Origin of the sequence: Pseudomonas sp. KCJK9016 (assembly GCF_046231795.1) — a bacterium.
Taxonomy (GTDB): domain Bacteria; phylum Pseudomonadota; class Gammaproteobacteria; order Pseudomonadales; family Pseudomonadaceae; genus Aquipseudomonas; species Aquipseudomonas bananamidigenes.
Map to the genome: position 1 here is coordinate 109,137 of NZ_JBJJMM010000016.1, position 55,852 is coordinate 164,988.

Here is a 55,852-nt window from a genome sequence, read left to right on the forward strand (position 1 = left end):
CGCGCCCCTTCAGAACACCGAGAGTCTGAGGAAATCCCCGATGCTGACCTTGAATATCAATGGCAAGGATCAGGAGCTCGATGTCCCCGCGGACATGCCGTTGCTCTGGGTTCTGCGCGATGTCGCGCACCTGACCGGCACCAAGTTCGGTTGCGGCATGGCCCAGTGCGGGGCCTGCACCGTGCACGTCGATGGCGCTCCGCTGCGCTCGTGCATCACGCCGGCCACGGCCGTGGCCCATGGCCAGAAAATTCTCACCATCGAAGGTTTGTCCAGTGACGGTTCGCATCCGGTGCAGCAGGCCTGGGCCGAGCTGGATGTGGTGCAGTGCGGCTACTGCCAGTCCGGGCAGATCATGTCCGCCGCCGCGTTGCTGGCGAAAATCCCCAAACCCACCGACAGCGATATCGATCAGGCGCTCTCCGGCAACATCTGCCGCTGCGGCACGTATCCGAGAATCCGTGCAGCGGTCAAACGTGCCGCCGACATAGGCTGAGCGAGGGGAGGTGGGTGATGAACAGTCCTGTATCCCGTCGCGGATTTCTCAAGGGCAGCGCCGTGCTGGGCGGTGGTCTTGTCGTGGCCTTCATGGTGCCCGGCGGTAACCGGTTTGCCACGGCGGCGGAAAATGAAGGCAAGGCCTTTGCGCCGAATGCGTTTCTGCGAATTGCGCCGGACAATAGCGTCACCGTGCTGCTCGGGCATTCGGAAATGGGCCAGGGCATCTGGACCGGCCTGACCATGCTGATTGCCGAAGAACTGGACGCCGACTGGTCGAAGATCCGTGTCGAACACTCTCCGGCTTCGGCAGCCGATTACGGCATGCCCGCGTTTGGCGGGATGCAGATCACCGGCGGGTCGACCTCGACCTGGATGGAGTTCGACCGCTACCGACTCGCGGGCGCCACCGCACGGCAGATGTTGATCGAGGCAGCAGCCAAGCGTTTCAACGTGGCACCCTCGACGATCCGCACCGAATCCGGCGTGGTGATTGCCGGTGACAAACGCGCCACTTACGGCGAACTGGCGGACGCCGCCGGGCAACTGCCGGTACCGGACCCCAAGTCGATCACCTTCAAGGAAGCCAAGGACTGGAAGGTCATCGGCAAGCCCACCAAACGCCTCGACACCCCGGAGAAAATCACCGGCCGCGCTCAGTTCGGCATGGATGTGCAGTTCGACGGCTTGATGACGGCCATGGTCGCCCGGGCGCCGGTGTTCGGCGCCAGCGTCAAATCCTTCGAAGGGGCTCAGGCCCTGGCCATTCCCGGCGTGCGCAAAGTGGTGCAAGTGCCGACCGGGGTGGCGGTGATCGCCGATCATTACTGGGCGGCGAAACTGGGGCGAGATGCGCTGAAAGTCGATTGGGATCTTGGGCCGCACGCGGATCTGAGCAGCGAAAAACTGTTGGAGAGTTTCCGCAAGCTCGCCGCCACTCCGGGCATTTCCGCCAGTCAGGCCGGTGACGCCAAGGGCAGCTTCGGCAAAGCAGCAAAGAAAATCGATGTCGAGTACAGCGTGCCTTATCTGGCTCATGCACCGATGGAGCCGCTCAACTGCACGGTGAAAATCACTGCCGACAAATGCGAGATCTGGACCGGCACGCAGTTCCAGACGCTGGACCAGATGATCGCCGGCAAGATCACCGGACTGAAACCGGAGCAGGTAGAGATCCACACCGAATTCCTCGGCGGCGGCTTCGGGCGCCGGGCCAATCCGACTTCGGACTTCGTCGCCGAAGCGGTGCAAGTGGCGAAGGCTGCCGCGATGCCGGTGAAAACCGTGTGGTCGCGGGAGGATGACATTCGCGGCGGCTACTACCGCTCGATGTTCCTGCATCAGGCGCGAATTGGCCTCGGCGCCGACGGGATGCCGCTGGCGTGGCAGCACGTGCTGGTCGGGCAATCGATCATGGCCGGCACCATGCTGGAACAAACCATGGTCAAGAACGGCGTCGACCAGACTTCGGTCGAGGGCGTGGCCGACAGTCCGTACATCCAGGGGCTGGCCGACCATCAAGTCGATCTGCATTCGCCGGCCACCGGCATCAACGTGTTGTGGTTGCGTTCGGTGGGCCATAGCCACAGCGCGTTTGTCATGGAGTCGCTGATCGATGAGATGGCCACGGCGGCGGGCAAGGACCCGGTGGAATACCGGCGAACGTTGCTCAAGGACCATGCCCGGCACCTCGGCGTGTTGAATCTGGCGGTGGAGAAGGCCGACTGGAAAGCGTCGTTGCCGGATGGCCATGCGCTGGGCGTAGCGGTGCACGAGTCGTTCGGCAGTTACGTGGCGCAAGTGGCCGAAGTCTCCCAGGACAATCTGAAGATCCGTGTGCACCGGGTGGTGTGCGCGGTGGATTGCGGGATCGCGGTCAATCCGCAGAGCATCGCGGCGCAGATGGAGTCGTGCATCACTTTCGGTCTGGGCATGGCGCTGCACAGCAAACTGACGCTCAAGGATGGCCAGGTCGTGCAGTCCAACTATCACGACTATCAAGTGTTGCGGCTGAACGAGATGCCGGTGGTCGAGGTGCATATCGTGCCGAGCACCGACAAGCCCGGCGGCATTGGCGAGGCCGGTGTGCCGCCCACGGCGCCGGCGGTGGCCAACGCAGTGTTCGCCCTGACCGGGCAGCGTCTGCGGGAACTGCCGCTGCAACTGTCGGGGGTGTGAGATGAAACGTCATTTGCTGTTGGGCACGGTGATCCTGGTCGGGCTGGGCGGTTACGCGTCGGACCTGTTTGCCGACGATCAGGAGGCTTTAAAAGCCTTCGGCACGGTGCAGAAAGTCTTCCAGAGCCCGCGTTGCCAGAACTGCCACATTCCCGGGGATTCGCCGTTGCAGTTCGACGTCGGCACGCCTCACGGGATGAACGTGGTACGCGGCATGGACGGCAAGGGCGCCGCCGGTTTGCCTTGCGCCACCTGCCACGCGCAAAGCAATCCACCGGCCAGCTACGGCCCCCATGCACCGCCCGGCGCACCGCACTGGAGCCTGCCGCCAGCCGCCCACAAAATGGCCTGGATCGGCCTGCCGCCGGATCGCTTGTGCGCGATGATCAAGGACCGCAACAGCAATGGTGACCGGGATTTCGCTGCACTGATCAAACACGTCAGCGAGGACAAACTGGTGCTCTGGGGCTGGAACCCCGGCGCAGGGCGACAACCGGTGCCGGTGCCCCATGATATCTTCGTGACCCAGTTCAAGCTTTGGGCGGATGCGGGCGGGCCATGCCCGGTTGCGGGGGGGTGAGGGTTTGAGTCGCCGTGGAATCGGGCTACGCTGAAGGTCTCTGACAACAAGGGAAACTGTGATGCTGGTCCCAGGCAAACCCGTTAATGAAGCAGCACGCATACAGGCGTTGCACGGATTGAATCTTCTCGACACCGCTCCCGAAGAGCGCTTCGATCGCCTGACCCGTCTGGCGCGGCGCCTGTTCAATGTGCCGATCGCTCTGGTCACGCTGGTGGACAAGGAGCGGCAATGGTTCAAGTCCTGCGTGGGGCTGGACACCACCGAAACGCCGCGCTCGGTGTCATTCTGCGGCCACGCGATTCTCAAGGATGAACTTATGCTGGTGCCTGACGCCCGAGAGGACGAGCGTTTTTACGACAACCCGCTGGTGACGGGGGGGCCGAAGATCCGTTTCTATGCCGGTTACCCACTGACCGTGCCCAATGGCAACAAGATGGGCACCTTGTGCCTGATCGACACCAAACCCCGGGATCTTGACGATGAAGAACGCGCCTTGTTGCGCGATCTGGCCGGCATGGCCGAGCAGGAGCTGATGGCCGTGCAGATGGCGAGCATGGACGAACTGACGCTGCTGTCCAACCGTCGCGGCTTCAAGATGCTGGCCCAGCATGCGCTCGACGCCTGCGCACGTCTGGAAAAACCGGCGACGCTGCTGTTTTTCGATCTGAATGATTTCAAGCAGATCAACGATCTTTATGGGCATGCCGAAGGCGACAGTGCGCTCAAGACGTTCGCCGATGTGCTGCGCATCGCCTTTCGCGAGAGCGATGTGGTGGGGCGGCTGGGTGGCGATGAATTCGTGGCGCTGCTGACGGGCTCAAGTCACGTGGAAACTACCCGGATCATGGCGCGGCTCAAGGAAATTCTCGAAGAGCGCAATGCCACGTTGCACCGGGGCTACGCGATTCGCTTCAGTGTCGGACAGATCGAATACGACCCGCGACGGCATGCAACGGTGGACAATCTGCTGGCGGATGCAGATGCGGCGATGTATGAGCACAAGCAGGCTTTGAAGCGTTGTTAGTGCCGACCTCATCGCTGGCAAGCCAGCTCCCACAGGGAATGCATTTCAAACTGTGGGAGCTGGCTTGCCAGCGATGGCGCCCGGATGAACGCCGCAAAGTCACTTGGCAAACAACTGCCCGATATCCTTGAACGCCTTGAACTCCAGCGCATTGCCGCACGGATCAAACAGAAACATCGTCGCCTGCTCGCCCACCAACCCCTGAAACCGAATTCCCGGCTCGATCACAAACCGAGTGCCCAGTGACTTCAGGCGCTCGGCGAGGGCATGCCATTCCTCCATCCCCAGCACCACGCCAAAATGCGGCACCGGGACGTCATGCCCGTCCACGGCGTTGGTATGCGCCGCCTCCTGCGACGCGTTCTTCGGCACCAGGTGAATCACCAGTTGATGACCGAAGAAATTGAAGTCGACCCAATGATCGCTGGAACGGCCTTCCTCCAGACCGAACACTTCACGGTAAAAATGCCGGGCGGCGGCGAGGTCGTACACCGGAATTGCCAAGTGGAAAGGGCAGAGTGACATAGGGTGCGGTCTCTGTTGATGGTTGGGGTGAACTCAGTCTAGCGCTGTGCTTTTCGATTGAAAGACGATAGTTTTTGCGCCGAGCTCAAATTATTTCGATCAGTCGAGGCGCCCATGTTGCGTGAACTGAAAACCTTTTTGGCGGTGGCACGGCACGGCACGTTTGCCGCCGCCGGTCTGCATATCGGCCTGACGCAATCGGCGGTCAGCGCGCAGATCCGCAATCTTGAGCAAGCCTTGGGCGTGCGTCTGTTCGATCGCACCGGGCGGCAGGCGATCCTCAATCCGGCCGGGCAGCGCGCGGTGCCGATGGCGCAGGAAATGCTCGCCACCTTCAGCCGCATGGCGATCAGCGAAAATGTCGGCGAGTTTCGCGGTGAGCTGAAAATCGGCGCCGTGGCGACTGCGCAGACAGGGTTGTTGCCTCAGGCCTTGTTGTGCTTGCGGCAACAGGCGCCGGGCGTGGAGCCGAAACTGGTGCCGGGTGTGTCGCTGAACCTGTTGAGCCAGGTGGATGCCGGGGAAGTCGATCTGGCGATCATGATCAAGCCGCCGTTCGAATTGCCCAAGGAGCTGTCGGCGCAGGTGATTCGTCGCGAGCCCTTCGTGCTGATCGTGCCGCCCGACGTCGAAGGTGACGATCCGCTGCAATTGCTCGCCGAGCATCCTCACGTGCGCTACGACCGCAATTCGTTTGGCGGACGGCTGGTGACGCGGTTTCTGCGTGAGCAGCGGCTAGACGTCCACGTAGCGCTGGAGCTGGATGAGCTGGAAGCGATCGTGAAGATGGTCGAGTGCGGGCTCGGGGTTTCGTTGCTGCCAAGAGCCGGATTGTGGCTGGAGCATCCGTTGAAGGTGAGGGCGATCGAATTGGGTGAGCTTACGTTCTATCGCGAGATGGTGCTGTTGCAGCGCTACAGCCAGCGCAGTCAGCCGATTCAGCGGTTGTTCGCTCATTGCCTGGAATTGCAGGCATGAAAAAGCCCGCCGGTTCTGGCGGGCTTTTTATCGGCAGTCCGAAGATTACTCTTCGATGTTGCCCATGGCGGTGGTGTTGAAGCCGCCGTCCACGTAGGTGATTTCACCGCTGATGCCGGACGCCAGGTCCGAGCACAGGAAGGCGCCGACGTTGCCGACTTCTTCGATGGTGACGTTGCGACGCAGCGGGGTCTGCGCTTCGTTGGCGGCCAGCATCTTGCGGAAGCTCTTGATGCCGGAAGCGGCCAGGGTGCGGATCGGGCCGGCGGATACGCAGTTGACGCGGGTGCCTTCCGGGCCCAGGGAGCCGGCCAGGTAGCGTACGCCGGCTTCCAGCGAAGCCTTGGCCATGCCCATGACGTTGTAGTTCGGCATGGTGCGCTCGGCGCCCAGGTAGGACAGGGTCAGCAGGCTGCCATTGCGGCCCTTCATCATTTCGCGACCGGCCTTGGCCAGGGCGACGAAGCTGTAGGCGCTGATGTCGTGGGAGATGCGGTAGCCTTCACGGGTGGTGACTTCGGTGAAGTCGCCGTCCAGCTGGTCGCCCGGTGCGAAGCCGACGGAGTGCACGATGCAGTCCAGGCCGTCCCACTTCTTGCTCAGTTCTTCGAAGACCTTGGCGATTTCCGCATCGCTGGCCACGTCGCACGGGAAGCACAGCTCAGGGCTCGAGCCCCAGCCTTGTGCGAATTCTTCGACGCGACCTTTCAGTTTTTCGTTCTGATAAGTGAAGGCAAGCTCAGCGCCCTCGCGATGCATGGCGGCAGCGATGCCGGATGCGATGGACAGCTTGCTGGCGACACCGACGATCAGTACGCGCTTACCGGCGAGAAAACCCATGTGTTGCTCCTCTTTCAGGTTATTGCGCAGTGGCTGGTGCCAGAAAAGCGGCTTCCAGCAACTGCTGTGTATACGGATGTCGGGGGGCGGCAAAAATACTTTGCGCGTCTCCCTGTTCGACCACTTGGCCATGCTTGACCACCATCAACTGGTGGCTTAGCGCTTTGACGACAGCCAGGTCATGGCTGATGAACAAATACGTCAGGTTGTACTTGGCTTGCAGTGAACGCAACAGCTCCACCACTTGCCGCTGCACCGTCCGGTCGAGGGCCGAAGTCGGCTCGTCCAGAAGGATCAGCGCCGGCTTGAGCACCAGGGCCCGGGCAATGGCGATACGCTGCCGTTGCCCACCGGAAAATTCGTGGGGGTAGCGGTGCCGGGTTTCCGGATCCAGACCTACCTCCTTCAATGCCGCAATGATTGCCGCTTCCTGCTCGGCGGCGGTGCCCATCCTGTGGATCCGCAAACCTTCGCCAACGATGTCGCTCACGCACATTCGCGGGCTCAGGCTGCCGAACGGGTCCTGAAACACCACCTGCATCTCCCGACGCAACGGACGAACCTCTTTCTGCGTCAGGCAGTCTAGCTGCTTGCCTTCAAAACGGATCGCGCCCTGGCTGCCGATCAGCCGCAAAATGGCCAGACCGAGGGTGGACTTGCCCGAACCGCTTTCTCCCACGATGCCCAGAGTCTGACCCTGAGGCAGGCTGAAGTTGATGCCGTCCACGGCCTTGACGTGATCCACCGTGCGCTTGAACAGGCCTTTCTTGATCGGGAACCAGACTTTCAGATCCTCGACTTCAAGCAGCGGTGCCCCGATTTCATTGCTCGCCGGGCCTCCGCTGGGCTCCGCCGCCAGCAGCTCCCGGGTGTACGGATGCTGCGGAGAACGGAACAGTTCTGCGCACGATGCCTGTTCGACGATGCAACCGCGCTGCATGACACATACACGATGCGCAATTCTTCGCACCAGGTTCAAATCGTGACTGATCAGTAGCAGCGCCATGCCCAATCGAGCCTGCAATTGCTTGAGCAGGTCGAGGATTTTCAGCTGAACGGTCACGTCCAGCGCGGTGGTCGGTTCGTCGGCGATCAGCAGTTCCGGCTCGTTGGCCAGGGCCATGGCAATCATCACCCGTTGGCGCTGGCCGCCGGACAATTCGTGGGGCAGGGCCTTGAGCCGTTTGTGCGGCTCGGGAATGCCGACCATTTCCAACAGCTCCAGTGTGCGCTTGGTCGCGACCTTGCCGGTCAGGCCTTTGTGGATGCCCAGCACTTCATTGATCTGCTTTTCGATCGAGTGCAGCGGGTTGAGCGAGGTCATCGGCTCCTGGAAGATCATCGCGATCCGGTTGCCGCGGATGTGCCGAATGGTCTTTTCGCTCAGCTCCAGCAGGTTTTGCCCGGAATAGCTGATGCTGCCGGCAGGGTGGCGAGCCAGCGGGTAGGGCAGCAGGCGCAGGATCGAGTGCGCCGTCACCGACTTGCCCGAGCCGGACTCGCCCACCAGCGCCAGGGTTTCGCCACGCTTGATGTCAAAACTCACACCCTCGACCACCCGGTGTGCGCGATCGCCCGTACCGAACTCGACGGCGAGATCGCGGACTTCGATCAGATTGTCCTGATTCATTTCACTTCCTCGGGTCGAAGGCATCGCGAGCAGACTCGCCGATAAATACCAGCAGGCTCAGCATCAGCGCCAGCACCGCAAACGCGCTCATGCCCAGCCACGGCGCCTGCAGGTTGGATTTGCCCTGAGCCACCAGTTCACCCAGCGACGGACTGCCGGCCGGCAAGCCGAAACCGAGGAAGTCCAGCGCGGTGAGGGTGCCGATGGCGCCGGTCAGGATGAACGGCATGAAAGTCATGGTCGAGACCATGGCGTTGGGCAGAATGTGACGGAACATGATCGCGCCGTTCTGCATCCCCAACGCCCGGGCCGCCCGCACGTATTCAAGGTTACGCCCACGCAGGAACTCGGCGCGCACCACGTCAACCAGGCTCATCCACGAGAACAGCAGCATGATCCCCAGCAGCCACCAGAAATTCGGCTGGACGAAGCTGGCGAGGATGATCAGCAGGTACAGCACCGGCAAACCCGACCAGATCTCCAGAAAACGCTGGCCGGCCAGATCTACCCAGCCGCCATAGAAGCCCTGCAACGCGCCGGCGATCACGCCGATGATCGAACTGAGGACGGTCAACGTCAGGGCGAACAGCACGGAAATCCGGAAACCGTAGATCACCCGCGCCAGCACATCGCGGCCCTGATCGTCGGTGCCCAGCAGGTTGACCGACGAGGGCGGGGCGGGGGCCGGGACTTTCAGGTCGTAGTTGATGCTCTGGTAACTGAACGGAATCGGCGCCCACAGCACCCACGCGTCCTTGGCCTTGAGCAGTTCCTGGATGTACGGGCTCTTGTAATTGGCCTCCAGCGGGAATTCGCCGCCGAAAGTGGTCTCCGGGTAGCGCTTGATCGCCGGGAAGTACCAGTTGTTGTCGTAGTGCACCACCAAAGGCTTGTCGTTGGCGATCAGCTCGGCGCCGAGGCTCAGGCCGAACAGAATCAGGAACAGCCACAGCGACCACCAGCCACGTTTGTTGGCCTTGAACAGCTCGAAGCGCCGGCGGTTGAGAGGGGACAGGTTCATCTCAATGCTCCCGGCTGGCGAAGTCGATGCGGGGATCGACGAGGGTATAGGTGAGGTCGCCGATCAGTTTCACCACCAGCCCCAGCAGGGTGAAGATGAACAGGGTGCCGAACACCACCGGGTAATCGCGGTTGATCGCCGCTTCGAAACTCATAAGGCCGAGACCGTCGAGAGAGAAGATCACTTCCACCAGCAGGGAGCCTGTGAAGAAGATGCCGATGAATGCCGACGGGAAACCGGCGATCACCAGCAGCATCGCGTTGCGGAACACGTGGCCATAGAGCACGCGGTTGCGCGTCAGACCCTTGGCCTTGGCGGTGACCACGTACTGTTTGTTGATTTCGTCGAGGAAGCTGTTCTTGGTCAGCAGGGTCATGGTGGCGAAGTTGCCGATCACCAGCGCCGTCACCGGCAGCGCCAGGTGCCAGAAGTAGTCGAGGACCTTGCCGCCCAGGCTCAATTCGTCGAAGTTGTTGGAGGTCAGGCCGCGCAGCGGGAACCAGTCCAGATAACTGCCGCCGGCAAACACCACGATCAACAGGATGGCGAACAGGAACGCCGGGATCGCATAGCCGACGATGATCGCCGAGCTGGTCCAGACATCGAAGTGGCTGCCGTGCCGCGTGGCCTTGGCGATCCCCAGCGGGATCGACACCAGGTACATGATCAGCGTGCTCCACAGCCCCAGCGAAATCGACACCGGCATCTTTTCCTTGATCAGGTCGATGACCTTGGCATCACGGAAGAAACTGTCACCGAAATCGAGCCGGGCGTAGTTCTTGACCATGATCCACAGCCGTTCCGGCGCCGACTTGTCGAAGCCGTACATGTGCTCGATTTCCTTGATCAGCGCCGGGTCCAGGCCTTGTGCGCCGCGATAGGCGGAGCCGGCCACCGACACTTCGGCACCGCCGCCGGCAATGCGACTGGTGGCGCCTTCGAAACCTTCGAGCTTGGCGATCATCTGTTCCACCGGCCCGCCGGGGGCGGCCTGGATGATCACGAAGTTGATCAGCAGAATGCCGAACAGGGTCGGGATGATCAGCAACAGTCGTCGCAGGATATACGCCAGCATCTGATTACTCCGTGCCCACAGGGTCGGCTTGCAGTTGGGTTTGCACTTCTACCGCCGGCTTCGTGTCGGGTTTGACCCACCAGGTATTAATGCCGATGTCGTACTTGGGGGAGACTTTCGGATGGCCGATGTGGTTCCAGTACGCCACGCGCCAGCTCTTGATGTGCCAGTTCGGTATCACGTAGTAACCCCATTGCAGCACGCGATCCAGCGCCCGGGCGTGGGCCACCAGGCTCTTGCGCGAGTCGGCGTTGATCAGACTCTCCACCAGGTGATCGACGATCGGGTCTTTCAGGCCCATGGAGTTGCGGCTGCTGGGCTTGTCGGCGGCAGCGCTCATCCAGAATTCCCGTTGTTCATTACCCGGTGAGTTGGACTGCGGGAAGCTGCCGACGATCATGTCGAAATCCCGCGAACGCACACGGTTGACGTATTGCGAGACGTCGACGCGGCGGATCACCAGGTCGATGCCCAGATCGGCGAGGTTGCGCTTGAACGGCAGCAACACCCGCTCGAATTCGGTCTGGGCCAGCAGGAACTCGATGACCACCGGTTTGCCGCGGGTGTCGACCATTTTGTCGTCGACGATCTTCCAGCCGGCCTCTTGCAGCAGCTGATAAGCCTCGCGTTGCTGCAGGCGGATCATGCCGCTGCCATCGGTTTTCGGGTTTTCGAAGGCTTCGCTGAACACCTGCGCCGGGAGCTGACGGCGGAACGGGTCGAGGATCGCCAGTTGATCGGCGTCCGGCAGGCCGGTGGCGGCCATTTCCGAGTTTTCGAAATAACTGCGGGTGCGCACGTAGGCGCTGTTGAACAATTGCTTGTTGGTCCATTCGAAGTCGAGCAACAGGCCCAGTGCCTGACGCACCCGGACGTCCTGGAACAGCGGACGGCGCAGGTTGAAGACGAAGCCCTGCATGCCGGTCGGGTTGCCGTTGGGGATCAGTTCCTTGACCAGTCGGCCCTCGGTGACGGCCGGGATGTTGTAGGCGTTGGCCCAGTTCTTCGCGGTCATTTCCAGCCAGTAGTCGAACTGCCCGGCCTTCAGGGCTTCCAGGGCGACGGTGTTGTCGCGGAAGTAGTCGGTGGTCATCACGTCGAAATTGTAGAACCCGCGATTGACCGGCAGGTCCTTGCCCCAGTAATCCTTGACCCGCTCGTAACGCACCGAACGCCCGGCCTTCACTTCGGCGACCCTGTACGGGCCGCTGCCCAGCGGGATTTCCAGGTTGCCCTTGTTGAAATCGCGGCTGGCCCACCAGTGTTTCGGCAGCACCGGCAACTGGCCGAGGATCAGCGGCAGTTCGCGATTGTTGTTGTGTTTGAACTTGAACAGCACCGTGAGCGGGTCTACGGCGACGGCTTCCTCGACATCGCTGTAGTAACCGCGAAACATCGGTGAACCTTCTTTCGTCAGGGTCTCGAAGCTGAACACCACGTCTTCGGCGCGTACCGGGTGGCCGTCATGGAAGCGTGCTTCCGGGCGCAGGTAGAAACGCACCCAGCTGTTGTCCGGAGCCTTTTCGATCTTGCCGGCGATCAAGCCGTATTCGGTGAACGGCTCATCGAGGCTGTGCCGGGTCAGGGTGTCGTAGATCTGCCCGACGTCATCGGCCGGCACCCCCTTGCTGATGAACGGATTGAGGCTGTCGAAGCCGCCGAAACCGGCCTGACGGAAAGTCCCGCCCTTGGGGGCATCGGGGTCGACGTAATCGAAATGCTTGAAGTCCGCCGGGTATTTCGGTGGCTCGTTGTACAGCGTCACGGCGTGCTGCGGGGCGGCGCAGGCCAGCCCGGCGAACAACAGGCCGCAAGCCTGCACGAGCAGGGTACGGATGGCGTTCATTGATCTTTCTCCGAAGATTTCAGCCACCACGCGCTCAGGCCCAGGGTATAGGGCGGCGTAGTGACGAAAGCGAACCGGTTGCGGTACGCCAGACGGTGATAATTGAGGTACCAGTTGGGAATGCTGTAGTGCTGCCAGAGCAGTACGCGGTCCAGCGCCTTGCCCGCGGCGACCTGTTCATCGCGGGTGCGGGCGGCGAGCAACTGCTCGAGCAGGTGGTCGACCACCGGGTTGGCGATACCCGCGTAATTCTTGCTGCCCTTGACCCCGACTTGACTGGAGTGGAAGTACTGCCACTGTTCCAGCCCCGGGCTCAGGGTCTGGTTGAGGGTCATCAGGATCATGTCGAAATCGAACTGATCCAGGCGCTGCTTGTACTGGGCGCGATCCACCGTGCGCAGGCGCGCGTCGATGCCGATGCTGTTGAGGTTCTCGATGTACGGCTGGAGGATGCGCTCCAGGTTCGGGTTGACCAGCAGCAGTTCGAAACTCAGCGGCTGGCCGGCAGCGTTCTGCAGGCGCTCGCCGTTGAGCTTCCAGCCGGCCTCGGCCAGCAGCGCCAGGGCCTTGCGCATGGTTTCCCGGGGAATGCCGCGCCCGTCGGTCTTTGGCAGCGTGAACGGCTCGGTGAACAGCCGCGCTGGCAGTTGATCCTTGTACGGCTTCAGCATCAGCCATTCGTGACCGACGGGCAGGCCGCTGGCGCTGAATTCGCTGTTCGGGTAGTAGCTGGTGGTGCGCTGGTAGGCATCGCTGAACAGCGCGCGGTTGGTCCACTCGAAGTCGAACATCAAACCCAGGGCTTCACGGGTCTTGACGTCCGCGAAGGTGGCTCGCCGGGTGTTCATGAACAGGCCCTGGCTTTGGGTCGGGATTTGATGCGGGATCTGCGCCTTGATCACGTCGCCACGGCGTACCGCAGGAAAGTTGTAACCGTTGGCCCAGTTCTTCGCCTGATGCTCGATATAGATGTCGAACTCGCCGGCCTTGAACGCTTCGAAGGCCACGTCGCTGTCGCGGTAGAACTCGACTTCCATGCGATCGAAGTTGTACTTGCCGCGATTGACCGGCAAATCCTTGCCCCAGTAATCCTTGACCCGCTCGAAAATCAACTGGCGCCCCGGCGTCACCGAGGTGATGCGGTACGGCCCGCTGCCCAGTGGCGGTTCGAAGGTGGTGGCCTTGAAGTCGCGCCCCTTCCAGTAATGCTGGGGCAGCACCGGCAACTCGCCCAGGCGCAGGATCAGCAACGGATTGCCCGAACGCTTCATGATGAACCGGATGCGCTGCGGGTTGAGGATGTCGACACGCGACACTTCCTGCAGCGCCGTGCGGTACAGCGGATGACCTTCCTTGAGCAGCGTTCGATAGGAGAACGCCACGTCATAAGCGGTGATCGGGGTGCCATCGTGGAAGCGTGCTTCCGGACGCAGGTTGAACACCACCCAGCTGCGATCTTCGCTGTATTCCACCGATTGCGCGATCAGGCCATAGCTCGACGCCGGTTCATCGCCGGACGGCGAGTACTGGCCGGTTCCGACCATCAGCGGTTCGTTCAGCTCGTTGATGCCGTACTGCAGGAAATTCGGGGTGGTGACCGGGCTGGTGCCCTTGAAAGTGTAGGGGTTGAGCGTATCGAAGGTGCCAAACGCCATCACCCGCAATGTGCCGCCCTTGGGCGCTTGCGGGTTGACCCAGTCGAAGTGGGTAAATCTGGCCGGGTACTTGAGCGTGCCGAACTGCGCATAACCGTGGCTTTCGGTGATCGTCGCGCTGACGGGGGAGCTCAAGGCCAGGCTGATCAGGAGCAGGAGGAGGGGACGCTTCAAGTCAGATCCGATCCAGGCGGCTTGGGCTTTGTGGGCCGTACAGTAACAGCTTGTATGGACAGGAAAAAGACAGGGGCCTGATGCGTGGTTGATTGTGGAAGTCGCCTGCCTCGACAGCGAAAAATGACAGACGAAAAAAAGCCCCTGAAATTCAGGGGCTCCGGGTCAGTGCGGCTGGTAGACGGTGAGCATCTGCCCAGGCTTGAGCGCCTTGCCGGCGCCCGGGTTCCAGCGCTTGAGATGCTGCATCTCGACGTTGAAGCGCTTGGCCACCACGTACAGCGTATCGCCGCGCTGGACCTTGTACTGGGTCTGCTGCTTGCTGTCATCCTTGCCTTTGGCCTTGGTGTTGGCCGCGATCACCGTGTTGATGCGACCGCCGGTCTTGCGCGCCGGGGTGCGTTTGGTGGTGTCCTGCATGACCAGGGTCTGGCCGACCTTGAGGTGCTTGCCGGTCAGCTTGTTCCAGCGTTGCAGGTCCTTGACCTCGACCTTGTTGGCCTTGGCGATGGAACCGAGGTTGTCGCCGCGCTTGACCCGGTAGGCACGCTTGAGCTGGGCGACTTCCGTCGGATCTGCGCCCTCGAACACCGGCTTCAGCGAGCGGGGACTGATCAGCTCTTCAGGACGCATGGTCTGCAGGCTGGCAGTCAGCAGTTGCGCCTTCGAGGTCGGCACCAGCAGATGCTGCGGGCCGTCAATGGTGGTGCGCTGCTTGAACGCCGGATTGAGCTGGAACAGCTCGTCTTCGTCGATGTTGGCCACCGCCGCGACCTTGGACAGGTCCATGCGCTGGTTGATTTCGACGACCTGGAAGTAAGGTTCGTTGGCGATCGGGTTGAGGTTGACCCCGTAGGCCTCAGGCGCCAGCACCACTTGCGAGAGAGCCAGCAGTTTCGGCACATAGGCCTGGGTTTCCGCCGGCAGCGGCAGGTTCCAGTAGTCGGTCGGCAAGCCCAGTCGTTCGTTGCGTTCGATGGCGCGGCTGACCGTGCCTTCGCCGGCGTTGTAAGCGGCCAGGGCCAGCAGCCAGTCGCCGTTGAACATGTCGTGCAGGCGGGTCAGGTAGTCCATCGCGGCAGTGGTCGAGGCGGTAATGTCGCGACGGCCATCGTAGAACCGGGTCTGACGCAGATTGAAAGAACGCCCGGTAGAAGGGATGAACTGCCACAGGCCCACCGCATCGGCGCGAGAATAGGCCATCGGGTTGTAGGCGCTCTCGATGACCGGCAGCAGCGCCAGTTCCAGCGGCATGTTGCGCTCTTCGAGGCGCTCGACGATGTAATGAATGTAGAGACTGCCGCGTTCGCCGGCGTTTTCGAGAAAGGACGGGTTACTGGCGAACCACAGGCGCTGTTGCTCGATGCGCGGGTTCACGCCCAGACCTTCCTGCAGTTGGAAACCGTTGCGCATGCGGGCCCAGATGTCCTGGGGCACCTGCGGGCTGGGCTTTTCGGACAACCAGATGGGTTTCTGCTTGGCTCGCGCAGCCATATTCGGCGTATGGGTCGCTTCAGTCTGCGGAGCATGGCTTGAACAGCCCGCCAGCGTGGCGGACACAGCCACCGCGATGGCTTGCGCCAGGCGGGTCAATGCGTCTGAATTGACGGACTTACGTATGGATGACGACATTGGCTGGAAGTAAGTTCCGGGCAAAAATGTCGGGCGATTCTAGAAAGCGCACCCCCTGCGGTCAACCGTTCAAGGTTTTTGTACCAAGTAGTGAACGGCTTAGAACTTATCTTTCCAGGCCCGCAGCGCCGCAAAAACCTCACTCGGCGCCCGGTTTTGAGCGCCGTTCCGTTCGTCCACTTTTTGTGTAACTAATGTTTCACTGGTACGCAGGAACGGGTTTGTGAGTTTTTCCAGGGCAATGGTCGAGGGCAAGGTCATGACGCCGTTCTGCCGCTGATGACCGACTTTTTCCAGACGGGCGGCAATGTCCGGGTTGCCCGGCTCCACGGCGGCGGCGAATTTCAGGTTGCTCAGGGTGTACTCGTGAGTGCAGTAGACCAGCGTGTCTTCCGGCAGGGCTGCCAGGCGACCGAGCGAGTGGTGCATTTGCTCCGGCGTGCCTTCGAACAAGCGGCCACAGCCGGCGGCGAACAGCGTGTCGCCGCAGAACAGCAGCCCGTGATGGTAATAGGCAATGTGTCCCAGGGTATGGCCGGGAACGGCGTAGACATCGAAATCCCAGCCGAGCACGCGGACTTTGTCATTGTCCTTGAGCGCGACGTCCCGCCCCGGGATGCTCTCACTGGCCGGCCCGTAGACCGTCGCTCCCGTGGCTTTCTTGAGCGCCTCGACACCGCCGACATGGTCGTGATGATGGTGGGTGATCAGAATGTCGCCCAACACCCAGCCCGGATGCGCGGTGAGCCACGCCTGTACGGGTGCGGCATCCCCCGGATCGACCACAGCGCAGCGCTGGGTGGCATGATCCTGTAACAACCAGATGTAGTTGTCGGTGAAGGCGGGCAGGGCACTGATCTGTATCATCTTCGGATTCGCCAAGCGGGTAACATTGGCGCATCTTAGAGGTTCCTGGCGTGTTGGAGAATGCAATGATCGATAAAGCGTTCGCTCAGGCCGATCCTGACTGGCTTGCGCTGATCGGGGCGGCCCGGGAATGGTTGTCCGGTCCCCTCGGGCAATTTCTGCTGGACGAAGAGCGGCGCATGCTCGAAGACGAGCTCGGCCGTTTTTTCGGCGGCTATCTGGTGCATTACGGTCCTTCCGCCGAAACACCGCCGTCGGCACCGCAAGTGCAGCGCAACGTTCGCCTCGGTGCACCGTTGCCGGGGGTGGAGATTGTCTGCGAAGAGCAGGCCTGGCCCTTGAGCGAACACGCCGCGGACGTGGTGGTGTTGCAGCATGGTCTGGACTTCTGTCTGTCGCCTCACGGCCTGCTGCGTGAAGCAGCCAGCAGTGTGCGCCCCGGCGGGCATCTGTTGATTGTCGGGATCAATCCCTGGAGTACCTGGGGCTTGCGTCATGTCTTCGCTCATGATGCCTTGCATCAGGCCCGCTGCATCTCGCCATCAAGGGTCGCCGACTGGCTCAACCTGCTGGGCTTCGCGCTGGAGAAACGCCGCTTCGGGTGCTATCGTCCGCCGCTTGCGTCACCCAAGTGGCAGGCCCGTCTGGCCGGCTGGGAACGCAAGGCCGGCGACTGGCAACTGGCGGGCGGCGGTTTCTATCTGCTGGTCGCGCGCAAGATCGTGGTCGGCCTGCGCCCTGTACGCCAGGAACGTCGCGAGCCGATGGGCAAGCTGATTCCACTGCCAATGGCCAAGGTCAATCGTCGCCGTATCGAACCGTAAACCTTCTTTTTATAGTGGCCGGGCCTGTCCCGGCCCCGGTCGTCGTCGATCCATGATCGGTGAGGCCACGCATTTTTCTGGATGGATTGGCATGAGCGAAAGCCTCGATAGTGTAGAACTGTTCACCGACGGCGCCTGCAAGGGCAACCCCGGCCCTGGTGGCTGGGGCGCCTTGCTGGTGTGCAAGGGCGTCGAAAAGGAACTGTGGGGCGGCGAAGCCAATACCACCAACAACCGTATGGAACTGCTCGGTGCGATCCGCGGCCTGGAAGCCCTCAAGCGTCCGTGCGAGGTTTTGCTGGTGACCGACTCGCAATACGTGATGAAAGGCATCAACGAATGGATGGCCAACTGGAAGAAGCGCGGCTGGAAAACCGCCGCCAAGGAGCCGGTCAAGAACGCCGACCTGTGGAAGGAACTGGACGAGCAGGTCAATCGCCACAAGGTCACCTGGAAATGGGTCCGCGGCCACATCGGCCACCACGGCAATGAGCGCGCCGACCAGCTGGCCAATCGCGGGGTGGATGAAGTACGCGGTTTGAAGCAGGGCTGATTACAGCATCAGTATGGCCTCCGCCAGCTGCAGGTCAGTGGCGGAGAGCTCCGGCAACAGGCTGCGAATCCGCTGGAGTGCCGCTTCCATCTGTACGCCACGAATGTCCCCGTCGCTGGCAACGAAGGCCGCCGCATCGTCCCTGGCGGCCAGCACGATCTTGTCGTCCTTGAACGAACCGCTGGTGCCTTTGCTGGAACTGAGTGTCAGGCTCAGGGTGATGTCGGTGCTGATGACGAAACTGGTGGGGTGTGCTTCAGTCATCAGCAGGCAGCCGCCGAGCAATAGAAACCGTGCAGTCTTCATGAGGTGTGCGAGTCCGTGAGAAACAGGCCGCGCACGCTAACAAGCCGGTTTGCCCCAGACTTTATGAAGATTGCTAATGATTGTTAAAAACTGCATGAGCGCCGATCACCCGGCGGGACGCGACGCGCGCCACCAGCGTGTTAACATCGCCGCTTTTGCACGATTGACCGTTGAGAGCTGAACACTAGATGGCCACCAGATCCGTTGTACTCGATACCGAAACCACCGGCATGCCGGTGACCGATGGTCACCGGATCATTGAAATCGGTTGCGTCGAGCTGATCGGTCGACGCCTGACGGGCCGGCACTTTCACGTCTACCTGCAACCGGATCGCGAAAGTGACGAGGGCGCGATCGGCGTCCACGGCATCACCAACGAGTTCCTTGTCGGCAAACCACGTTTCGCCGAAGTGGCCGACGAGTTCTTCGAATTCATCAACGGCGCGCAACTGATCATCCATAACGCGGCGTTCGACGTTGGCTTCATCAACAACGAATTCGCCCTGATGGGGCAGCACGATCGTGCCGACATCACGCAGCACTGCACGATCCTCGACACCCTGATGATGGCCCGGGAACGTCACCCGGGTCAGCGCAACAGCCTTGATGCCTTGTGCAAACGCTACGGCGTCGACAACTCCGGTCGTGAACTGCACGGCGCATTGCTCGACTCGGAGATTCTCGCCGACGTCTACCTGACCATGACCGGTGGCCAGACCAGCCTCTCGCTGGCGGGCAATGCCACTGACGGTGCGGGCGAGGGCGCGGACAACTCGGCCACCGAAATCCGTCGTCTGCCGGCGGATCGCAAGCCGGGGCGGATCATTCGCGCCACCGAAGCCGAGCTGGCGGAACATCAGGTGCGGCTGGAAATCATCGCCAAGTCCGCTGGTGCACCGGCCTTGTGGACGCAATTGCTGGAAGCCGAATCCCAGGCTTGAAGATCAAAGGATCGTCCGGCGGTGCTGACCGCCTTCGGACGATCCTTTTGTTTTTGGCAGTACTGACAACTGGCCACTCTCGCCACATCCGCTTCGACCTTCTACCCTGAGGACATTGGCAGACCACTCTCCGCCGCCTCAGGACGCCGTGCCCCCATGTACAAAGATCTGAAGTTTCCGGTGTTGATCGTTCATCGCGACATCAAGGCTGACACGGTTGCCGGCGAGCGCATTCGTGGCATCGCCCATGAACTGGAGCAGGAAGGTTTCAGCGTCGTTTCGGCCATGGACTACGCAGAGGGCAGGCTGGTCGCATCGACCCATCATGGTCTTGCGTGCATGTTGATCGCCGCCGAAGACGCGAGCGCCCATTCCCATCTGCTGCAGAACATGGCCGAACTGATCGGTCTGGCCCGTGTACGGGCGCCGGATCTGCCGATCTTTGCGCTGGGAGAGCAGGTCACGCTGGAGAACGCTCCGGCCGATGCCATGGCCGAGCTCAATCAGTTGCGCGGCATTCTCTATCTGTTCGAAGACACCGTGCCGTTTCTCGCCCGGCAGGTGGCGCGGGCCGCGCGCAAGTATCTGGACGGGTTGCTGCCGCCGTTCTTCAGGGCGCTGGTGCAGCATACGGCCGATTCCAACTACTCCTGGCACACCCCGGGACATGACGGTGGGGTGGCGTATCACAAGAGCCCGGTGGGGCAGGCGTTTCACCAGTTTTTCGGGGAAAACACCCTGCGCTCGGACTTGTCGGTGTCGGTGCCGGAGCTGGGTTCGCTGCTCGATCACACCGGCCCACTGGCCGAGGCCGAAGCGAGAGCCGCGCGCAATTTCGGCGCCGATCACACCTTTTTCGTGATCAATGGCACCTCGACCGCCAACAAGATCGTCTGGCACTCCATGGTCGGGCGCGATGATCTGGTGCTGGTGGATCGCAACTGTCACAAGTCGGTGCTGCACGCGATCATCATGACCGGCGCGATTCCGCTGTACCTGTGCCCGGAACGCAACGAACTGGGGATCATCGGGCCGATTCCGCTGAGCGAATTCAGCCGCGAATCGATTCAGGCCAAGATCGATGCGAGCCCGTTGACCCAGGGCCGCGAGCCGAAAGTCAAACTCGCGGTGGTCACCAACTCCACTTACGACGGCCTGTGTTACAACGCCGAATTGATCAAGCAGAACTTGGGCAACAGCGTCGAGGTGCTGCATTTCGATGAAGCCTGGTACGCCTACGCGGCGTTTCACGAATTCTTTGCCGGACGCTACGGCATGGCCACTTCGCGCAGCGCCGACAGTCCGCTGGTGTTCACCACCCATTCCACCCATAAATTGCTGGCGGCGTTCAGCCAGGCCTCGATGATTCATGTGCAGGACGGCGGAGCCCGGCAACTGGACCGAGACCGGTTCAACGAAGCATTCATGATGCACATCTCGACGTCGCCGCAGTACAGCATCATTGCATCACTGGATGTGGCCTCGGCCATGATGGAAGGCCCGGCCGGGCGTTCGCTGTTGCAGGAAACCTTCGATGAGGCCCTGAGCTTTCGTCGGGCGCTGGCCAACCTGCGTGGACACATCGACGCCAGTGACTGGTGGTTCTCGATCTGGCAGCCACCGGGTGTCGAGGGCATTGACCGGGTGCAGACCGAAGACTGGCTGCTGAAACCCGAGGCGGACTGGCATGGTTTTGGCGAGGTCAGCGATGACTACGTGTTGCTCGATCCGATCAAGGTCACTCTGGTGATGCCTGGCTTGACCGCTGGCGGCGCATTGAGCGACAGGGGTATTCCGGCAGCGGTGGTCAGTCGTTTTCTGTGGGAGCGCGGGCTGGTGGTGGAGAAAACCGGGCTGTACTCGTTCCTGGTGCTGTTCTCCATGGGCATCACCAAAGGCAAATGGAGCACGCTGTTGACCGAGCTTCTGGAGTTCAAGCGCAGCTACGACGCCAACGTCAGTCTCGATACTTGCCTGAAGTGTGTCGCCCAGGAGGATCCGGTGCGCTACCGCGGCATGGGCCTGCGCGATCTGTGCGACCAGCTCCACGCCTGTTATCGCAGCAATGCCACCGCCAGGCACCTCAAACGCATGTACACCGTGCTGCCCGAAATCGCCATGAAACCGGCCCATGCCTATGATCAACTGGTGCGCGGCGAAGTCGAGGCGGTACCGATCGATGAGCTGGAAGGACGGGTTGCAGCGGTGATGCTGGTGCCTTACCCGCCGGGAATTCCGCTCATCATGCCCGGCGAACGTTTTACCGAAGCCACTCGGTCGATCATCGATTACCTGAAATTTGCCCGTACGTTCGACGCGAGCTTTCCGGGGTTCGTGGTCGATGTGCACGGACTGCAACACGAAGACGAGGGCAATGGACGGCACTACACCGTCGATTGCGTCAAGGAATGAGGGCGTTTACCAACATGCAACCGGTCATGAATCCAAAATCCCCGAGGCTGTCCGTGCGTGTCGCCGATGACGGCTTTGCCGCCTATATCTGGAGCAGTGATTTCAGTTTCGAGGTCGCCGCCTATGGCGCGGCCGAGATCGGCAAGCCCGTCGTGCAGTGGGGCGTGACGCCGATCGTGCCGTATCGCAAGTGCTACGGCATCGATCCCGAAGAGTTCAGCAGTTTTCGCGATGCCGCTGACAGTGCGATTTTCATGGCGTATCTGGAAGACCAGCCGGTAGGGCATCTGGTGATCAGCACCAACTGGAACGGTTTCGCCCATATCGATGAGCTGGCGGTGCATGCGCCGGCAAGGCGCCATGGTGTGGCGAAAGCGTTGCTGGACGTCGCTCAGTTCTGGAGCCGCAAGAAAAAGCTGCCGGGGATCATGCTCGAAACCCAGAACAACAACCTCGGTGCCTGTCGCCTGTATGAGCGTTGCGGTTATGTGATCGGTGGCATCGATCATCTGCGTTATCGCGGCATCGACCCGAACACCGCCGAAGTGGCGTTGTTCTGGTATCGACTGTTCGACAATCCGCTGGAAAACCCGATCAGCTCGCCAGCATCGCCTCGGCTTGTTCCGTGACGATACCCAGCAATGTCTGGACTGCCGATGTCGGCGGCGTGTGCTTGAAGGTCAGTGCATAGAGGCTGATCGGCACCGCCGGTGACAACGGGCAAGTGTCGATTCCACTGGCCCGTGCACCCAGTGCGGTGAACGGGTCGACGATGGCCAGGCCTTCACCGGCCTCGACCATGCTGCGCATCATCTGGTGGGTCTGTACCCGGGTGTGGATGCTCGGCGCCGGGCGCAGCGCCTGGAGTTTATGCTCCAGTGCCGGGCTCAACGGGTCCTGGCCTTCGAGGCCGACCATCGCCTGGCCCGCCAGATCCTGCAGCGAAATGTACTTTTGCTTCGGTTGCAGCCAGCCGTGGGGCGCCAGCAATTGCAGCTTGCCTTGCGCCAATACCTGGCAATGGATATCAGGGTGTTCCGGGTCGTGCAGGCTCAGTCCCAGATCGCTCTCACGCAGCAACAGACTGCGAACGATTTGGCGGGTAGGCTCGCTGAGCAGGGTGCAAGGGACGTCCGGCAGACGTCGACGCAATGCCGCGAGACTTTGCGGCAACAGCTGTTGGGCCAGCGGCGGGGTGCCGATGATGCGCAGTGGCGGGGCGAGGTATTGCTTGAGGCTGCTGGCAAGTCGTTGCACCGGTTCCAGCGCGTCATAGATACGGGCGATCTCGACTTGCAGTGCACGGGCTTCGGCAGTGGCCTGAAGGCGCCCGCGTACGCTGGCGAACAGCATGAACCCGAGCTGACCTTCGGCTTCGCGCAACCGCGCTTCGACATCGGCCGTCGGCAATTGCAGCCATTCGGCGGCGGTGCCCACGTGCCCGGTCTGCAAAAGCGCCTGAATCACCTCGATATGACGTAAACGCATGCGTGAAGTCCATGTCCGGCCGTTGGGGTCAGTGGCTGAATCCTACCCCAACTCGGCGCGGATGACTTCTGCTCATAGCGATCGGTTATGAAGCGATCGACGGCTCAGGCTCGCGGATCAGCGTGATGCCCGATTGCACCAGCAGAAACTCGTTGTCGTCGATTTTATTGACCCGATCGCCAATCGCCAGTTTGTAGGTGGTAACAGGCTCCATGCCGGTGAATCCGTCTGCCGACGGGTTGGACTCCTGGAACTCATGCACGGAATAAACGCGGCCTTCCGCATCTCTTGCATGGAACTGACCGACGAGTACTGCTGCCATCTGCTTAGAACCTCTGGAGATAAAACGCTGGATTTGCGGCTTGGTAGACCGCCATCAAGCTCGGTAAGTTTTCCTGCAGGAAAAAAATAATCCAGACCCGGGAAATATCTTTCGGCGTCTGGTGGAATCATCGTCGGATCATCTATAACTACAGGCTCCTCCCACGGACAGTCGAGAGTCTTCCCATGAGCAATGTCTATAACGTCGCGGTAGTGGTTGGCAGCCTGCGTAAAGCTTCGATCAATCGCAAGGTCGCGCTGGCGCTGGCGGAACTGGCACCGGCCAACCTCAAGCTGAACATTGTGGAAATTGGCGATCTGCCACTCTATAACGAAGACATCGACGGCGATTCGCCGCCGGCAGCCTACAGCACTTTTCGCCAACAAGTGGCGTCATCCGACGCGGTGCTGTTTGTCACTCCGGAGTACAACCGTTCGGTGCCGGCGCCGCTGAAAAACGCCATTGACGTCGGCTCTCGGCCTTATGGCAAGAGTGTCTGGGGTGGCAAGCCGGGGGCGGTGATCAGTGTCTCGCCGGGTGCCATTGGCGGTTTCGGTGCCAACCAGCATTTGCGCCAGTCCTTCGTTTTTCTCAACGTGCCCTGCATGCAGCAGCCGGAAGCCTACCTGGGCGGCGCCGGTACGGCGTTCGATGAGTCAGGCAAACTGAACGAGTCGGTCAAACCGTTCCTGCAAAACTTCATCAATGCCTATGGCGAGTGGGTTGCGCAACACAAGAAGTGATCCGCTGATTTTTCTGACAAGATAACGACCCTGTGGGAGCGAGCCTGCTCGCGATGGCGGTGTATCAGCTGACACTTCAGTTGAATGACACATTGCAATCGCGAGCAGGCTCGCTCCCACAGGTTTTTCGTGTGGTTTGATGTCTCCCCAAACTTTATTGAAGGCTGTCGCGAATGCTTGCTGCGTCATTGATTTTCCTGCTGACCATTACCCTGGTGATCTGGCAACCCAAAGGCCTCGGGGTCGGTTGGAGTGCGACCTTCGGAGCGATTCTGGCGCTGATTTTCGGTGTGGTGCACCTGAGCGACATTCCGCTGGTGTGGCAGATCATCTGGAACGCCACTGGCACTTTCGTAGCGCTGATCATCATCAGTCTGTTGCTCGATGAGGCGGGCTTCTTTGCCTGGGCCGCGTTGCACGTGGCGCGGTGGGGGCGGGGCAGCGGGCGCAAGCTGTTTGCCTTCATGGTGTTGCTCGGTGCGCTGGTGTCGGCGTTGTTCGCCAATGATGGCGCGGCGTTGATCCTCACACCGATCGTGATTTCGATGCTGCTGGCCCTGCGTTTTTCGCCAGCGGCGACGCTGGCGTTCGTCATGGGGGCGGGGTTCATCGCCGATACCGCGAGCCTGCCGCTGGTGGTGTCGAACCTGGTCAACATCGTCTCGGCCGACTTTTTCCACATCGGATTCAATCGCTATGCGGCCGTGATGGTGCCGGTTAACTTCATCAGCGTCGCGGCCACACTGGCGGTGTTGTTGTGGTTCTTCCGCCGTGACATCCCCGGGACTTACGACCCTGAACAGCTCGAACATCCGGAAACGGCCATTCACGACAAGGCCACGTTCTACGCCGGTTGGGCAGTGTTGTTGATTCTGCTGGTGGGCTGTTTTGCCCTGGAGCCGCTGGGCATTCCGATCAGCGCCATTTCAGCCGTGTGCGCGGCGTTGCTGCTGGGTATCGCCGCCCGCGGGCACAGAATATCCACGCGCAAGGTCATGAAAGAGGCACCGTGGCAGATCGTGATTTTCTCCCTGGGCATGTATCTGGTGGTCTACGGTCTGCGCAATGCCGGGCTGACGGATCACTTGGCCGGATGGCTGGATGCCTTCGCCGGGTACGGCGTGTGGGGCGCAGCCATGGGAACCGGCGTGCTGACGGCGTTGCTGTCGTCGATCATGAACAATCTGCCGACGGTGCTGATCGGCTTGCTCTCGATCGATGCGAGTCAGGCGACCGGTGTGGTGAAGGAAGCGATGATCTACGCCAACGTGATCGGCAGCGACCTGGGGCCCAAGATCACCCCGATCGGCAGTCTCGCGACCTTGCTCTGGCTGCATGTGCTGGAGCGCAAGGATATCCGGATTGGCTGGGGTTACTACTTCAAGGTCGGGATTGTGCTGACGGTGCCGGTGTTGCTGGTGACACTGGCGGCATTGGCTGTGCGGCTTTCCATTTAGACCGGGTTGATCCCTTCGCGAGCCTGCTCGCGAAGAGGGCGGCACAGAACTCAGGTCTGACCGGGCACGTTTGGCCACAGATCCGAAACCAGAAACAGCCGCTCGGCCTCTTCCCATTCACCCCGGGCATTTTCCGTCAGGCGCACCATCAACTGTGCCGGGGCCAGCGGTTCCAGTGCATCGAGCCAGGCCCGCAACTGCTCGTGACTCCAGGCCTGATCTGCCGGGTAGTGCGCTGGCGCCAGCCACGCATGGCGGGGCAGGGGTTGCCAGCGTCCGGCCGGGCGCTGGGCGACAAACGCCGGCCAATCCTTTTGATGCAGCCAGCTGCCGCGCAGATGCTGCGGATGCGCGCCGCTCGGGGGTTCCGATTGCCCGGGCCACGGATACAGCAGATAACCGCCCAGCCACAATTGCGCACTGAATGACTCGATATCCAGCGCCGCCAGGGCTTCCCGGCTTTCCGGGCGGGCGGAAATCGGCAACTGGTGTTGGCTCAGATGGGCCAGTTTGCGGTCCAGTCGATCATGGCAGCCGGGGCCAAGCCACCGCGCCGGATCATGCCCGTTGCCGTCCTGCGGACCGAGGTAGAGCTTGATCGCCAGTTCCAGATGATGCACCCCGTCGCGGTCACGCAGCAGCATGTCGAGTTCGCCGAGGGTGTGGCCTTCGCGGCGGATCGGCAGGTTGGCGGCGATCAGTTCGATCCCGGGCGCCTGCTCCACGGCAAACTGCCAGAGCCGTTCGTAATAGAGACCCAGGCGCCGGGTACGGGCCTGGGACAACCATTGCAGAAGGCCATAGCTGTCACGATCGAGACGATGCAGCCAGTGCGCCAGTCGCTCAGGGTCATGCACCCAGTCGCTGCCCGCCAGCGGATGACGTTGCGGCCACGGCGTGGCGGCGAGCATCGGCGGGGCAAGGATCACCCACGCCAGATCGCGCACTTCAGGGTGGCGCAACTGGTGGGGCAACTGGAGCAAATCAGGAAACAGGATCATCTTGCGAGCATAGCCTTAAACGCAGGCGCACTCTTGGGCTGAAAGGGTTTTGTCTATCCGGCGCTTTCGCCCATAATCGTCGTTTTCGCCGCCGCAGCCCCTCGCAGGAGTCCCATGGAGCAATTTCGTAATATCGGCATCATCGGTCGCCTGGGCAGTTCCCAGGTGCTGGATACCGTCCGCCGACTGAAACGCTTTCTGCTCGACCGTCACCTGCATGTGATCCTCGAAGACACCATCGCCGAAGTCCTGCCCGGCCATGGCCTGCAAACCTCGTCGCGCAAGATGCTTGGCGAAGTCTGCGACATGGTCATCGTCGTCGGCGGTGATGGCAGCCTGCTCGGCGCGGCCCGGGCACTGGCCAGACACAATATCCCGGTACTCGGGATCAACCGTGGCAGTCTCGGCTTTCTCACCGACATTCGTCCCGACGAGCTGGAAATCAAGGTCGCGGAGGTGCTCGACGGCCACTATCTGGTGGAAAACCGTTTCCTGCTGCAGGCCGAAGTCCGTCGTCACGCCGAAGCCATCGGCCAGGGCGACGCGCTGAACGATGTGGTGCTGCACCCCGGCAAATCGACGCGGATGATCGAGTTCGAGCTGTACATCGACGGCCAGTTCGTCTGCAGCCAGAAGGCCGACGGCCTGATCGTCGCCACGCCGACCGGTTCCACCGCGTACGCGCTGTCCGCCGGCGGCCCGATCATGCATCCCAAGCTCGACGCTATTGTGATTGTGCCGATGTACCCCCATACCTTGTCGGGCAGACCGATCGTGGTCGATGGCAACAGTGAGCTGAAAATCGTCGTGTCCAAAGATATGCAGATCTACCCGCAGGTGTCCTGCGACGGGCAGAACCACTTCACCTGCGCGCCGGGCGACACCATCACCGTCAGCAAGAAAGCGCAGAAGCTGCGGCTGATCCATCCGCTCGACCACAATTACTATGAAGTCTGCCGCACCAAGCTTGGCTGGGGCAGCAGGTTGGGTGGTGGAGGCGACTGATGCTCGATCCTGCGCGCAGTTATGACCTGATCGGTGACGTGCACGGATGCGCCCTGACCCTGGAACACCTGCTGGACCGTCTCGGTTACCACAAGCAGGGCGGGGTCTGGCGACATCCATCGCGCATGGCCGTGTTCGTCGGCGACATCATCGACCGTGGCCCGCGGATCCGCGAGGCGCTGCACATCGTCCACGACATGGTCGAGGCCGGTCAGGCCTTGTGCATCATGGGCAACCACGAATTCAACGCGCTGGGCTGGAGTACACCGGCACCGCCCGGCAGCGGCAAGCAGTTCGTGCGCGAGCACACACCGCGCCATGCCCGGTTGCTGCATGAAACCCTGACCCAATTCGAACAGCATCCCGGTGACTGGCACGACTTCCAGCGATGGTTCTATGAACTGCCGCTGTTCGTCGACGCCGGTCGCTTCCGGGTGGTGCATGCCTGTTGGGATGCCGGCCTGATCGAGCCGTTGCGTGCATTGTTCCCTGATGGCTGCGTCGACGAGCACTTTCTCCAGGCATCGGCGGTGCCGGGCAGTTTCGCCTGCACCGTGTTCGATCGCCTGCTGCGCGGCACCGACATGCGCCTGCCGGATGGTCTGACCATGACCAGTGGCGACGGTCTGGTGCGTTCGTTCTTCCGTACCAAGTTCTGGGAAGACGATCCGCAGACCTACGGCGATATCGTGTTCCAGCCCGACGCCCTGCCGGAACCGGTGGCGCAGAAGCCGCTGACGACCACCGAAAAGAATTCCCTGCTGCGCTACGGCGTCGATGAGCCGTTACTGTTCGTCGGCCACTACTGGCGCAGCGGCAAACCGGCGCCGATCCGCCCGAACCTCGCGTGCCTGGACTACAGCGCCGTGCTCTACGGCAAACTGGTGGCCTATCGTCTGGATCAGGAGACGCGCCTGGATCCGCATAAATTTGTCTGGGTCGATGTCGAGCGGCCGGAGGTGCTGCGATGAGCGCGGTAGCGGTATTGCGTCTGCCATTGGCGGTGGACCTGAGCGGGTTTGTCAAACTGCTGCAACGCATGCAGGTGCCGCATCGCGTGAGCGAAGAATCGGGCGAGCAGGTGCTGTGGGTACCGTCGGAAATCAGCGAAGACGTGCGCTCGCTGTATGAGCGCTTCCCGGCAGGTGATCCGGATCAGCAACTGGACATTCCGGTGGCACCGACCTTCAAACGGCCAGGCTTCGCCGAGCAACTGAAACATGCCAGGGCCACCGGCTTCATCCTGTTGCTGAGCCTGCTGGTCGGCGGTCTGACGTATCTGGGCGACAACCTCGACACGATGCGCTGGCTGACCTTTCTCGATTTTCGTGTGGTCGGCGACTACATCCATTTCACCTCACTGGCCGACAGCCTGGCGGCGGGGCAGTGGTGGCGGCTGTTCACTCCCATGCTGATCCATTTCGGCATCCTTCATCTGGCCATGAATGGCATGTGGTATTGGGAGCTGGGGCGGCGCATCGAGTCGCGCCAGGGCAGCATCAACCTGATCGGTCTGACGCTGCTGTTCAGCCTCGTGTCCAACTATGCGCAATTTGCCTGGGGCGGCCCGAGCCTGTTCGGCGGCCTGTCCGGTGTGCTTTACGGGTTGCTCGGCCATTGCTGGATCTTCCAGCTGCTGGCGCCGAACCCGGCCTATCGCCTGCCGCGAGGCGTGCTGGTGATGATGCTGGTGTGGTTGCTGGTGTGCATGTCCGGGCTGATCTCGGCCATCGGCTTCGGCCAGATCGCCAACGCTGCCCATGTCGGCGGGTTACTCATCGGATGCTTCACCGGTTTGTTGGGCGGTTTGTACAACCGCCGTAAACTGGCCGCCTGATTTTTTGAATAAAGAGCACGGAGACCCTGATGTCCTCTTTTAATGACCTGATCAAGAACATCACCCCGGATATCTACCAGAGCCTGAAACTGGCCGTGGAAATCGGCAAATGGTCCGACGGTGGCAAGCTCACCGCCGAACAGCGTGAGCTGTCGCTGCAGGCGATGATCGCCTGGGAAATCCAGAACCTGCCCGAGGAAGAGCGCACCGGTTACATGGGCCCGCAGGAGTGTGCGTCGAAGTCGATCGAAGTGCCGAACATCCTGTTCAAGTCGGACGCCATCCATTGATCGAGATTGGCCGCGGTGCAATCAGCAAAATGTCGGCGCGCCTGGACGGGCCGAACGTGCAATACGCGTTTCGTCTGGATGACGTCGAGGTGCCGGTCAACCCGTTGATCGGCACCACGGTGCGTCTGGAATACCTGGGGGCGATTCATTGCACCCATTGCGGGCGCAAGACCAAAACCAGTTTCAGTCAGGGTTACTGCTACCCATGCATGACCAAGCTGGCCCAGTGCGACGTGTGCATCATGAGCCCGGAACGCTGCCACTTCGAGGCCGGCACCTGCCGGGAGCCGGAGTGGGGCGAGAAGTTCTGCATGACCGACCACGTCGTCTACCTGGCCAACTCGTCGGGGATCAAGGTCGGCATCACTCGCGCAACCCAACTGCCGACCCGCTGGCTCGACCAGGGCGCGAGCCAGGCCCTGCCGATAATGCGCGTTTCCACGCGGCAGCAATCGGGCTTCGTCGAAGACCTGTTCCGCAGCCAGGTGGCGGACAAAACCAACTGGCGCGCCTTGCTCAAGGGCGATGCGGCGGCGGTGGATCTGGCACAGGTACGTGATCAACTGTTCGACAGCTGCGCCGAAGGCCTGCAAGGCTTGCAGGACCGTTTCGGTCTGCAGGCGATTCAGCCGGTTACTGGTGTCGAGCCGCTGGAAATCCGTTACCCGGTCGAGCAATACCCGGCCAAAATCGTCAGCTTCAACCTGGACAAGAACCCGATTGCCGAAGGCACGCTGCTGGGGATCAAGGGCCAGTACCTGATCTTCGACACCGGCGTGATCAACATTCGCAAGTACACGGCCTATCAGCTCGCCGTGCATCAATAAGGACTTCAGCATGCGCACCGAACAACCGAAGATGATTTACCTGAAGGACTATCAGGCCCCCGAGTACCTGATCGATGAAACACACCTGACCTTCGAGTTGTTCGAGGACCACAGTCTGGTCCACGCGCAACTGGTGATGCGCCGCAACCCGGCCCGTGGCCCGGGCCTGCCGCCGCTGGTGCTCGATGGCCAGCAGCTGGAACTGCTGTCGGTGACCCTGGCGGACCAGGAACTGAGCGCTGCCGACTACCAATTGACCGAGAATCACCTGACGCTGCAGCCGAAGAGTGAAACCTTCACGGTCGACACCAGCGTCCGCATCCACCCGGAAACCAACACCGCGCTGGAAGGCCTGTACAAGTCCGGCACGATGTTCTGCACCCAGTGCGAGGCTGAAGGTTTCCGCAAGATCACCTATTACCTCGACCGCCCGGACGTGATGAGCAAGTTCACCACCACGGTGGTCGCCGAGCAGCACAGCTATCCGGTGCTGCTGTCCAACGGCAACCCGATCGCCAGCGGCCCCGGCGAAGACGGCCGGCACTGGGCGACCTGGGAAGACCCGTTCATGAAACCGGCGTACCTGTTCGCGCTGGTGGCCGGTGACTTGTGGTGCGTCGAAGACTCTTTCACCACCATGACCAACCGCAACGTGGCGCTGCGCATTTATGTCGAGCCGGAAAACATCGACAAGTGCCAGCACGCCATGAACAGCCTGAAGAAGTCGATGCGCTGGGACGAAGAGGTCTACGGTCGCGAGTACGATCTGGACATCTTCATGATCGTCGCCGTGAACGACTTCAACATGGGGGCCATGGAGAACAAGGGCCTCAACATCTTCAACTCCAGCGCCGTGCTGGCCCGCGCCGAAACCGCTACCGATGCCGCGCACCAGCGGGTCGAGGCGATCGTCGCCCACGAATACTTCCACAACTGGTCGGGCAACCGCGTGACCTGCCGCGACTGGTTCCAGCTGTCGCTGAAGGAAGGCTTCACCGTATTCCGTGATGCCGGTTTCTCCTCCGACATGAACTCGGCCACGGTCAAGCGCATCCAGGACGTGGCATACCTGCGTACCCACCAGTTCGCTGAAGATGCCGGCCCGATGGCCCATGCCGTGCGCCCGGACAGCTTCATCGAGATTTCCAACTTCTACACCCTGACCGTGTACGAAAAGGGCTCGGAAGTGGTCGGCATGATCCACACCCTGCTGGGCGCCGAAGGCTTCCGCAAGGGCAGCGACCTGTACTTCGAACGCCACGACGGCCAGGCCGTGACCTGCGACGATTTCGTCAAGGCCATGGAAGATGCCAACGGCGTCGACCTGACCCAGTTCAAACGCTGGTACAGCCAGGCCGGTACACCGCGTCTGGCGGTGAGCGAGTCTTACGATGCCGCCGCTAAAACCTACAGCCTGACCTTCCGTCAGAGTTGCCCGGAAACTCCGGACAAGGTTGAAAAACTGCCGTTCGTGATTCCGGTGGCACTGGGCCTGCTCGACAGCCAGGGCAACGAAATCGCCCTGCGCCTGGCCGGTGAAGCCTCGGCTCAGGGGACTTCGCGGGTGATCTCGGTTACCGAAGCCGAGCAGACCTTCACCTTCGTCGACATCGCCGAACAGCCGCTGCCGTCCTTGCTGCGTGGTTTCTCGGCACCGGTCAAACTGAGTTTCCCGTACAACCGCGATCAACTGATGTTCCTGATGCAGCACGACAGCGACGGCTTCAATCGCTGGGATGCCGGTCAGCAACTGTCGGTGCAGGTGCTGCAGGAACTGATCGCCCAACAACAGAAGGGCGAAAGCCTGGTACTCGATCCACGCCTGATTTCGGCCCTGCGAACCGTGCTGGCTGACCAGACCCTGGATCAGGCGATGGTCGCGGAAATGCTCTCGCTGCCGAGCGAAGCGTATCTGACCGAAATCAGCGAAGTCGCCGACGTGGATACCATCCATACCGCCCGCGAATTCGCCCGTCAGCAACTGTCGGATAACCTGTTCGAAGCCTTGTGGCTGCGTTATCAGGCCAACCGCGATCTGTCGAAAAAGACCCCGTATGTGGCCGAAGCCGAGCATTTCGCCCGTCGTGCGTTGCAGAACATTGCGCTGTCGTACCTGATGCTCAGCGGCAAGCCTGAAGTGCTGGCGGCAACGCTGGAGCAGTTCGACACCTGTGACAACATGACCGAACGCCTCACCGCGCTGGCGGTGCTGGTCAACTCGTCGTTCGAGGACGAGAAGGCCAAGGCCCTGGCCAGTTTCGCCGAGCACTTCAAGGACAATCCGCTGGTCATGGATCAATGGTTCAGCGTGCAGGCCGGCAGCACCTTGCCGGGTGGTCTGGAGCGTGTGAAAGCCCTGATGCAGCACCCGGCGTTCAACATCAAGAACCCGAACAAGGTGCGTGCGCTGGTCGGTGCGTTCGCCGGGCAGAACCTGATCAACTTCCACGCGGCAGACGGTTCCGGTTATCGCTTCCTCGCCGATCTGGTGATCGAGCTGAACGGCTTCAACCCGCAGATCGCCTCGCGTCAACTGGCGCCGCTGACTCGCTGGCGCAAGTACGACAGCGCTCGTCAGGGGTTGATGAAGGCGGAACTGGAGCGGATTCTTGCTTCGGGTCAGCTGTCCAGTGATGTGTACGAAGTGGTCAGCAAAAGCCTTGCCTGAAGCTGTTTCCGGGCAATAAAAAACGCCGCTCGATGGAGCGGCGTTTTTGTGGGTGGATGAAAACTATTTGCGCAGATCAAACCGATCCAGATCCATCACCTTCGCCCACGCGGCAACGAAGTCGTTGACGAACTGTTCCTTCGCATCGGAACTTCCATAGACCTCGGCCAGTGCCCGCAGTATTGCGTTGGAACCGAACACCAGATCGACCCGCGTCCCCGTCCATTTCACATCGCCGGTCTTGCGGTCGCGACCTTCGAACTCATCCGCTGCCTTGGACGTCGGTTTCCATTCCACGCCCATGTCCAGCAGGTTGCGGAAGAAGTCGTTGGTCAGGGTGCCGGGCTTGTCGGTGAACACGCCGTGCTTCGTTTTGCCGACATTGGTGTCCAGCACCCGCAGACCGCCGATCAGCACGGTCATTTCCGGTGCCGAAAGGGTCAGCAATTGCGCCTTGTCGATCAGCAATGCCTCGGCCGGCACACGATAGGTGCTGGCGGCGTAGTTGCGGAAACCATCGGTATGCGGCTCAAGGAAACCGAACGACTCGACGTCGGTCTGCTCCTGACTCGCATCCGTCCGCCCCGGATTGAACGGCACGGTCACCGTGTGTCCGGCGCTTTTCGCCGCGTGTTCGACCCCGGCGTTACCGGCCAGTACGATCAGATCCGCCAGCGAGACTTTCTTGCCTGATGTGCCGCTGTTGAACTCGTTCTGAATGCCTTCGAGGACTTTCAGCACCTTGTCCAGTTGCTCGGGCTGATTGGCCTGCCAGAACCGCTGGGGTGCCAGACGCAGACGTCCGCCGTTGGCGCCGCCGCGTTTGTCCGAGCCCCGGAAGGTCGAGGCAGCGGCCCAGGCAGTGGAGACCAGTTCCGAAACGGACAGCCCCGACGCCAGTACTTTGCCTTTGAGTGCCCTGATATCACTGTCGTCGATCAGCGGATGGCTGGCTTCGGGAATCGGGTCTTGCCACAACAGCTCTTCCTGCGGCATTTCCGGCCCGAGATAACGTGACAGCGGGCCCATGTCACGGTGAATCAACTTGTACCAGGCACGGGCAAAGGCATCGGCCAGTTGATCGGGATTGGCCAGAAAACGCCGCGAAATTTTCTCGTAGGCCGGGTCGAAACGCAGCGCCAGGTCGGAGGTGAGCATCCTCGGGTCGATGCGCTTGTTCGGGTCGTGGGCATGGGGAATGGTGCCGGCTCCGGCGCCGTTTTTCGGTTTCCACTGATGGGCACCGGCCGGGCTCTTGGTCAGTTCCCATTCGAAGCCAAACAGGTTTTCCAGGTAGTTGTTGCTCCATTTGGTCGGGGTGGTGGTCCAGGTCACTTCCAGGCCGCTGGTGATGGTGTCCGCACCTTTGCCGCTGCCGAAGCTGTTTTTCCAGCCCAGGCCCTGAAGTTCAAGGCCGGCGGCTTCCGGTTCCGGGCCCACGTTATCGGCCGGGCCGGCGCCGTGGGTCTTGCCGAAAGCGTGACCGCCGGCGATCAGCGCCACGGTTTCCTCGTCATTCATGGCCATGCGGCCGAAGGTTTCACGGATGTCGCGGGCCGAAGCCACCGGATCGGGATTGCCCTCGGGGCCTTCGGGGTTCACGTAGATCAGGCCCATCTGCACGGCGGCCAGCGGGTTTTCCAGATTGCGCTCGCCCTGATTGGTGCGACTCTGTTCATGGCCGTGCTCGGCCGGTTCGGCCACCAGCGTGCCATCGCCCGGTTCCTGCATGGCTTCGGGGTGTTTTCCGTAACGGGTGTCACCGCCCAGCCAGGTGGTTTCCGAACCCCAGTACACATCTTCGTCCGGCTCCCAGACATCGGGACGTCCCCCGGAGAATCCGAAGGTCTTGAAGCCCATGGATTCCAGTGCGACGTTGCCGGTGAGGACGATCAGGTCAGCCCAGGAAATGTTGCGGCCGTATTTCTGCTTGATCGGCCACAGCAGGCGCCGGGCCTTGTCGAGGCTGACGTTGTCCGGCCAGCTGTTGAGCGGGGCAAAGCGTTGCTGGCCGGAGCCGGCGCCACCACGGCCGTCAGCGGTGCGATAGGTGCCGGCGCTGTGCCAGGCCATGCGGATGAAGAGCGGGCCGTAGTGGCCGAAGTCGGCGGGCCACCAGTCCTGGGAGTCGGTCATCAATGCCGTCAGGTCTCGCTTCAGGGCCTGGAAGTCCAGGCTTTTGAAGGCCTTGGCGTAGTCGAAGTCCTGGCCCAGCGGATTGGAGGCGGGCGAATGCTGGCTCAGGATTTTCAGGTTCAGTTGATTCGGCCACCAATCGCGGTTCGTCGTGCCACCGCCGGCGGCGTGATTGAACGGGCATTTCGATTCATTTGCCATGTTCGGGTCCTTATCAGGTCTGCTGCGGCCGGCTCGTGCCGACTTCGGATTAGTAAGGCTAGACCCGACTCGGAAGGTCGGCTAATAGGCCGACTATTGGTGGCTGATAGGCATAGTCTTTTAGCGCTTTCTGCATTGGTTTTTTCGGGGAATGCACCGTCAGCTCGTTGCCGAACGGCAGGGTTGAGTGTTGAGAATCCCGTTCTTGAGCGGTTGCTGTAAGCATCGAGGCAGAATCATGATGGCCATTGGAAATGTTATTGTATAACATGAAAATGATTTCATCTGATCGATGTCACTGACCTGTCTGTGTGGCGGTGGCCGCGATCCCTACTTTTCTGCCTTACGGAACTCTCGAAATGTCTGCCCGTTTTCCCTCCTTCCAGCCGAGCCTTCTGGCTTCTGCGCTGCTGATCGCTTTCCCTGCGTTCGCTGACGAACCCCTTGAACTGCAACCCCAGGTCATCACGGCCAACCCGTTGGGCAGTCAGACCCTCGCGTCACCCTCGACCGTGTTGAGCGGCGATGATCTGACGCTGCAGCAAAAAGGCAGCCTGGGCGAAACCCTGAACAAGCAGCCGGGTGTGTCGTCGTCTTACTTTGGGCCGGGGGCGAGTCGTCCGATCATTCGCGGGCAGGACGGTGATCGCATCCGTATTCTGCGCAACGGCGTCGGCGCGCTGGACGCTTCTTCGCTGTCCTATGACCACGCTGTGCCACTGGACCCGATCAACGTCGAACGCATCGAGATCGTTCGTGGCCCGGCGGCGTTGCTGTACGGCGGCAGCGCCATCGGCGGGGTGGTCAACACCTTCGACAATCGCATCCCGACCGAAGCCATCGACGGCATTCACGGAGCCGGTGAACTGCGTTACGGCGGCGCCGACACCACCCGCAGCAGCGCGGGGAAACTCGAGGCCGGCAACGGTCAGTTCGCCTTGCATCTGGACGCCAGCGCCCGCGAATTCAATGACCTGAAAATCCCCGGTTACGCCAAAAGCAGCCGTGAACGGGCGGGGGATGACGGCGACTCCCGCAAGCATCGCCTGGCCAACAGCGACGGTCGCCAGGACGGCGGAGCAGTCGGCGGTTCCTACACCTGGGATGACGGTTATGCGGGGCTGTCGTACAGCAATTACGACTCCAATTACGGCTCGCCGGCCGAAGACGACGTGCGGATTCGCATGCAGCAGGAGCACTACGCGTTCGCCTCGGAAATCCGCAACCTCGACGGTCCGTTCAGCTCGGTCAAGTTCGACGCCGGTTACACCGATTACCAACATCGCGAGATTGAGGACGGCGAAGTCGGCACCACGTTCAAGAACAAAGGTTACGAGGCCCGGGTCGAAGCCCGTCACCAGCCATTGGGGCCGTTCAACGGGGTGATCGGCGCACAGGTCAGCCGTAATGAGTTTTCGGCACTGGGCGAGGAAGCCTTTGTGCCGCACACCGATACCAATGCCGGCGCACTGTTCGTGCTGGAAGAACTGCAAGCCACGGATCGCCTGTTGTTCACCCTCGGCGGTCGTCTGGAACACACCACGGTCGACCCGGACGCCAAAGGCAACGAACGTTTCGCCAATGCCGACCGCTCCAGCAGCTTCACCGCCGGCAGCCTGTCGTCTGGCGCGGTGTACACGCTGACACCGGTCTGGTCGGTCGCTGCCACGCTGGGTTACACCGAACGGGCGCCGACGTTCTATGAGCTGTACGCCAACGGTGCCCACGTCGCGACCGGCACTTATGAAGTCGGGGATGCGAGTCTGTCGAAAGAGAAAGCCGTCTCCAGCGATCTGGCTTTGCGTTTTGACAATGGCACGCACAAGGGCAGCGTGGGCGTGTTCTACAGCCACTTCTCCAATTACATCGGGCTGCTTGGCACCGGGCGCACGCTGAATGACGAAGGTGAAGAGGACGCCGCCGGCATTCCGGAATACGCCTACTCGGGTGTCCGCGCACGTTTTAGTGGTATCGAAGCCCAGGATCGCTGGAAACTCGGCGAAACGGCCTACGGCAAGTTTGCGCTGGAACTGTCGGGCGACTACACCCGGGCCAAGAATCTCGACAACGGTCAGGACCTGCCGCGCATCGCGCCGTTGCGCTTGAACACCGGGTTGCTGTGGGAGCTGGATCGCTGGCAGGCGCGGATCGATGTGGAGCACGCCAGTGCCCAGCATCGGGTACCGGACAATGAAAGCAGCACCGATGGCTACACCACGCTGGGTGCGAATGTGGGATATCACTTTGACGTCGGCCAGAGCAAATGGCTGGCCTTCGTCAATGCCGAGAACCTGACCAACCAGACTGTGCGCTATGCCAGCTCGATCCTGCGCGACATCGCGCCGGCAGAAGGGCGCAGCATTCAGGTGGGACTGCGCACTACATTCTGATCCTCCCTGCGCCAGCGTCCCGCGAACCGCGGGACGCTGGCGTCGACATCAGCTCGATTGGGCGGTGTCGTCTTCCGGGATTTCCTCCCGCAGATCCTGTTGCCCCGGCAGCTCGGTGATCACGCTGAAATCCGTGACTTCCACCGCCCCCAGCCCATAACCCAGCAAGTGGAACGAGAAGGCCTTGCGCGGTTGCGGATTGTCGAAGCTGAAGTCCATTTCCAGCGGCTGATCCGCCGTGGCGACCATTTCCGAGGGCAGGCCCAGTTGTACGTCCTGTTCGAACTCCTTGGCCTTGAGCTGGATGTACGCCGCCTGCTGTGGGTCCATCGAGCGTACGGTCAGGCGCACCCGGGTGTGTGAGCCCTTGGGCATTTCCAGGTATTGCGCGCCGATCAGATTGTCGGCCCAGTCATCCTTGATTTGCGCCTGCAGCGGGATGACGTTGTCGCTGCCGAACTGATAGCGCTGGTTGAGCGGGGTGCGCAGCAGCGACAGGTCCAATGCATCGGCGCGGGCTGCAATCTGCCGCGCATTCTGGCCGCTGGCATTGCCCTTGAACGTCGCGCTTTCGGCGATGAAGCCTTCACTCGCGTAAGCGCGGCAGCGGCGCGGCATGTCGCACTCGGTCAAAATGCCGTGGCCGTCGTGGTAGCGCAGCTTGCCGTTGGTGAACGACATGATTTCGCGACCGGTATCGTAGTCGCGAAACAGCGAACGCCCGCTGAGTGCCGCCGGCACCGGCAGGTCAAAATAGTCGAGGATCGATGCGCTCAGGTCGACATGCCCGTAGGTCCCGGCGTTCAGGTGCGGCAATTGTGCCTGCTCCGGTGCGAGGGTCAGGTTGAACCCCCAGGACGACGCCAGCCGCACGCCATCGATGCCATGGGATTCGTCCGAAGTGATTACCACCAGCGTGTCTTTCAGTACTCCCTGACGTTCCAGGCCGCTGAGGAACTGATCCAGGGCGTCGTCCAGATAACCGACGGCCGCCTGTTTCGGCGTGTCGTAACGTTGCAGGTAGTCTTCCGGCGCGGAGTAGGGCTGATGGGTGCCGACGGTCAGCAGGGTCAGCATCCACGGTTTTTTCTGTTTTTTCAGTTGGCCGACATAATCCAGCGCGCCTTCGAAGAAGGCCTTGTCGTCCTTGCCCCACGGAAACTCCAGGTAATTGGCATTCGTGAACCATTCCAGGCCGTGGGTCGCATCGAAGCCGATGTGCGGCATGATCTTGTCTTTGGCCATGAAGCGCAGGCCGGCGCCTTGCAGGTAGTGGGTGGTGAAACCGTGTTGGCGCAACTGGGCCGGCAAGCAGGCCAGGTTGCGTTCGTTCTGGGTCAGCATTTCCACGCCTTTGGGCGTGCCGTTGTTCAACTTGTCGTAATCGCCGCAAAGCATGGCGTACAGGCCGCGAATGGTCTGGTGCGTGTGCAATACGTAATCCGGCGTGTTCATGCCGCGCTCGGCCCAGCGGCTGAGCTTGGGCATCAGGTCTTCCTGATAATGACTGCCGATGGCCTCGCGATTGGCGCGGATGTAGGCGCCGGGAATGCCTTCTACGGCAACGATCAGCACGTTGCGCGCCTGACCTTTTGCGGGCAGTAACGAATGGCCATTCAAGTCGAGGTCGGTGAGCCCGGCCATCGAGGGTGGAGGTATTTCGCTACCACCTTCCAGCCATTCTTCGGCCTGCATCTGTGCGTCGGCAACCTGCGCGGCGAGCAACTGATGCGGCAGGTTGTACAGGCGCCACGGGTCGGCGTCGCTCGGTGAGAGATTCTGTGCGCCCCAATGGGCGGCGAACAGCAACACCGGTGCCGACCACACGGCACGGGGCAGGGCCGGTGTCAGCGTTCCGCGGTTTGCCCACTGCGTCGCCAGCCAGAGCAACAGCGCCAGCAGCAATGCGCCGGCCACCGCCGGATGGGCGAAGCCGCCGCCGGTGGAGTTCTCGACGAATTGCGGGTCGATCAGATAATGCAGGTCCTGAGGGTTGGGCAGGCGTCCGACTGCACTGACGAGTTCTGCCGTCGCTACCGTCAGCAATCCCCAGAACACCAGCACCGGCAGGCCCAGCCACCACGGCCGGCGATGCAACAGAACCACCAGCAGGCTGCCGATGGCCAGGTCCGACAGATAGCCGAACAGACTCGACCAGCCGAGTGCCGCCCGCAGGCACAACGGTACGATCAGTACCAGAAAAACCAGAGAGAGAAGACGGGCGTCGGTATGCCGAAGCCGTTGAAAAAGAGCGCTCACAAAAAAGACCTTCCAGCCATCAAACCGTCATAAAAGTGTGCGCGATGATAACAAGGGAGGGTCGTCTGATCGCCCTTTTAAACGCGAGTCTGATCCGTTGTCGAAAGCCTGTACGACCTCTATGGACCGCGGAAGGCCTTGGCCGGCACTCCTGTCAGCGAAAGGCGCCGCATTTTTCCGGTGTGCCGCAGAATGGAATTAATTGTTTCAGGCTGTTTATCCGCGGCCAGGGTGGCCAGGTTTTGCGAAGGTGTATACACAAACGGGGCGGCATGACCATCGATCATGCCGCCCCGTTTGTTCTTTCAATAAATCCTTCGGATCAATGCATCTTGCTGTGATCGTGGCCTTCCATGTTGGTCAGCGAGCGAACCGGCGCCTGCACTTCGATGGCCTGTTTCTCGCCCTTGGCGTTTTCCACGGTCAGGGTCAGCGGTACGGTGTCGCCTTCCTTCAGTTGACCGTTCAGGCTCATCAACATCACGTGGTAGCCATTCGGATCGAGCTTCACAGCCTTGCCCGCCGGCAGGTCGACCGAATTGACCGGGCCCATGCTCATCACGTCGTTCTTCATGGTCATTTCGTGGATCTGCACGTTCTTGGCCACCGGCGAAGCAACGCTGAGCAACTTGCTGTCGCTATCGGCGGTGACGGTCATGAACGCACCGCTGGCCGACTGGCTTGGCACGGTTGCACGGACCCAGGCGTCATCGACCTGGGTCTGCGCCGAAACCTGGAAAGCCAGGCCCAGCAGGGACAGGCCCAGTGCGGCACGTTTGATGTTGTTCAGGAAAGGGTTCATCAGCAGACCTCCATGACGGTTTGCAAATCTTCCGTACACTCTTGTGCAGAAAGCGATTGGGACAGACCCACGCGCAGGTTGCCGCGGGTGTCGTAGACATAACTGGTGGACGTGTGCGACAGGGTGTAAGTGTCGCCGGCAGGGACTTTTTCGTAGAAGACGTCGAATTCCTTGGCGGTGGCCCTGGTTTCCTCAAGGGTGCCGTACAGGGCGACGAAGCTCGGGTCGAAGGTCTTGACGTAGGCGTCGAGGATTTCGGGTGTGTCGCGTTCCGGGTCGAGGGTGATGAACACCACTTGCAGGATGTCGCCATCCTTGCCCAGCAGCTTCTTGATTTTTGCCGCGCGGGCCAGGGTCGTCGGGCAGACCGCCGGGCACTGGGTGAAACCGAAGAAAATCATCGGCATCAGGCCGCGAAAGCTCGACAGCGTCACGGTGTTGCCTTCGGTGTCCTTGAGCTTGAAGGTGCGTCCGAGGATCTTGTCGCTCAGATCCTTGCCGTACTTGTACGACAGTTGGCCGCGGGTGTCGCAGCCGGCGAGCAGGCCCAGACCGAGCACGCCCATTCCCGCAAGCACCTTGCGGCGAGTCAACAAAGCCGTCATCTAATACCGCCCTTTGCAGCCCGCCGGTCGCAGGACGGGCGGGGGGTTAACCGTAAAAGCGGCGCATGATACCAAAATGAACCGGCAGGTCGGTTTTTGATCACCGACGGATGTCGGATCTGGCGACAAAAGGTGTAAGAAAACATGACCTGTGGTTATTGCGGTGACGACTCCGCCGGGCTCCAGCTACCGCCCAGCGCGGTGTACAGGTTCACTTGCGCCACCAATTGCGCCAGGCGGTCGGTGATCAGACCTTGCTGGGAACTGAACAGCGAACGCTGGGCGTCGAGAAACGTCAGACTGCTGTCGACCCCGGTCCGGTAGCGGTGCTGCGCCATGTCGTAATAGTCCTGAGTGGCCTGCACCAGATCGCGCTGGGCCTGGAGCTGCTGCTGATAAGTCTCCCGCGCGGCCAGGCCGTCGGACACTTCCTGGAAAGCGGTCTGAATGGTCTTTTCGTATTCGGCGACGGTGATGTCTTTCTGCAATTTCGCGTAGTCCAGGCTGGCGCGCAGGCTGCCGGCGTTGAAGATCGGCAGGTTGACCTGCGGCTGGAAGGTCCAGGCACCGGAGCCGCCCTTGAACAGTCCCGACAGGTCACGGCTGGAGGTACCGGCATTGGCGGTCAGGCTGACACTGGGGAAAAACGCCGCCCGGGCCGCGCCGATATTGGCGTTGGCAGCTTTGAGCTTGTACTCGGCCTGAAGAATGTCCGGCCGGCGTTGCAGCAGATCCGACGGCAACCCGGCCGGCACCTGCGCCACCAGATCACTAGCCAGTGGACGTGCCGGCAGGGATTCGGGAACCGGCGCACCCACCAGCAGGGTCAGGCTGTTCAGGTCCTGGGCCACTTGCCGCTGATAGCGGGCGAGGCTGGCACGGGTGCTGTCGACGCTGGTCTGCGCCTGGATCTGATCCAGCGCCGAAGACTTGCCCGCTTCGCGGTTGCGCGTAGTGAGGCGCAGGCTTTGCTCGTCGGCGGCCAGGGTCTCCTGCGCCAGTGCCAGCAATTCCTGGTCGGCGCGCCAGGTCAGGTAGGCGTTGGCGACGTTGGCCACCAGACTCAGTTGCGCACTGCGTCGGGCTTCTTCGGTGGCCAGCCAGCTCATCAGGGCCTGTTCGCTGAGGCTGCGGACCCGGCCGAAAAAATCCAGTTCGTAGGCACTGATGCCGAGGTTCGCGGAATAGGTGGAGGTGATCGCGGCTTTGGTCCGTGTCACGCTCGCCGGTACTCGCTGGCGCAGCTCGCTGGCATTGGCCGACACCGCCGGCAGCAAATCGGCGCGCTGAATGCGGTATTGCGCCTGGAAGGCTTCGACGTTCAGCGCCGCCACGCGCAGGTCGCGGTTGTTGACCAGCGCGCTTTCGATCAACTGTTGCAGCGCCGGGTCATTGAACAGTCCGCGCCAGTCTTCGACCGCCACGGTGGGCGTGCCGGACGTTGCGTAGGCGGGACCTTGCGGATACTGCGCCGCACTGGGTGAAGCGGGGCGCCGGTAATCGGGAATCAGCGAGCAACCGCCCATCAGCAGCGCCATGGACAGCAGAGAAATCGACAATCTGGACATCAAACGCTCTCGTTCATTTAAAGGCGCACGGGCGCCGGATACCCGGCCTTGGAAGCCGGATCAGGCACCGGCCATCCATTTCGCCAGGCCATGGCGACCACTGACACCGAGCTTGGCGGCGGCACGCTTGAGGTAGGTCTCGATCGAGCTGTTCTTGACCCGCAACCGCTCGGCCATTTGCGGCACGGTGCCACCGGTCAGCAGGCCCAGGCAGACTTCTTTCTCGCGCACCGACAAGGTGATGTCGCCCAGCGCCAGACGTTCGTCGAACACCTGCTGCAACGGTGCCGGTTCTTCATCGGTCTGGGGCAGGCGAGGTTGCCGGGCGAGGATCTGTCGGCAAATCTGCGCGTGCCGTTCGATCAGGGGCAGCAGGGTGTCGGACAGGCTTTTGAGGAACGACAGCTCCGGCAACGAAAACACCCGATGCGTATGAGGGCGACAGAACGAAATGACGCAGCGGCGGTTGGAGGTGCGTGACACCAGATTGCACTGATGGACGCTGCGGTGCGGGTTTCGATCCTGCAGTGAAGCCTTGAGTTGAATCAGCAACGAATCGTTCATCTCGATCATCTGTTGCAGCAGCGGATGATCGTCCTGGCACGATGGGGAGGCCGGGGGAGGGAACGTATCCGGCAAACCTGCGCTACCCAACGCCTTGATCTCGACCACGCTGGCCTCGCGTTCGTCCAGCGTCCACTCACTGAGCTCGACACGGTTGACCGGCACCAGCGTGTCGACCAGTTGAAACATGTTCGTGGCGAATCGCTCGTGCCCCGTGCTGGCGATCAGTTCTCCCAGTTGCCAATAGAAGTGCGGATTTTCCGAATTGCGAAGACTGCCGGTCAGATTCATGTCTTTGTCATCCTTGATTTAGAGCCCTTGCCGATCGTCAGCCGTACATACACCCATGAAGCCGCCACGCAGTCATTTCTCCCTGAAATCGATCTGGAGCGGGATTTAAGCCTATGCATTTGTCCTACGTCTGTAGGGGAAAACAGGGACACAAAATGCCACTATTTCCGAATTAATGGCGCCACATTTCTGTCAGTCCTGGGCTGTCACGCTTGTAAGCGATGGCTGCGCGGTCCGATGGATCCCCGACAGATCAGACAGATGGCCTCCAGGGCTGCCAGTACGGGCGTCGGAATCAGCCTGACTGAATGGCGATTGTCCTACAGAATTTTCAGCCATATGCCTGCGAACTTATGCAGGTATGAACCATGCGGTCTGACCTGTCAGGCCCGAAGGCTGGCAAAGAGGCAGAGATTGTCCGGGTTTCACGTGTCATGCCGGTTTCGGGGCCGATGCTTGAATACGCGCCAAATCACATGAGACGGATCTTATGAACCAATTTGCTGCCGACGCGGCGGACGGTCTGTCCGCGACTTCCGAGACTTTCCCGCTGACCGCTGCCCAGCGTGACATCTGGCTGGACCAGGTGCGTCAGGGGGATTCGCCGGTGTACAACATCGGGGGTTATGTCGAAATGACGGGCGCGCTGGACCCGGCGCTGATGCAAGCGGCCCTCGAAGGCCTCGTGGCCCGGCATGACGCCATGCGCACCAGTCTGCTGCCGGGAGCCGGCGAGAAGGGTCTGCCATTGCAGCGTTTTGCGCCTTCGATGCCGGTGCCGATGCCGTTCCATGATTTCAGCGCCCATCCCGAGCCTCAGGCGGCTGCGCGTCGCTTGACTCAGGAACGCATCGAACAGCCGTTCAAGCTGGATGGCGGGCCGTTGTTCCGTTTCTGTCTCATCCGTCTCGATGAACGCTGTCATTGGTTTTCGCTCCAGGCCCATCACCTGATCGTCGATGGCTGGGGCTTCGGTGAAATGCTCAAGTCCCTCGGCGACATCTACAGCGCTCTGGCGCTCGGGCAATTGCCGCCGGATTCGGCGCCGTCCTACATCGACTTCATTCATGACGACGCACGGTATTACCAGTCCGCCCGCTATGCGCGTGATCGAGCGTACTGGCTGGACAAATACCGGCATCTTCCCGAACCGCTGCTTTTGCCGCGCTATCAGGAGCGCTTCGCCGGCGCGACGGCACCCACGCGGATGTTTTCGCAGCGCTTTCCGGAACGCCTCCATGAGCGCATGAAACAAGTGGCCCTTGAGTACGGGGCTTCGGCGCTGCACTTTCTGCTGGCGGCGATGCACGTGTATTTCAGCCGAACCGGCCAGCGTGATGAGTGGGTGGTGGGCTTGCCGTTGCTCAATCGTTCCGGCGCTCGCTTCAAGTCCACCCTCGGACTGTTTACCCAGGTCAGTGCCGTGCGCATGGGGTTCGGTCGAGAACTGGCGTTCAGTGCGCTGGTGAAGGCCGTTCGCGATGAGCTGAAACAGGATTTTCGCCATCAGCGTTTTCCCCTCAGTGAAATGAACCGTGCACTCGGTCTGCTGCGCGAGGACCGCTCGCAGTTGTTCGAGGTGACCGTGTCCTACGAGCGTGACGCCCATGAATACCGTTATGGCGAAGCCCGGGGGCGGGTGGTCAAAGTGTCGAACCACGAAGAGGGCACGCCGCTGTCCGTTCACCTGCTGAGCAGTCGCAGCGACGACGAGGACAGTCTGTATCTGGTGTACAACGAGGCCTATTTCGATGCTGACGAAATCGAGGCACTGTCCGCTCGGCTGTTGTGGATATTGGAGCAGGGACTTGAAAACAGCGCCTTGGCGACAGGTGATTTCAGCCTGAGCCTGCCGGCTGAAACCGCGTTGCTGCAGCAGTGGAACGACACGCGTGCGGTCTACCCGGAAGGCCAGACCCTTCACCAGCGCATCGAGGCGCAAACGGCAGCGCAGCCCGAGGCGCTCGCCGCAGCGTTTCAGGGGCAACGGCTGACTTACGCCGAACTGAACCGGCAGGCCAACGCCCTGGCTCATCACTTGATCGGACTCGGCGTACAACCCGACGACCGCGTGGCGCTGGTCGCCCGCCGAGGGCTGGACACGCTGGTCGCGCTGCTGGCGATCCTCAAGTCCGGCGCCGCTTACGTGCCGGTCGATCCGGCGCATCCTGCGGAACGTTTGAGCTATTTATTGAGCGACAGCGCGCCGGTCGTGGTCCTGACCCAGTGCCATCTGCGTGACCGGTTGCCGCTGCTGAGCGTACCGGTGATCGATATCGACACGCGTGCCTGGCCGATCAACGACCTCAATCCCGTCGTCCCTGGCCTGACCGCCGAACATCTGGCCTATGTGATCTACACCTCCGGCTCCACCGGCCAGCCCAAAGGCGTGATGGTCGAACATCGGACCCTGTCGAATCTGGTGGATTGGCATTGCTCAGCCTTCGAGCTATGCGCCGGTCGCCACACCTCGAGCCTCGCCGGTTTCGGTTTCGACGCCATGGCCTGGGAAGTCTGGCCGGCATTGTGTGCCGGCGCGACCCTGCACCTGGCGCCGTCCCGTGACGGTGGCGAAGACATTGACGCGCTGCTCGAATGGTGGCGTGCGCAACCGCTGGACGTGAGCTTTCTGCCGACCCCGATTGCCGAATACGCCTTCAGTCGCCACCTCGAACACCCGACATTGCGCACACTGCTGATCGGTGGTGATCGCCTGCGTCAGTTCAATCGCGAGCAGACGTTCGAGGTGATCAACAATTATGGCCCGACCGAGGCCACCGTGGTTGCCACCTCGGGCCGGATCGAACCGGGCCGGACGCTGCACATCGGCCAGCCGGTAAGCAATGCCACGACCTACCTGCTGGATGACCGACAGCGACCGGTGCCGATCGGTGTGCCCGGTGAGTTGTACGTCGGTGGCGCCGGCGTGGCGCGGGGTTATTTCAACCGTCCGCAACTGACCGCCGAACGCTTTCTCGACGATCCCTTCAGCACCCGGCCCAATGCCCGGATGTACCGCACCGGCGACCTCGCGCGCTGGCGCCCGGACGGCAACATCGAGTATCTGGGCCGCAACGACGATCAGGTGAAAATCCGTGGCGTGCGCATCGAGCCCGGCGAAATCGAAGCGGCGTTGAGCAGCCATGAATCGGTGCGCGATGCGGTGGTGCTGGTGCGCGACGGGCAGTTGCTGGCCTGGTTCACCGAACGCGAACCGCTGGACATCACCCAATTGCATGCTCATCTGCAAACCCGTCTGCCGAGTGCAATGCTGCCATCGGCCTACGTGCGGTTGACGGCGTTGCCCCTGACCGCCAATGGCAAACTGGATCGCCAGGCGCTGCCGGCGCCGGGGCCGGAAGCGTTGATCCGCCGCGAATATGAAGCCCCGCAAGGCGACGTCGAAATTCTCCTGGCGCAAATCTGGGCCGAGGTGCTGCAAGTCGAACGGGTAGGGCGTCACGATCACTTCTTTGAACTGGGCGGGCATTCGCTGCTGGCGGTCCACCTGATCGAGCGTATGCGCCAGCTCGGCATGAGCAGCGATGTGCGCGTGCTGTTCGGCCAGCCGACCCTGGCGGCACTGGCGGCGTCGGTGGGCAGTGGTCGCGAAGTCGAAGTGCCGGCCAATCGCATTCCGGCAGACTGCACGCAGATCACCCCGGACCTGTTGCCGTTGGTGGAGCTGGATCAGGCGACCCTCGACCGGATCATCGCCACTGTGCCGGGCGGGGCGGCCAATGTGCAGGACATTTATCCGCTGGCACCGTTGCAGGAAGGCATCCTCTATCACCACATCACCGCCGCGCAGGGCGACCCGTACCTGCTGCAATCGCAACTGGCGTTCGACAGCGTCGAGCGGCTCGAGGCTTATGCGGCCGCGTTGCGTCAGGTCATGGCGCGCCACGATATCCTGCGCACCGCGGTGGTCTGGGAAGGCTTGAACACACCGGTGCAGGTGGTCTGGCGTCAGGCTGAATTGCCGGTGCAGGAAATCACGCTCGACCCGGCCGAGGGCGACGTCCTCGCACAGTTGCACGAGCGCTTCGATGCCCGGCGTTATCGCCTCGACGTCAGTCAGGCACCGCTGATCCGGCTGATGTATGCCCGCGATCCGGCCCATGGGCGGATCGTGGCGATTCTGTTGTTCCACCACCTGGCGCTGGATCACATCGCCCTGGAAGTCCTGCGCCATGAAATGCGCGCCAACCTGTCGGGGCACGGCGAGCCATTGCCGCCGGCGGTGCCGTACCGCAATTACGTGGCCCAGACCCGACTGGGTGTCAGCGAGCAGGAGCATGAAGCGTTCTTCCGCGAGATGCTCGCCGATATCGACGAGCCGACCTTGCCGTTCGGTTTGCAGGACGTGCAGGGCGACGGTTGCGGCATCGACGAAGCCGTGCGGACGCTTGCGCCTGAACTGGACCGCCGCCTGCGCCTGCAAGCGCGGCAGGCAGGCGTCAGTGTGGCCAGCCTGATTCATCTGGCCTGGGCGCAGGTGCTGGCAGCCACTTCGGGGCGCGAACATGTGGTGTTCGGCAGCGTTTTCATGGGCCGCATGCAGGGCGGCGAGGGCGCTGACCGGGCACTGGGGGTGTTCATCAACACCTTGCCGTTGCGCGTGGACATGGACTGCGCCGTGCGCGAAGCGGTGCTGCTCACCCACGCCCGCCTGACCGACCTGCTCGGGCATGAGCATGCATCTCTGGCGCTGGCCCAGCGTTGCAGCGGGGTCGCGTCACCGGCGCCGCTGTTCAGTGCGCTGCTCAACTATCGGCACACTGATCTGCAAGCGCAGGAGTCGGACTCTGATCACGTTTGGCAAGGTATCCAGACGCTGAATAACGAAGAGCGCACCAACTACCCATTGACCCTGAGCGTCGATGACCTGGGCAGCGCCTTGCAGATCACCACGCGAACCCTGATCAGCATCGGCGCCCGGCGTATTGGCGACTACGTGCAAACCGCATTGCAGGCGCTGGTGGATGCGTTGGAGCAGACACCGCAACAGCCGCTGAATCGCTTGCCGATCGTGCCGCAGGCGGAGCTTGAACAATTGCTGGTCGAGTTCAATGCCACTGAAGTCGATTGTCCGCTCGATCAGCCGCTTCAGGCGCTGTTCGAGTTGCAGGTGCAACGCCGACCCGACGCCATCGCGCTACAGGCCGGTGAGCAGCAACTGACGTATCGCCAACTGAATGAGCAGGCCAATCGCCTGGCGCATCATCTGCGCGAACAGGGTGTGCAGCCCGATGCCCGGGTGGCGATCTGCGTCGAGCGCAGCCTGGATCTGATAGTTGGCCTGCTTGGCATTCTCAAGGCGGGCGGTGCCTATGTGCCGCTGGATCCCGACTATCCGCTGGAACGCCTGCACTACATGTTGCAGGACAGCGCCCCGGTGGCGGTGCTGGTGCACGGGGCCACCCGCAATCTGCTGGGTGATGCGGACGTGCCGGTCATCGATCTCGACCGATGCACCTGGCAGCACGCCTCCACCGACAACCTGCATGTCCCGGGTTTGAGTGCGTCGAACCTGGCCTACATGATCTACACCTCGGGCTCCACCGGCACGCCCAAGGGCGTGATGATCGAGCATCGAAGCGCCTGCAACATGGTGCACTGGGGCTCGCAGATCAGCCCGCCGACCGGGAACGGCGCACTGTTGCAGAAGGCGCCGTTCAGCTTCGACAGTTCGGTGTGGGAGATTTTCTGGCCGCTGTGTTCCGGCCTGCGGCTGGTGCTGGCGCGTCCCGACGGCAACCGTGATTCGGCGTACGTGACCCAGGTGATTCGCGAACGGCAGATCACCGTGGTCAAGTTCGTGCCGGCACTGCTGCAACAGTTCATCGAGCAGGACGATGTCAGCCAGTGCACCAGCCTGACCGACGTGCTCAACGGTGGCGGTGAGCTGACTGCCGCGCTGGCCCGGCGCGTGCGCGAGCGCCTGCCGTGGGTGCGTCTGCACAATGTTTACGGGCCGACCGAAACGACGGTCGACAGCACCGGCTGGACACTGGAGCCGGATCAACCGGTGCCGGAGGCCGTGGTGCCAATTGGCAAAGCCCTGAGCAACACCCGGCTCTATGTGCTCGACGCCCGCGATCAACCCGTGCCATTCGGCGTCAGTGGTCACCTGCACATCGGAGGGGTCGGGGTAGCCCGGGGTTACCTGGGGTTGCCGGACATGCAGGCCGAGCGCTTCATCGACAGCCCGTTCGTGGCCGGTGACCGCCTGTACCGCACGGGCGATCTGGTGCGCTATCGGGCGGACGGCAATCTCGAATTCCTCGGGCGCAACGACTTCCAGATCAAGCTGCGCGGCCTGCGTCTGGAGCCGGGGGAAATCGAGGCGCGGCTGATTGAGCATCCGGCGGTGCGTGAAGCCGTGGTGCTGGTCCGTGACGAACGACTGGTGGCCTATTTCACCGTGCGCGAAGGCTGCGACGCGCCCGCCATCGAAACTCTGCGTGCCCATGTGCTGGAGCGCTTGCCGGAGTACATGGCGCCGGGCGCCTACGTGAAACTCGACGCATTGCCCCTGACCCCCAACGACAAGGTCGACCGCAAGGCCTTGCCGGCACCGGGGGCGGAAGCGGTGCTGACTCGCCGCTACGAGGCGCCCGAGGGCGACGTCGAAATCCGGCTGGCGCAGATCTGGGCCGAGGTGCTGCAACTGGAGCAGGTGGGGCGCAACGACCACTTCTTCGAACTCGGCGGGCATTCGTTGCTGGCGGTCAGTCTGGTGGCGCGCATGCGTCAGGCCGGGCTGCATGTCGATGCGCGCACACTGTTCAGTCAGCCGACCCTGGCCGCACTGGCGGCCCGTACATCGGCGCATGCCAGACAGGTGGAAGTCCCGCAAACCACCATTCCGACGCTCAACCGCAAACGCCGGCTCTGACGCGACAACGACGTCGATTCGCGGTTCCCGCGGATCGACGTCATGACTGGCCAGTCACAGGCCTTGTCCCCGCTTCCCATGTCAGACACCCAAGCCCCGATGTTTTAGCTTTTCCGGGCTGCGCGTGGCCGCACGGACTCGCCGCTGCGCGCTCCTTTTTCCCGAATTTACAGCAGGTTACCCCCATGCAATTTCGCGAGCTGATGGCTGTTATTTCCACCCATGCGATCCGCCTTCAACAGGACGATGAAGACTTGGTCATTCTGGGCGACGATGAAGCGCTGGACGACGCGTTGTGGGACAGCCTCGCCAAACACAAGGCGCAGCTGCTGGAGCTGGTGGCGAGCCACGGCGGCGACTGGTCGAGCCCGGCGCTGCGCATCACCCCGGACATGCTGCCGCTGGTGCAACTGGATCAGCCGGCCATCGACCGTATCGTCGCCACGGTGCCGGGCGGTGTGGCGAATGTGCAGGACATCTATCCGCTGGCGCCGTTGCAGGAAGGCATGCTGTATCTGCACCTCGCGGCCGGCGAAGGCGATCTGTATGTGCAACAGGCGCAGTTCACGTTCGACAGTCACGAGCGCCTCGACGCGTTTGCCCAGGCCTTGCAATGGGTGATCGACCGTCACGACATTCTGCGCACCTCGTTTGTCTGGGAGCGTCTGGACGAGCCGGTGCAAGTGGTCTGGCGTCAGGCAGCGCTGGTCTGCGATGAGGTGGCAGTCGATACATCAACGGATGTGTTCAGTCAGTTGCAGGCGCGCTACGACGCCCGTCACTTGCGCCTCGACTTGCAACAGGCGCCGTTGCTGCGCCTGGTATACGCCCGGGATCCGGCACAGGGGCGGATCGTCGCGCTGCTGCTGTTCCATCACATGATCATCGACCACGTTGCACTGGACGTGGTGCGCCGGGAAATCCAGGCCTGGCTGCAAGGGCAGACCGAGCAGTTGGCGCCGGCGGTGCCGTTTCGCAACCACCTGGCGCGGGCACGCATGGCCCTCGATGAGCAGGCCCACGAAACGTTCTTTCGCGAGATGCTCGGCGATATCGACGAGCCGACATTGCCTTGGGGCCTGCAGGATATTCAGGGCGGCGGGCAGGATTTCGAAGACGCACAGCTCAGACTCACTGACGAAGTGAACCTGCGACTGCGCACGCAGGCGCGGCAACTCGGCGTGAGCGTGGCGAGCCTGATGCACCTGGCGCTGGCGCGGGTATTGGGCCAGTTGTCCGGGCGCACCTCGGTGGTGTTCGGCACCGTGCTGCTGGGGCGCATGGAGGCGGGCGACGGCGGCGAGCAGGCGCTGGGCATGTTCATCAATACCTTGCCGTTGCGGGTCGATGTCGGCGCGCAAAGCGTCCACGACGGCGTGCTCGCCACGCATCGTCGATTGAGCGCCTTGCTCGCCCATGAGCAGGCCTCGCTGGCATTGGCCCAGCGCTGCAGCGCGTTGAATGCGCAGACGCCGTTGTTCAGCGCCATGCTCAACTATCGCCACAGCGCTGTCGGTGACGTTGCCGAGGTGATCGAACTGGCCCCCGGCGTTCAGGTCCTGAGTGGCAAGGAGCCGACCAACTACCCGCTGACCCTGAGTGTCGACGACCTGGGCAGTGGATTCCGACTGTCCGCCATCGCCCCGGCCGGTATCGGTGCCGAACGGGTCTGCGCCTATGTGCAGACTGCACTGGACGCCTTGCTCGATGCACTGGAGCAATCGCCCCAGACGCTGATCAACCAGTTACCGATTTTGCCGCAGCAGGAGCGGCAGCGATTGCTGGTGGACTTCAATGACAGTCGTGTCGAGCTCGATCTGCAACAGACCGTTCATGGCCTGTTCGAGGCTCAGGTCCTGCATTCGCCGCAGGCCATTGCATTGCAGGCCGGTGCGCAATCGCTGACATATGTTGAACTCAATGCCCGGGCCAATCGCCTGGCTCACCGGTTGCGTGAGCTGGGTGTCGGGCCGGATACGCCGGTGGCGATCTGCGTCGAACGCGGGCCTGAGCTGGTGATCGGCCTGCTGGGCATCCTCAAGGCCGGCGGCGCCTATGTGCCGCTGGACCCGGCTTACCCTGCAGACCGCCTGAACTACATGCTCGACGACAGCGCGCCGATGGCGGTGCTGGTACACGGCGCGACCCGAACGTTGTTCGAAACGGGTGGCGTGCCGCTGCTCGATTTTGATCAGGAACACTGGCAGGACTACCCCGATCAAAACCCTCAGGTGCCGGGCCTGAGTGCCTCGAACCTGGCCTACGTGATCTACACCTCCGGTTCCACCGGCACGCCGAAAGGGGTAATGGTCGAGCACCGAGGCCTGGGCAATCTGCTTCATTGGAGCTCGCAGTTGTGCCCGCCCGTGGCAGACGGCGCCCTGTTGCAGAAAACCCCTTACAGTTTCGACGCCTCGGTCTGGGAGCTGTTCTGGCCGCTGACATCGGGTCTGCGTCTGGTACTGGCGCGCCCCGACGCGCATTTCGAACCGGCGTACCTGACGCAAGTGGTGCGCGAACAGCGCATCAGCGTGATCCAGTTCGTCCCGGCGCTGTTGCAACAGTTCCTCGACGTGGAAGACGTCAGCCAGTGCACCAGCCTCACGGATGTGTTCTGTGGTGGCGGTGAACTGACGCCAGCGTTGGCCCGTCAAGTCCGCGAACGTCTGCCGCAGGTGCGTTTGCATAACGTCTACGGCCCGACCGAAACCACGGTCGACAGCACGGTGTGGACGCTGGAGCCGTCGATGCCGGTGCCAGAGGCGCAGTTGCCCATCGGCCGGCCCGTAAGCAACACCCGTTTGTACATTCTCGATGAGCAGTTGCAACCATTGCCTCTGGGTGTGGCCGGTGAGCTGTACATCGGTGGCGTGCAAGTGGCGCGGGGTTACTTGAACCTTGCGTCCCTCACCGCCGAGCGATTCCTCGACGATCCGTTCAGCGACCAGCCCAATGCGCGGCTGTACCGCACCGGTGATCTGTGCCGCTATCGGGCCGACGGCAACCTCGAATACCTCGGTCGCAACGACGATCAGGTGAAGCTTCGCGGCTTGCGTATTGAACTCGGGGAAATCCAGGCGCGGCTGATTCAACTCGACACCGTGCTCGCCGCCGAAGTGCTGGTGCGCGAAGACGTGGCCGGCGATCCACGGCTGGTGGCGTACTACACCGGCGAAGCGCTGGACGTCAGTGAACTGCGCAGCCATCTGCTGGAGCTGTTGCCGGATTACATGGTGCCGACGGCATTCGTCCATCTCGACGCGATGCCCCTGAGCCCCAACGGCAAGCTTGATCGCAAGGCCTTGCCGGCACCGGATCAAAGTGGCCAGTTACGTGGCGGGTACGAGGCACCGGTCGGCGATGTGGAATGCCGCATCGCCGAGATCTGGCAGGCCCTGCTGAACGTCGAGCAGGTCGGGCGCCATGACAATTTCTTCGAACTGGGCGGCCATTCCTTGCTGGCGGTGAAACTGGTCGAGCGCATGCGTCAGCAGGCGTTGAGCTGCGACGTACGGGTGCTGTTCGGCCGACCGACCGTGGCGGGTCTGGCGGCAACCCTTGGCGTGAAACCGGCCTTGCAGGTGCCGGCCAATCGGATTACCCCGGATTGCCAGCGCATCACACCCGACATGCTGCCCCTGGCCACTCTGGATCAGGCCGGCATCGACCGGATCGTGGAAAGTGTCCCCGGCGGCGTCGCCAACGTGCAGGACATCTACGCCCTGGCGCCGTTGCAGGCGGGAATTCTGTATCACCATATGGCGGCGACTGCCGGCGACCCTTACGTTTTGCAGGCGCAGTTCGTGTTTGACGGGATCAAGTCGATCAAGGCATTTGTCCGCGCCGTCAACGTGGTGATCGCACGTCACGACATCCTGCGTTCCAGCGTGGTCCGGGAAGGCCTCGAAGAGCCGGTGCAAGTGGTCTGGCGGGCGGCGCCACTGGCGCTTGAGCGAGTGGAGGCCGACCCGCAGGACGGCGACGTGCTGCAACAGATGCAGGCACGTTTCGACCCGCGTCACTACCGTCTGAATCTGGGCCGCGCACCGATGATGCGCTTCGCCTACACCGAGGACCCACAGCACAAGCGCTGGGTCGGCATCCTGCTGATGCATCACCTGATGCTCGATCACACCGCGCTGGAAGTGCTGGTGAGCGAGATGAACAGCGTATTGCACGGTCACGCCGCCGAGCTGGCGACGCCGGTGCAGTATCGCAACTACGTCGCACAGGCCAGGCTCGGCGCGGATGCTGAAGCACACGAAGGTTTCTTCCGCGACATGCTCGGCGACATCGACGAGCCGACCCTGGCGTTCGGCGTACAGGACGTGCATGGCGACGGCAGCGCAGTGATCGACAGCCAACTTACGCTGGACACCGCGCTGGCCATGCGTCTGCGCGAGCAGGCGCGGCGGCTCGGCATCAGCGTGGCGAGTCTGGCGCACCAGGCCTGGGCACAGGTTCTGGCGCAGATTTCCGGTCGGGACGAGGTGGTGTTCGGCACGGTGCTGCTGGGCCGGATGCAGGGTGGCGAGGGTGCCGACCGGGCCCTGGGCTTGTTCATCAATACCTTGCCGCTGCGCGTCAGCGTCACCGCCACGGCGGTGCGCGATAGCGTGCTCGCCACCCATGAACGGCTGGCGCAATTGCTCGTGCATGAACAGGCGTCACTGGCGTTGGCTCAGCGTTGCAGCGGGGTTTCCGGTTCGCTGCCGCTGTTCGGCACGTTGCTCAACTACCGCCACAGCGCACCGCAGGCGGCGGGCCTGACCCTCGATGGCATTGAATTGCTCAGCTCCCGCGAGCGCAGCAACTATCCGCTGGTGGTCAGCGTCGATGACCTTGGCGAAGGCTTGCGTCTGAGTGTGCAAGCGGTGCCGGGTATCGAGGGTGCGCGGATCTGCGAGTACCTCAACATTGCCTTCGACAGTCTGG

The 55,852-nt window shown here is 61.9% G+C and carries 39 protein-coding genes and 2 pseudogenes; 21 read left to right on the forward strand and 20 right to left on the reverse strand.

From position 1 onward, the window contains the following. Nucleotides 1-40: 40 nt before the first annotated feature. The 4 genes from ACK6BI_RS17330 (at nt 41) to ACK6BI_RS17345 (ending at nt 4,283) form a co-directional block, all read left to right on the forward strand. On the forward strand, nt 41-496 hold the full coding sequence (locus ACK6BI_RS17330) for a (2Fe-2S)-binding protein (RefSeq protein WP_007956954.1): 456 nt from the start codon (nt 41-43) through the stop codon (nt 494-496). Nucleotides 497-513: 17 nt separating this feature from the next. Next, complete coding sequence (locus ACK6BI_RS17335) at nt 514-2,676, forward strand: molybdopterin cofactor-binding domain-containing protein (protein ID WP_409318007.1); 2,163 nt, start codon at nt 514-516, stop codon at nt 2,674-2,676. Between the two features lies 1 nt (nt 2,677). Then, nucleotides 2,678-3,256 (forward strand): hypothetical protein, encoded by a 579-nt coding sequence (locus ACK6BI_RS17340; protein ID WP_409318008.1) that lies wholly within the window; start codon nt 2,678-2,680, stop codon nt 3,254-3,256. A 61-nt stretch (nt 3,257-3,317) separates the two neighbouring features. Beyond that, nucleotides 3,318-4,283 carry a sensor domain-containing diguanylate cyclase gene (locus ACK6BI_RS17345; RefSeq protein ID WP_409318009.1) on the forward strand — a complete coding sequence of 322 codons (966 nt, stop codon included), beginning with the start codon at nt 3,318-3,320 and terminating at the stop codon, nt 4,281-4,283. 99 nt (nt 4,284-4,382) lie between these two features. Here ACK6BI_RS17345 and ACK6BI_RS17350 read toward each other — a convergent pair whose 3' ends face one another. Continuing rightward, complete coding sequence (locus ACK6BI_RS17350) at nt 4,383-4,808, reverse strand: VOC family protein (RefSeq protein ID WP_409318010.1); 426 nt, start codon at nt 4,806-4,808, stop codon at nt 4,383-4,385. A 114-nt stretch (nt 4,809-4,922) separates the two neighbouring features. Here ACK6BI_RS17350 and ACK6BI_RS17355 point away from each other — a divergent pair, with 114 nt between their 5' ends. Next, the gene (locus tag ACK6BI_RS17355) at nt 4,923-5,786 is read left to right on the forward strand and encodes a LysR family transcriptional regulator (protein ID WP_409318011.1); all 864 of its coding nucleotides are present in this window, start codon (nt 4,923-4,925) and stop codon (nt 5,784-5,786) included. A gap of 45 nt (nt 5,787-5,831) precedes the next feature. Here the strand turns inward: ACK6BI_RS17355 and fabI are convergent, their stop codons facing one another. From fabI to gloB, 8 genes are all read right to left on the reverse strand, one after another. After that, nucleotides 5,832-6,626, reverse strand: a complete 795-nt coding sequence (gene fabI / locus ACK6BI_RS17360; RefSeq protein WP_085708603.1) for an enoyl-ACP reductase FabI — start codon at nt 6,624-6,626, stop codon at nt 5,832-5,834. 19 nt (nt 6,627-6,645) lie between these two features. Further along, on the reverse strand, nt 6,646-8,256 hold the full coding sequence (locus ACK6BI_RS17365; RefSeq protein WP_409318012.1) for an ABC transporter ATP-binding protein: 1,611 nt from the start codon (nt 8,254-8,256) through the stop codon (nt 6,646-6,648). A gap of 1 nt (nt 8,257) precedes the next feature. Next, entirely contained in the window at nt 8,258-9,277 is a 1,020-nt protein-coding gene (locus tag ACK6BI_RS17370; protein ID WP_409318013.1) for an ABC transporter permease, read from the reverse strand. 1 nt (nt 9,278) lies between these two features. Then, nucleotides 9,279-10,352, reverse strand: coding sequence for a microcin C ABC transporter permease YejB (locus tag ACK6BI_RS17375; RefSeq protein ID WP_065260294.1), 1,074 nt, complete (start codon nt 10,350-10,352; stop codon nt 9,279-9,281). 4 nt (nt 10,353-10,356) lie between these two features. Continuing rightward, the gene (locus ACK6BI_RS17380) at nt 10,357-12,198 is read right to left on the reverse strand and encodes an extracellular solute-binding protein (RefSeq protein ID WP_409318014.1); all 1,842 of its coding nucleotides are present in this window, start codon (nt 12,196-12,198) and stop codon (nt 10,357-10,359) included. Continuing rightward, nucleotides 12,195-14,027 carry an extracellular solute-binding protein gene (locus tag ACK6BI_RS17385; protein ID WP_409318015.1) on the reverse strand — a complete coding sequence of 611 codons (1,833 nt, stop codon included), beginning with the start codon at nt 14,025-14,027 and terminating at the stop codon, nt 12,195-12,197. The genes ACK6BI_RS17380 and ACK6BI_RS17385 overlap by 4 nt, the downstream gene beginning before the upstream one ends. A gap of 165 nt (nt 14,028-14,192) precedes the next feature. Next, nucleotides 14,193-15,659, reverse strand: coding sequence for a transglycosylase SLT domain-containing protein (locus tag ACK6BI_RS17390; RefSeq protein WP_409318016.1), 1,467 nt, complete (start codon nt 15,657-15,659; stop codon nt 14,193-14,195). Between the two features lie 99 nt (nt 15,660-15,758). Further along, nucleotides 15,759-16,526 carry a hydroxyacylglutathione hydrolase gene (gene gloB, locus ACK6BI_RS17395; RefSeq protein WP_409318017.1) on the reverse strand — a complete coding sequence of 256 codons (768 nt, stop codon included), beginning with the start codon at nt 16,524-16,526 and terminating at the stop codon, nt 15,759-15,761. 65 nt (nt 16,527-16,591) lie between these two features. Between gloB and ACK6BI_RS17400 the strand changes: the two genes are divergently transcribed. Then, nucleotides 16,592-17,350 carry a methyltransferase domain-containing protein gene (locus ACK6BI_RS17400; RefSeq protein WP_085708596.1) on the forward strand — a complete coding sequence of 253 codons (759 nt, stop codon included), beginning with the start codon at nt 16,592-16,594 and terminating at the stop codon, nt 17,348-17,350. A gap of 91 nt (nt 17,351-17,441) precedes the next feature. Then, nucleotides 17,442-17,903, forward strand: coding sequence for a ribonuclease HI (rnhA, locus tag ACK6BI_RS17405; protein ID WP_065261110.1), 462 nt, complete (start codon nt 17,442-17,444; stop codon nt 17,901-17,903). Here the strand turns inward: rnhA and ACK6BI_RS17410 are convergent, their stop codons facing one another. Next, nucleotides 17,904-18,209 (reverse strand): DUF2388 domain-containing protein, encoded by a 306-nt coding sequence (locus tag ACK6BI_RS17410; protein ID WP_409318018.1) that lies wholly within the window; start codon nt 18,207-18,209, stop codon nt 17,904-17,906. A gap of 188 nt (nt 18,210-18,397) precedes the next feature. Between ACK6BI_RS17410 and dnaQ the strand changes: the two genes are divergently transcribed. The 3 genes from dnaQ (at nt 18,398) to ACK6BI_RS17425 (ending at nt 22,191) form a co-directional block, all read left to right on the forward strand. Then, the gene (gene dnaQ, locus ACK6BI_RS17415) at nt 18,398-19,150 is read left to right on the forward strand and encodes a DNA polymerase III subunit epsilon (protein ID WP_065261112.1); all 753 of its coding nucleotides are present in this window, start codon (nt 18,398-18,400) and stop codon (nt 19,148-19,150) included. Nucleotides 19,151-19,306: 156 nt separating this feature from the next. Next, nucleotides 19,307-21,562, forward strand: coding sequence for an Orn/Lys/Arg decarboxylase N-terminal domain-containing protein (locus ACK6BI_RS17420; RefSeq protein WP_409318019.1), 2,256 nt, complete (start codon nt 19,307-19,309; stop codon nt 21,560-21,562). Between the two features lie 14 nt (nt 21,563-21,576). Further along, complete coding sequence (locus ACK6BI_RS17425; protein ID WP_409318020.1) at nt 21,577-22,191, forward strand: GNAT family N-acetyltransferase; 615 nt, start codon at nt 21,577-21,579, stop codon at nt 22,189-22,191. Here ACK6BI_RS17425 and ACK6BI_RS17430 read toward each other — a convergent pair. Together ACK6BI_RS17430 and ACK6BI_RS17435 are read right to left on the reverse strand one after the other, a co-directional pair. Further along, nucleotides 22,157-23,050 (reverse strand): LysR substrate-binding domain-containing protein, encoded by an 894-nt coding sequence (locus ACK6BI_RS17430; protein ID WP_409318021.1) that lies wholly within the window; start codon nt 23,048-23,050, stop codon nt 22,157-22,159. The genes ACK6BI_RS17425 and ACK6BI_RS17430 overlap by 35 nt on opposite strands. Nucleotides 23,051-23,135: 85 nt before the next feature. After that, nucleotides 23,136-23,372, reverse strand: coding sequence for a hypothetical protein (locus tag ACK6BI_RS17435; protein WP_409318022.1), 237 nt, complete (start codon nt 23,370-23,372; stop codon nt 23,136-23,138). Nucleotides 23,373-23,557: 185 nt separating this feature from the next. Between ACK6BI_RS17435 and ACK6BI_RS17440 the strand changes: the two genes are divergently transcribed. Both ACK6BI_RS17440 and ACK6BI_RS17445 read left to right on the forward strand, forming a co-directional pair. After that, on the forward strand, nt 23,558-24,115 hold the full coding sequence (locus tag ACK6BI_RS17440; protein WP_409318023.1) for an NADPH-dependent FMN reductase: 558 nt from the start codon (nt 23,558-23,560) through the stop codon (nt 24,113-24,115). A gap of 173 nt (nt 24,116-24,288) precedes the next feature. Further along, nucleotides 24,289-25,572 (forward strand): arsenic transporter, encoded by a 1,284-nt coding sequence (locus tag ACK6BI_RS17445; protein WP_409318024.1) that lies wholly within the window; start codon nt 24,289-24,291, stop codon nt 25,570-25,572. A gap of 50 nt (nt 25,573-25,622) precedes the next feature. Here the strand turns inward: ACK6BI_RS17445 and ACK6BI_RS17450 are convergent, their stop codons facing one another. Then, nucleotides 25,623-26,573 (reverse strand): DUF1853 family protein, encoded by a 951-nt coding sequence (locus ACK6BI_RS17450; protein WP_409318025.1) that lies wholly within the window; start codon nt 26,571-26,573, stop codon nt 25,623-25,625. Between the two features lie 114 nt (nt 26,574-26,687). Between ACK6BI_RS17450 and ACK6BI_RS17455 the strand changes: the two genes are divergently transcribed. From ACK6BI_RS17455 to pepN, 6 genes are read left to right on the forward strand one after another with little or no spacing between them, the layout of a single operon-like run. Then, on the forward strand, nt 26,688-27,578 hold the full coding sequence (locus ACK6BI_RS17455; protein WP_065261120.1) for an NAD(+) kinase: 891 nt from the start codon (nt 26,688-26,690) through the stop codon (nt 27,576-27,578). Then, nucleotides 27,575-28,549 (forward strand): metallophosphoesterase, encoded by a 975-nt coding sequence (locus tag ACK6BI_RS17460; protein WP_409318041.1) that lies wholly within the window; start codon nt 27,575-27,577, stop codon nt 28,547-28,549. The genes ACK6BI_RS17455 and ACK6BI_RS17460 overlap by 4 nt, the downstream gene beginning before the upstream one ends. Then, nucleotides 28,546-29,415, forward strand: coding sequence for a rhomboid family intramembrane serine protease (locus ACK6BI_RS17465; RefSeq protein WP_409318026.1), 870 nt, complete (start codon nt 28,546-28,548; stop codon nt 29,413-29,415). The genes ACK6BI_RS17460 and ACK6BI_RS17465 overlap by 4 nt, the downstream gene beginning before the upstream one ends. A 29-nt stretch (nt 29,416-29,444) precedes the next feature. Next, nucleotides 29,445-29,705 carry a YeaC family protein gene (locus ACK6BI_RS17470; protein WP_085698878.1) on the forward strand — a complete coding sequence of 87 codons (261 nt, stop codon included), beginning with the start codon at nt 29,445-29,447 and terminating at the stop codon, nt 29,703-29,705. Beyond that, on the forward strand, nt 29,702-30,532 hold the full coding sequence (locus ACK6BI_RS17475) for a DUF2797 domain-containing protein (protein ID WP_409318027.1): 831 nt from the start codon (nt 29,702-29,704) through the stop codon (nt 30,530-30,532). Before ACK6BI_RS17470 ends, ACK6BI_RS17475 begins: the two co-directional genes overlap by 4 nt. 10 nt (nt 30,533-30,542) lie before the next feature. Beyond that, the gene (gene pepN, locus ACK6BI_RS17480; RefSeq protein WP_409318028.1) at nt 30,543-33,200 is read left to right on the forward strand and encodes an aminopeptidase N; all 2,658 of its coding nucleotides are present in this window, start codon (nt 30,543-30,545) and stop codon (nt 33,198-33,200) included. 63 nt (nt 33,201-33,263) lie between these two features. Here the strand turns inward: pepN and katG are convergent, their stop codons facing one another. Beyond that, complete coding sequence (gene katG, locus ACK6BI_RS17485; RefSeq protein ID WP_409318029.1) at nt 33,264-35,537, reverse strand: catalase/peroxidase HPI; 2,274 nt, start codon at nt 35,535-35,537, stop codon at nt 33,264-33,266. 359 nt (nt 35,538-35,896) lie between these two features. Between katG and ACK6BI_RS17490 the strand changes: the two genes are divergently transcribed. After that, entirely contained in the window at nt 35,897-37,927 is a 2,031-nt protein-coding gene (locus tag ACK6BI_RS17490) for a TonB-dependent receptor (RefSeq protein ID WP_409318030.1), read from the forward strand. 48 nt (nt 37,928-37,975) lie between these two features. On the opposite strand, the gene ACK6BI_RS17495 is transcribed toward ACK6BI_RS17490, so the two are convergent. The 5 genes from ACK6BI_RS17495 to ACK6BI_RS17515 all read right to left on the reverse strand — a co-directional run bounded on the left by ACK6BI_RS17495 (nt 37,976) and on the right by ACK6BI_RS17515 (nt 44,016). After that, nucleotides 37,976-40,186 carry an LTA synthase family protein gene (locus tag ACK6BI_RS17495; protein ID WP_409318031.1) on the reverse strand — a complete coding sequence of 737 codons (2,211 nt, stop codon included), beginning with the start codon at nt 40,184-40,186 and terminating at the stop codon, nt 37,976-37,978. A 322-nt stretch (nt 40,187-40,508) separates the two neighbouring features. After that, nucleotides 40,509-40,988, reverse strand: coding sequence for a copper chaperone PCu(A)C (locus ACK6BI_RS17500; RefSeq protein WP_409318032.1), 480 nt, complete (start codon nt 40,986-40,988; stop codon nt 40,509-40,511). Beyond that, nucleotides 40,988-41,593 (reverse strand): SCO family protein, encoded by a 606-nt coding sequence (locus ACK6BI_RS17505; RefSeq protein WP_409318033.1) that lies wholly within the window; start codon nt 41,591-41,593, stop codon nt 40,988-40,990. The genes ACK6BI_RS17500 and ACK6BI_RS17505 overlap by 1 nt, the downstream gene beginning before the upstream one ends. Nucleotides 41,594-41,748: 155 nt before the next feature. Further along, a complete protein-coding gene (adeC, locus tag ACK6BI_RS17510) occupies nt 41,749-43,161 on the reverse strand; it encodes an AdeC/AdeK/OprM family multidrug efflux complex outer membrane factor (RefSeq protein WP_409318034.1) in 1,413 nt (470 codons plus the stop codon). A gap of 60 nt (nt 43,162-43,221) precedes the next feature. After that, entirely contained in the window at nt 43,222-44,016 is a 795-nt protein-coding gene (locus ACK6BI_RS17515; protein ID WP_409318035.1) for a helix-turn-helix transcriptional regulator, read from the reverse strand. 490 nt (nt 44,017-44,506) lie between these two features. On the opposite strand from ACK6BI_RS17515, the gene ACK6BI_RS17520 reads away from it, so the two are divergent. Both ACK6BI_RS17520 and ACK6BI_RS17525 read left to right on the forward strand, forming a co-directional pair. After that, entirely contained in the window at nt 44,507-50,917 is a 6,411-nt protein-coding gene (locus ACK6BI_RS17520) for an amino acid adenylation domain-containing protein (RefSeq protein ID WP_409318036.1), read from the forward strand. 506 nt (nt 50,918-51,423) lie between these two features. Beyond that, nucleotides 51,424-55,725 (forward strand): annotated as a pseudogene (locus tag ACK6BI_RS17525) (non-ribosomal peptide synthetase); the annotation flags it as partial. On the opposite strand, the pseudogene ACK6BI_RS17530 reads toward ACK6BI_RS17525, so the two are convergent. After that, a pseudogene (locus ACK6BI_RS17530) lies at nt 55,690-55,788 on the reverse strand (hypothetical protein); the annotation flags it as partial. The pseudogenes ACK6BI_RS17525 and ACK6BI_RS17530 sit on opposite strands and share 36 nt — an antisense overlap. Nucleotides 55,789-55,852: the final 64 nt, after the last annotated feature.

Bases quoted from the DNA above. Each gene is read 5' to 3' on its own strand.
- ACK6BI_RS17470 (WP_085698878.1), top strand. From the start codon at position 29,445: ATGTCCTCTTTTAATGACCTGATCAAGAACATCACCCCGGATATCTAC.
- fabI (WP_085708603.1), bottom strand. From the start codon at position 6,626: ATGGGTTTTCTCGCCGGTAAGCGCGTACTGATCGTCGGTGTCGCCAGC.
- rnhA (WP_065261110.1), top strand. From the start codon at position 17,442: ATGAGCGAAAGCCTCGATAGTGTAGAACTGTTCACCGACGGCGCCTGC.
- ACK6BI_RS17435 (WP_409318022.1), bottom strand. From the start codon at position 23,372: ATGGCAGCAGTACTCGTCGGTCAGTTCCATGCAAGAGATGCGGAAGGC.
- ACK6BI_RS17335 (WP_409318007.1), top strand. From the start codon at position 514: ATGAACAGTCCTGTATCCCGTCGCGGATTTCTCAAGGGCAGCGCCGTG.
- ACK6BI_RS17380 (WP_409318014.1), bottom strand. From the start codon at position 12,198: ATGAACGCCATCCGTACCCTGCTCGTGCAGGCTTGCGGCCTGTTGTTC.
- ACK6BI_RS17390 (WP_409318016.1), bottom strand. From the start codon at position 15,659: ATGTCGTCATCCATACGTAAGTCCGTCAATTCAGACGCATTGACCCGC.
- ACK6BI_RS17365 (WP_409318012.1), bottom strand. From the start codon at position 8,256: ATGAATCAGGACAATCTGATCGAAGTCCGCGATCTCGCCGTCGAGTTC.
- ACK6BI_RS17500 (WP_409318032.1), bottom strand. From the start codon at position 40,988: ATGAACCCTTTCCTGAACAACATCAAACGTGCCGCACTGGGCCTGTCC.
- dnaQ (WP_065261112.1), top strand. From the start codon at position 18,398: ATGGCCACCAGATCCGTTGTACTCGATACCGAAACCACCGGCATGCCG.
- ACK6BI_RS17355 (WP_409318011.1), top strand. From the start codon at position 4,923: ATGTTGCGTGAACTGAAAACCTTTTTGGCGGTGGCACGGCACGGCACG.
- pepN (WP_409318028.1), top strand. From the start codon at position 30,543: ATGCGCACCGAACAACCGAAGATGATTTACCTGAAGGACTATCAGGCC.
- ACK6BI_RS17345 (WP_409318009.1), top strand. From the start codon at position 3,318: ATGCTGGTCCCAGGCAAACCCGTTAATGAAGCAGCACGCATACAGGCG.
- ACK6BI_RS17330 (WP_007956954.1), top strand. From the start codon at position 41: ATGCTGACCTTGAATATCAATGGCAAGGATCAGGAGCTCGATGTCCCC.
- ACK6BI_RS17340 (WP_409318008.1), top strand. From the start codon at position 2,678: ATGAAACGTCATTTGCTGTTGGGCACGGTGATCCTGGTCGGGCTGGGC.
- ACK6BI_RS17350 (WP_409318010.1), bottom strand. From the start codon at position 4,808: ATGTCACTCTGCCCTTTCCACTTGGCAATTCCGGTGTACGACCTCGCC.
- katG (WP_409318029.1), bottom strand. From the start codon at position 35,537: ATGGCAAATGAATCGAAATGCCCGTTCAATCACGCCGCCGGCGGTGGC.
- ACK6BI_RS17455 (WP_065261120.1), top strand. From the start codon at position 26,688: ATGGAGCAATTTCGTAATATCGGCATCATCGGTCGCCTGGGCAGTTCC.
- ACK6BI_RS17520 (WP_409318036.1), top strand. From the start codon at position 44,507: ATGAACCAATTTGCTGCCGACGCGGCGGACGGTCTGTCCGCGACTTCC.
- ACK6BI_RS17430 (WP_409318021.1), bottom strand. From the start codon at position 23,050: ATGCGTTTACGTCATATCGAGGTGATTCAGGCGCTTTTGCAGACCGGG.
- ACK6BI_RS17505 (WP_409318033.1), bottom strand. From the start codon at position 41,593: ATGACGGCTTTGTTGACTCGCCGCAAGGTGCTTGCGGGAATGGGCGTG.
- ACK6BI_RS17425 (WP_409318020.1), top strand. From the start codon at position 21,577: ATGCAACCGGTCATGAATCCAAAATCCCCGAGGCTGTCCGTGCGTGTC.
- ACK6BI_RS17420 (WP_409318019.1), top strand. From the start codon at position 19,307: ATGTACAAAGATCTGAAGTTTCCGGTGTTGATCGTTCATCGCGACATC.
- ACK6BI_RS17515 (WP_409318035.1), bottom strand. From the start codon at position 44,016: ATGAATCTGACCGGCAGTCTTCGCAATTCGGAAAATCCGCACTTCTAT.
- ACK6BI_RS17375 (WP_065260294.1), bottom strand. From the start codon at position 10,352: ATGCTGGCGTATATCCTGCGACGACTGTTGCTGATCATCCCGACCCTG.
- ACK6BI_RS17370 (WP_409318013.1), bottom strand. From the start codon at position 9,277: ATGAACCTGTCCCCTCTCAACCGCCGGCGCTTCGAGCTGTTCAAGGCC.
- ACK6BI_RS17440 (WP_409318023.1), top strand. From the start codon at position 23,558: ATGAGCAATGTCTATAACGTCGCGGTAGTGGTTGGCAGCCTGCGTAAA.
- ACK6BI_RS17410 (WP_409318018.1), bottom strand. From the start codon at position 18,209: ATGAAGACTGCACGGTTTCTATTGCTCGGCGGCTGCCTGCTGATGACT.
- ACK6BI_RS17465 (WP_409318026.1), top strand. From the start codon at position 28,546: ATGAGCGCGGTAGCGGTATTGCGTCTGCCATTGGCGGTGGACCTGAGC.
- adeC (WP_409318034.1), bottom strand. From the start codon at position 43,161: ATGTCCAGATTGTCGATTTCTCTGCTGTCCATGGCGCTGCTGATGGGC.
- ACK6BI_RS17400 (WP_085708596.1), top strand. From the start codon at position 16,592: ATGATCGATAAAGCGTTCGCTCAGGCCGATCCTGACTGGCTTGCGCTG.
- gloB (WP_409318017.1), bottom strand. From the start codon at position 16,526: ATGATACAGATCAGTGCCCTGCCCGCCTTCACCGACAACTACATCTGG.
- ACK6BI_RS17490 (WP_409318030.1), top strand. From the start codon at position 35,897: ATGTCTGCCCGTTTTCCCTCCTTCCAGCCGAGCCTTCTGGCTTCTGCG.
- ACK6BI_RS17450 (WP_409318025.1), bottom strand. From the start codon at position 26,573: ATGATCCTGTTTCCTGATTTGCTCCAGTTGCCCCACCAGTTGCGCCAC.
- ACK6BI_RS17445 (WP_409318024.1), top strand. From the start codon at position 24,289: ATGCTTGCTGCGTCATTGATTTTCCTGCTGACCATTACCCTGGTGATC.